At 42.1% G+C, this 57,671-nt stretch carries 55 protein-coding genes, 2 tRNA genes, 1 pseudogene and 1 CRISPR repeat array (2 of these 59 cut by a window edge); of the genes and pseudogenes, 53 read left to right on the forward strand and 5 right to left on the reverse strand.

Going from position 1 to position 57,671, the window contains the following annotated elements; all coding sequences use genetic code 11:
• The 8 genes from cas9 to O3644_RS03755 form a co-directional block, all read left to right on the forward strand.
• Positions 1-917, forward strand: partial view of a type II CRISPR RNA-guided endonuclease Cas9 gene (gene cas9 / locus O3644_RS03720; protein WP_048764610.1) — the 3' end only. 2,452 nt of this gene lie to the left of the window's left edge; only the last 917 of its 3,369 coding nucleotides appear in the window; its start codon lies off the left edge, out of view; the stop codon is at positions 915-917.
• 172 nt (positions 918-1,089) lie between these two features.
• Positions 1,090-2,001 carry a type II CRISPR-associated endonuclease Cas1 gene (gene cas1 / locus O3644_RS03725; protein ID WP_048764612.1) on the forward strand — a complete coding sequence of 304 codons (912 nt, stop codon included), beginning with the start codon at positions 1,090-1,092 and terminating at the stop codon, positions 1,999-2,001.
• 1 nt (position 2,002) lies between these two features.
• Positions 2,003-2,326, forward strand: a complete 324-nt coding sequence (gene cas2, locus O3644_RS03730; protein WP_037618041.1) for a CRISPR-associated endonuclease Cas2 — start codon at positions 2,003-2,005, stop codon at positions 2,324-2,326.
• Positions 2,323-3,366 (forward strand): CRISPR-associated protein Csn2-St, encoded by a 1,044-nt coding sequence (gene csn2-St / locus O3644_RS03735; protein ID WP_371595092.1) that lies wholly within the window; start codon positions 2,323-2,325, stop codon positions 3,364-3,366. Before cas2 (O3644_RS03730) ends, csn2-St begins: the two co-directional genes overlap by 4 nt.
• Before the next feature lie 70 nt (positions 3,367-3,436).
• Positions 3,437-5,184: direct repeats of the CRISPR family, unit length 36 nt; unit sequence GTTTTTGTACTCTCAAGATTTAAGTAACTGTACAAC.
• Between the two features lie 135 nt (positions 5,185-5,319).
• Positions 5,320-5,736, forward strand: coding sequence for a YbgA family protein (locus tag O3644_RS03740; RefSeq protein ID WP_048764620.1), 417 nt, complete (start codon positions 5,320-5,322; stop codon positions 5,734-5,736).
• 161 nt (positions 5,737-5,897) lie between these two features.
• Positions 5,898-6,329, forward strand: coding sequence for an SP_0198 family lipoprotein (locus O3644_RS03745; RefSeq protein WP_048764622.1), 432 nt, complete (start codon positions 5,898-5,900; stop codon positions 6,327-6,329).
• Positions 6,330-6,583: 254 nt separating this feature from the next.
• Positions 6,584-7,645, forward strand: coding sequence for an ABC transporter permease (locus O3644_RS03750; RefSeq protein ID WP_048764625.1), 1,062 nt, complete (start codon positions 6,584-6,586; stop codon positions 7,643-7,645).
• Positions 7,646-8,311 (forward strand): ABC transporter ATP-binding protein, encoded by a 666-nt coding sequence (locus O3644_RS03755; protein WP_048764626.1) that lies wholly within the window; start codon positions 7,646-7,648, stop codon positions 8,309-8,311.
• A 294-nt stretch (positions 8,312-8,605) separates the two neighbouring features.
• Here the strand turns inward: O3644_RS03755 and mnmE are convergent, their stop codons facing one another.
• Both mnmE and O3644_RS03765 read right to left on the reverse strand, forming a co-directional pair.
• Positions 8,606-9,979, reverse strand: a complete 1,374-nt coding sequence (mnmE, locus tag O3644_RS03760) for a tRNA uridine-5-carboxymethylaminomethyl(34) synthesis GTPase MnmE (RefSeq protein ID WP_048764630.1) — start codon at positions 9,977-9,979, stop codon at positions 8,606-8,608.
• Positions 9,980-10,198: 219 nt separating this feature from the next.
• Positions 10,199-10,816, reverse strand: a complete 618-nt coding sequence (locus O3644_RS03765; protein WP_080978284.1) for a CD20-like domain-containing protein — start codon at positions 10,814-10,816, stop codon at positions 10,199-10,201.
• A 226-nt stretch (positions 10,817-11,042) separates the two neighbouring features.
• Between O3644_RS03765 and rpiA the strand changes: the two genes are divergently transcribed.
• The 15 genes and pseudogenes from rpiA (at position 11,043) to O3644_RS03840 (ending at position 26,977) form a co-directional block, all read left to right on the forward strand.
• Positions 11,043-11,720, forward strand: coding sequence for a ribose-5-phosphate isomerase RpiA (gene rpiA, locus O3644_RS03770; RefSeq protein WP_048764632.1), 678 nt, complete (start codon positions 11,043-11,045; stop codon positions 11,718-11,720).
• A 13-nt stretch (positions 11,721-11,733) separates the two neighbouring features.
• Positions 11,734-12,945: a phosphopentomutase gene (locus tag O3644_RS03775; RefSeq protein ID WP_371595093.1), complete on the forward strand. Its 1,212-nt coding sequence runs from the start codon at positions 11,734-11,736 to the stop codon at positions 12,943-12,945.
• A 26-nt stretch (positions 12,946-12,971) separates the two neighbouring features.
• Positions 12,972-13,784: a purine-nucleoside phosphorylase gene (locus O3644_RS03780; RefSeq protein ID WP_288930319.1), complete on the forward strand. Its 813-nt coding sequence runs from the start codon at positions 12,972-12,974 to the stop codon at positions 13,782-13,784.
• Positions 13,785-13,942: 158 nt separating this feature from the next.
• Positions 13,943-14,650 carry a purine-nucleoside phosphorylase gene (gene deoD, locus O3644_RS03785; protein ID WP_371595094.1) on the forward strand — a complete coding sequence of 236 codons (708 nt, stop codon included), beginning with the start codon at positions 13,943-13,945 and terminating at the stop codon, positions 14,648-14,650.
• A 2-nt stretch (positions 14,651-14,652) separates the two neighbouring features.
• Positions 14,653-15,429: a hypothetical protein gene (locus O3644_RS03790; RefSeq protein WP_371595095.1), complete on the forward strand. Its 777-nt coding sequence runs from the start codon at positions 14,653-14,655 to the stop codon at positions 15,427-15,429.
• The gene (locus O3644_RS03795; protein WP_371595096.1) at positions 15,422-16,153 is read left to right on the forward strand and encodes an NAD-dependent protein deacylase; all 732 of its coding nucleotides are present in this window, start codon (positions 15,422-15,424) and stop codon (positions 16,151-16,153) included. Before O3644_RS03790 ends, O3644_RS03795 begins: the two co-directional genes overlap by 8 nt.
• A gap of 56 nt (positions 16,154-16,209) precedes the next feature.
• Positions 16,210-17,229: pseudogene (cas1, locus tag O3644_RS03800) on the forward strand (CRISPR-associated endonuclease Cas1).
• The gene (gene cas2, locus O3644_RS03805) at positions 17,216-17,542 is read left to right on the forward strand and encodes a CRISPR-associated endonuclease Cas2 (protein WP_371595097.1); all 327 of its coding nucleotides are present in this window, start codon (positions 17,216-17,218) and stop codon (positions 17,540-17,542) included. The pseudogene cas1 (O3644_RS03800) and the gene cas2 (O3644_RS03805) overlap by 14 nt, the downstream one beginning before the upstream one ends.
• A gap of 1,737 nt (positions 17,543-19,279) precedes the next feature.
• Positions 19,280-20,014, forward strand: coding sequence for a CRISPR-associated endoribonuclease Cas6 (gene cas6, locus O3644_RS03810; protein ID WP_371595098.1), 735 nt, complete (start codon positions 19,280-19,282; stop codon positions 20,012-20,014).
• Positions 19,995-22,292, forward strand: a complete 2,298-nt coding sequence (cas10, locus tag O3644_RS03815; protein WP_371595099.1) for a type III-A CRISPR-associated protein Cas10/Csm1 — start codon at positions 19,995-19,997, stop codon at positions 22,290-22,292. The genes cas6 and cas10 overlap by 20 nt, the downstream gene beginning before the upstream one ends.
• Positions 22,293-22,422: 130 nt before the next feature.
• On the forward strand, positions 22,423-22,812 hold the full coding sequence (csm2, locus tag O3644_RS03820) for a type III-A CRISPR-associated protein Csm2 (protein WP_062006035.1): 390 nt from the start codon (positions 22,423-22,425) through the stop codon (positions 22,810-22,812).
• Positions 22,809-23,519 carry a type III-A CRISPR-associated RAMP protein Csm3 gene (csm3, locus tag O3644_RS03825; RefSeq protein ID WP_371595100.1) on the forward strand — a complete coding sequence of 237 codons (711 nt, stop codon included), beginning with the start codon at positions 22,809-22,811 and terminating at the stop codon, positions 23,517-23,519. The genes csm2 and csm3 overlap by 4 nt, the downstream gene beginning before the upstream one ends.
• 11 nt (positions 23,520-23,530) lie before the next feature.
• Positions 23,531-24,439: a type III-A CRISPR-associated RAMP protein Csm4 gene (csm4, locus tag O3644_RS03830; RefSeq protein ID WP_062006029.1), complete on the forward strand. Its 909-nt coding sequence runs from the start codon at positions 23,531-23,533 to the stop codon at positions 24,437-24,439.
• Positions 24,436-25,551, forward strand: coding sequence for a type III-A CRISPR-associated RAMP protein Csm5 (csm5, locus tag O3644_RS03835; RefSeq protein WP_371595101.1), 1,116 nt, complete (start codon positions 24,436-24,438; stop codon positions 25,549-25,551). The genes csm4 and csm5 overlap by 4 nt, the downstream gene beginning before the upstream one ends.
• Positions 25,552-25,555: 4 nt before the next feature.
• The gene (locus tag O3644_RS03840) at positions 25,556-26,977 is read left to right on the forward strand and encodes a hypothetical protein (RefSeq protein ID WP_371595102.1); all 1,422 of its coding nucleotides are present in this window, start codon (positions 25,556-25,558) and stop codon (positions 26,975-26,977) included.
• On the opposite strand, the gene O3644_RS03845 is transcribed toward O3644_RS03840, so the two are convergent.
• Positions 26,970-27,107 carry a hypothetical protein gene (locus O3644_RS03845; RefSeq protein ID WP_371595103.1) on the reverse strand — a complete coding sequence of 46 codons (138 nt, stop codon included), beginning with the start codon at positions 27,105-27,107 and terminating at the stop codon, positions 26,970-26,972. The genes O3644_RS03840 and O3644_RS03845 overlap by 8 nt on opposite strands.
• Positions 27,097-28,005 carry a LysR family transcriptional regulator gene (locus tag O3644_RS03850; protein ID WP_005589634.1) on the reverse strand — a complete coding sequence of 303 codons (909 nt, stop codon included), beginning with the start codon at positions 28,003-28,005 and terminating at the stop codon, positions 27,097-27,099. Before O3644_RS03850 ends, O3644_RS03845 begins: the two co-directional genes overlap by 11 nt.
• Positions 28,006-28,116: 111 nt before the next feature.
• Between O3644_RS03850 and O3644_RS03855 the strand changes: the two genes are divergently transcribed.
• The 12 genes from O3644_RS03855 (at position 28,117) to nt5e (ending at position 40,979) form a co-directional block, all read left to right on the forward strand.
• On the forward strand, positions 28,117-28,932 hold the full coding sequence (locus O3644_RS03855) for a hypothetical protein (protein WP_371595104.1): 816 nt from the start codon (positions 28,117-28,119) through the stop codon (positions 28,930-28,932).
• A 162-nt stretch (positions 28,933-29,094) separates the two neighbouring features.
• Entirely contained in the window at positions 29,095-29,940 is an 846-nt protein-coding gene (locus tag O3644_RS03860) for a hypothetical protein (protein WP_371595105.1), read from the forward strand.
• Positions 29,941-29,967: 27 nt separating this feature from the next.
• Positions 29,968-30,933: a hypothetical protein gene (locus O3644_RS03865; RefSeq protein ID WP_371595106.1), complete on the forward strand. Its 966-nt coding sequence runs from the start codon at positions 29,968-29,970 to the stop codon at positions 30,931-30,933.
• A gap of 209 nt (positions 30,934-31,142) precedes the next feature.
• A complete protein-coding gene (locus tag O3644_RS03870; RefSeq protein WP_223367854.1) occupies positions 31,143-31,949 on the forward strand; it encodes a dihydroorotate dehydrogenase electron transfer subunit in 807 nt (268 codons plus the stop codon).
• Positions 31,950-31,961: 12 nt separating this feature from the next.
• Entirely contained in the window at positions 31,962-32,900 is a 939-nt protein-coding gene (locus tag O3644_RS03875) for a dihydroorotate dehydrogenase (protein ID WP_125388085.1), read from the forward strand.
• A 203-nt stretch (positions 32,901-33,103) separates the two neighbouring features.
• Positions 33,104-33,796 carry an orotidine-5'-phosphate decarboxylase gene (gene pyrF / locus O3644_RS03880; RefSeq protein WP_062006014.1) on the forward strand — a complete coding sequence of 231 codons (693 nt, stop codon included), beginning with the start codon at positions 33,104-33,106 and terminating at the stop codon, positions 33,794-33,796.
• Positions 33,797-33,843: 47 nt separating this feature from the next.
• Entirely contained in the window at positions 33,844-34,473 is a 630-nt protein-coding gene (gene pyrE / locus O3644_RS03885) for an orotate phosphoribosyltransferase (protein ID WP_005589648.1), read from the forward strand.
• 112 nt (positions 34,474-34,585) lie between these two features.
• Entirely contained in the window at positions 34,586-36,100 is a 1,515-nt protein-coding gene (locus tag O3644_RS03890; RefSeq protein WP_371595107.1) for a glycosyltransferase family 39 protein, read from the forward strand.
• 71 nt (positions 36,101-36,171) lie between these two features.
• The gene (locus O3644_RS03895) at positions 36,172-36,825 is read left to right on the forward strand and encodes a uracil-DNA glycosylase (RefSeq protein ID WP_148888026.1); all 654 of its coding nucleotides are present in this window, start codon (positions 36,172-36,174) and stop codon (positions 36,823-36,825) included.
• Between the two features lie 8 nt (positions 36,826-36,833).
• Positions 36,834-37,298: an 8-oxo-dGTP diphosphatase gene (locus O3644_RS03900; RefSeq protein WP_048774629.1), complete on the forward strand. Its 465-nt coding sequence runs from the start codon at positions 36,834-36,836 to the stop codon at positions 37,296-37,298.
• Positions 37,299-37,310: 12 nt separating this feature from the next.
• Positions 37,311-38,579: a dihydroorotase gene (locus O3644_RS03905; RefSeq protein WP_148888027.1), complete on the forward strand. Its 1,269-nt coding sequence runs from the start codon at positions 37,311-37,313 to the stop codon at positions 38,577-38,579.
• A 141-nt stretch (positions 38,580-38,720) separates the two neighbouring features.
• A complete protein-coding gene (nt5e, locus tag O3644_RS03910) occupies positions 38,721-40,979 on the forward strand; it encodes a cell surface ecto-5'-nucleotidase Nt5e (protein ID WP_371595108.1) in 2,259 nt (752 codons plus the stop codon).
• A gap of 181 nt (positions 40,980-41,160) precedes the next feature.
• On the opposite strand, the gene plsY is transcribed toward nt5e, so the two are convergent.
• Positions 41,161-41,805 carry a glycerol-3-phosphate 1-O-acyltransferase PlsY gene (gene plsY, locus O3644_RS03915; RefSeq protein ID WP_371595109.1) on the reverse strand — a complete coding sequence of 215 codons (645 nt, stop codon included), beginning with the start codon at positions 41,803-41,805 and terminating at the stop codon, positions 41,161-41,163.
• A gap of 190 nt (positions 41,806-41,995) precedes the next feature.
• On the opposite strand from plsY, the gene parE reads away from it, so the two are divergent.
• From parE to O3644_RS04005, 18 genes are all read left to right on the forward strand, one after another.
• Positions 41,996-43,939, forward strand: coding sequence for a DNA topoisomerase IV subunit B (gene parE / locus O3644_RS03920; protein ID WP_371595110.1), 1,944 nt, complete (start codon positions 41,996-41,998; stop codon positions 43,937-43,939).
• Positions 43,939-45,075, forward strand: a complete 1,137-nt coding sequence (locus O3644_RS03925) for a GNAT family N-acetyltransferase (RefSeq protein ID WP_371595111.1) — start codon at positions 43,939-43,941, stop codon at positions 45,073-45,075. Before parE ends, O3644_RS03925 begins: the two co-directional genes overlap by 1 nt.
• A gap of 391 nt (positions 45,076-45,466) precedes the next feature.
• Positions 45,467-46,207, forward strand: coding sequence for a DUF6261 family protein (locus O3644_RS03930; protein ID WP_371595112.1), 741 nt, complete (start codon positions 45,467-45,469; stop codon positions 46,205-46,207).
• Positions 46,208-46,270: 63 nt separating this feature from the next.
• The gene (locus O3644_RS03935; RefSeq protein ID WP_371595113.1) at positions 46,271-46,645 is read left to right on the forward strand and encodes a GNAT family N-acetyltransferase; all 375 of its coding nucleotides are present in this window, start codon (positions 46,271-46,273) and stop codon (positions 46,643-46,645) included.
• A 13-nt stretch (positions 46,646-46,658) separates the two neighbouring features.
• Positions 46,659-47,264, forward strand: a complete 606-nt coding sequence (gene fic / locus O3644_RS03940) for a protein adenylyltransferase Fic (protein WP_371595114.1) — start codon at positions 46,659-46,661, stop codon at positions 47,262-47,264.
• A gap of 71 nt (positions 47,265-47,335) precedes the next feature.
• The gene (locus O3644_RS03945) at positions 47,336-48,169 is read left to right on the forward strand and encodes an aminoglycoside 6-adenylyltransferase (protein ID WP_371595115.1); all 834 of its coding nucleotides are present in this window, start codon (positions 47,336-47,338) and stop codon (positions 48,167-48,169) included.
• Complete coding sequence (locus O3644_RS03950; RefSeq protein WP_371595116.1) at positions 48,150-48,884, forward strand: lysostaphin resistance A-like protein; 735 nt, start codon at positions 48,150-48,152, stop codon at positions 48,882-48,884. The genes O3644_RS03945 and O3644_RS03950 overlap by 20 nt, the downstream gene beginning before the upstream one ends.
• A 52-nt stretch (positions 48,885-48,936) precedes the next feature.
• Positions 48,937-51,387, forward strand: a complete 2,451-nt coding sequence (parC, locus tag O3644_RS03955) for a DNA topoisomerase IV subunit A (RefSeq protein WP_371595117.1) — start codon at positions 48,937-48,939, stop codon at positions 51,385-51,387.
• 61 nt (positions 51,388-51,448) lie between these two features.
• Entirely contained in the window at positions 51,449-52,552 is a 1,104-nt protein-coding gene (locus tag O3644_RS03960) for a branched-chain amino acid aminotransferase (protein WP_371595118.1), read from the forward strand.
• Between the two features lie 93 nt (positions 52,553-52,645).
• Complete coding sequence (locus tag O3644_RS03965) at positions 52,646-52,876, forward strand: DUF2969 domain-containing protein (RefSeq protein ID WP_015604623.1); 231 nt, start codon at positions 52,646-52,648, stop codon at positions 52,874-52,876.
• Between the two features lie 50 nt (positions 52,877-52,926).
• A tRNA-Tyr gene (locus O3644_RS03970) sits at positions 52,927-53,007 on the forward strand.
• 9 nt (positions 53,008-53,016) lie between these two features.
• A tRNA-Gln gene (locus tag O3644_RS03975) sits at positions 53,017-53,088 on the forward strand.
• 162 nt (positions 53,089-53,250) lie between these two features.
• Positions 53,251-54,453, forward strand: a complete 1,203-nt coding sequence (rpsA, locus tag O3644_RS03980) for a 30S ribosomal protein S1 (RefSeq protein ID WP_015604624.1) — start codon at positions 53,251-53,253, stop codon at positions 54,451-54,453.
• A gap of 151 nt (positions 54,454-54,604) precedes the next feature.
• Complete coding sequence (locus tag O3644_RS03985) at positions 54,605-55,342, forward strand: matrixin family metalloprotease (protein WP_371595119.1); 738 nt, start codon at positions 54,605-54,607, stop codon at positions 55,340-55,342.
• A gap of 4 nt (positions 55,343-55,346) precedes the next feature.
• Positions 55,347-55,712, forward strand: coding sequence for a hypothetical protein (locus tag O3644_RS03990; protein WP_371595120.1), 366 nt, complete (start codon positions 55,347-55,349; stop codon positions 55,710-55,712).
• Positions 55,713-56,137: 425 nt separating this feature from the next.
• Positions 56,138-56,971 carry a PRD domain-containing protein gene (locus tag O3644_RS03995; RefSeq protein WP_371595121.1) on the forward strand — a complete coding sequence of 278 codons (834 nt, stop codon included), beginning with the start codon at positions 56,138-56,140 and terminating at the stop codon, positions 56,969-56,971.
• A gap of 24 nt (positions 56,972-56,995) precedes the next feature.
• Positions 56,996-57,313, forward strand: a complete 318-nt coding sequence (gene lacF / locus O3644_RS04000) for a PTS lactose transporter subunit IIA (RefSeq protein ID WP_062006079.1) — start codon at positions 56,996-56,998, stop codon at positions 57,311-57,313.
• Positions 57,313-57,671: the start of a lactose-specific PTS transporter subunit EIIC gene (locus O3644_RS04005; protein WP_371595122.1), read on the forward strand. The gene runs 1,348 nt beyond the window's last position; only the first 359 of its 1,707 coding nucleotides appear in the window; the start codon lies at positions 57,313-57,315; its stop codon lies beyond the right edge, outside the window. Before lacF ends, O3644_RS04005 begins: the two co-directional genes overlap by 1 nt.

Genomic DNA, 57,671 nt, shown 5'->3' on the forward strand with positions numbered 1-57,671 from the left:
CAAAATATAATCGTAAGATTTCTGATGCAACAATTTATGCCACAAGAAAAGCAAAGTTAGGTAAAGATAAGTCGGAGGAAACCTATGTATTGGGTAAGATTAAGGATATATATACTCAAATAGGTTATGATGCTTTCATAAAGCTCTATAAAAAGGATAAAAGTAAATTCCTGATGTACCATAAGGATCCAATAACCTTTGAAAAAGTCATTGAGGAGATTTTAAAAACTTATCCTGATAAGGAGATAAATGAAAAAGGAAAAGAAGTTGCTTGCAATCCCTTTGAGAAATATAGACAGGAAAATGGTCCTATTCGAAAATATAGTAAAAAAGGAAAAGGTCCAGAAATTAAGAGTCTGAAATACTATGATAAAAATATTCCAGAATCATTTGTTAATATAACTCCTCATAATAGCAAAAATAAAGTTATTCTTCGTCAATTAAATCCATGGCGTACAGATGTTTATTTTAATCCAGATACTAAAAAATATGAATTATTAGGATTGAAATATGCTGATTTGCAGTTTGAAAAGGGAACTGGGAACTACTCTATAACTCCAGAAAAATATTACGAAATCAAAGAAAAAGAAGGAGTAAGCGAACAATCAGAATTCAAATTTACCTTATATAAAAATGATTTGCTTTTAATTAAGGATACAAAGAGTCATGAACAACAAATTTTTAGATTTTTATCTAGAACTATGCCAAACCAAAAACACTATGTTGAATTGAAACCTTATGATAAAGGAAATTTTGAAGGTAAGGAAAAGATTAAAGTATTTATTACAACATCTAATGGTCGTTGTTTAAAAGGGGTAGGAAAAGAAAACCTCTCCATCTACAAAGTTCAAACAGATGTTTTAGGGAATAAACGTTTCATCAAAAAAGAGGGTGATGCTCCAAAACTCGAATTTTAAAATAATCTTTAAAAAGAGTTGAAAATAGCTCTGCAATATATTATAATAGCAATTGTAAGGGACGCCTTACACAGTTACTTAAATCTTGCAGAAGCTACAAAGATAAGGCTTCATGCCGAAATCAACACCCTGTCTCTTGGCGGGGTGTTTTCGTGTTGTAAAGGGGAAATTGATGACTTGGAGAATTGTACATGTATGTAAAAGTGAAAAAATGAGGTTAAAACTAGATAATCTCTTAATCAAGAAAATGGGAGAAGAATATACCATTCCTTTGAGTGATATTTCTATCATAGTGGCGGAAGGAGGAGATACAGTTGTAACGCTTCGTTTACTAAGTGCTCTAAGTAAATACAATATTGCTTTAGTCGTTTGTGACAATGAGCATCTGCCAACCGGTATCTATCATTCTCAAAATGGGCATTTCCGAGCTTATAAGAGGCTACAAGAACAATTGCTTTGGACGCAGGATCAAAAGGACAAGCTGTGGCAAATTGTTACTTATTTCAAAATTAATAACCAGCAAGATGTGTTAGCTATGTTTGAGAAGGATTTAGATTGTATTCAATTATTAGCTGACTATAAAGAACATATTGAGTTAGGCGATAAAACAAATCGAGAAGGTCATGCGGCTAAAGTTTATTTCAATGAATTATTTGGTAAAAAATTTGTGCGCGTAACCCAACAGGAAGCAGATGTTATCAATGCAGGTTTAAATTATGGTTATGCGATTATGAGAGCTCAAATGGCAAGGATTGTGGCTGGTTATGGATTAAATCCCTTGATTGGAATCTTTCATAAAAATGAATACAATCAATTTAACTTAGTAGATGATCTGATGGAACCTTTCAGACAGATTATTGATGTATGGGTTTATCATCATCTAAGAGAAGAAGAATATTTGAAATATGAATTCCGATTAGCTTTAACAGATTTATTAAATGCAAAGATTCGTTATGGCAAGGAAAATTGCACTGTGACTGGAGCGATGGATAAATATGTGAAGGGATTTATCAAATGTATTGCGGACAAAGATACAACAAAATTTTACTGTCCAATCGTCTCAAGTTTGGAATGGAGTAAATAAGATGAGGTATGAAGCAATGAGATTGATTTGTTTTTTTGATCTTCCTATGGAAACTAATCAGGAAAAGCGAACCTACCGTAATTTTCGTAAAGAATTGATTGCAAATGGTTTTGAAATGCTCCAGTTTTCTGTATATTATCGAACTTGCCCTAATCGTAGTTTTGCTAGCAAATTCTACAAGAAATTAAAACAAAGTAATTTACCTAGTGGAAATGTTCGATTGCTGGCTGTGACGGAAAAACAGTTTTCTGAAATGGTTCTGATTATTGGTGGGAAGACGAAGCAAGAAGAAGTAGTCAGTGATAATAAGTTGGTAGTCATATGAAACTATATTTTAAGCATCCTTATAAGGAAAATCTAGCCATTAATTTTGGAAAATTTACGCAGGTTGTTGGTGAAGACCAACAGTTGAAGTATTATATTTGGCAATTATTAGTCTGGTATTTTGGTGGTAAAAAATACAACACAGAGGACTTAACACTCTTTGAACAGAGCGAGCCAGAAATTTGTACAGAAGAGATGATCATAAAAAGAAGTGAGTATAAGATTGTTTCGATTTCAAATATTCAGGATTTGATTGAGCAGATGGATTACAAAAAGGGAACAGTTGCATTTGATTTTTTAAAGTCTAAACTGGATAACCTAGAAGTGATAGAACAAATTGATTTTATCAATGATAAACTAGATCAAATATCGGCTATAGTAAATAAGCAACTCAATTTTCAAATTGGCGATATTGATTATCATACTGAAAGCGTCTATCTGAATGTAGAACAACTGATTTTAAAAAATTTTCTACCATATTTTGGAATGGGAGATAAAAATATTTCCTTTGAATTTGTCGAAAATGAAACCAAGTTTTTAATATTCTTGACCATGCTGCAAGAGACACTTTTAAAAACTAATCAGAAAATAATTTTGCTTTTGAGAAGTATGGATGATTATCTGACTTACCAATCTTTTGTAAAGTGTTGCAAACGCCTCCAAATGATGACAGAAAAATTTCCTAATATTTATGTGATATCTTTTCCTTCAAATGAAGGCTATCTTCATATCAACAGAGAAAATATGGAATTTGTTAATATTATTTCTGGTTTTATAGAGCATTACTATGAATTTCGGTTTATGTATGAAAGTTTTGTACAGCGTTATCCATCCAACGAGATTCCCAATGAAGAAGAATTTTTAATTTCCTTGCAAAAAATTTCTCCTTATTTATTTAGCTCTGATGTGGAGCATATGAGTCTTTCGATTTATGATATGGTCACTTTAAAAATTATGAATAGCTTATACCAATATGATAAAATTATTGATTTTAAAGTACAGATGGCTAATCCATTATTAACAAATTTTTTAAAATATTAGACTTGACAAGCTTTTGGGGAGAATCTATAATCAGTATGAGAGTACAAAAAGCAAAAATTTTTAATTTGAGGTTTTTGTACTCTCAAGATTTAAGTAACTGTACAACTGATGTCTTCTCTGATATCTTCTGGGGCTTGTTTTTGTACTCTCAAGATTTAAGTAACTGTACAACTTTCACGCACTTTATAAAAATCTAAAGTTTGTTTTTGTACTCTCAAGATTTAAGTAACTGTACAACTGATAATTACAACACATTCGGAGGTATTGAGTTTTTGTACTCTCAAGATTTAAGTAACTGTACAACTGAATATTTTCAAACATTGACAAAGATGTCGTTTTTGTACTCTCAAGATTTAAGTAACTGTACAACCTTTGCAATATTTTAAAGATGGCGGTTATCGTTTTTGTACTCTCAAGATTTAAGTAACTGTACAACTGACTGGTAGAAATATCACTATTATCAATGGTTTTTGTACTCTCAAGATTTAAGTAACTGTACAACTGGACGCCTTCTTGCGAAACACTTATCAATGTTTTTGTACTCTCAAGATTTAAGTAACTGTACAACCGAGTATTCAAAATACCCATCTCCAATATGTTTTTGTACTCTCAAGATTTAAGTAACTGTACAACTACACGATACTGACTTTAATATTGATCCAGGTTTTTGTACTCTCAAGATTTAAGTAACTGTACAACACATTTCCTCAAATAAATGAAATGGTATATGTTTTTGTACTCTCAAGATTTAAGTAACTGTACAACAGCAATCTTTTTGGCAGCGGTTCGAGCGATGTTTTTGTACTCTCAAGATTTAAGTAACTGTACAACAGCAATCTTTTTGGCAGCGGTTCGAGCGATGTTTTTGTACTCTCAAGATTTAAGTAACTGTACAACGTGAGCCGTATGCAGGATATTCAATCCCTTGTTTTTGTACTCTCAAGATTTAAGTAACTGTACAACTCTAGCTCTGTGTATCGTCCCACGTCCGCAGTTTTTGTACTCTCAAGATTTAAGTAACTGTACAACCGACTACTATATAAATAAATATATAAGAGGTTTTTGTACTCTCAAGATTTAAGTAACTGTACAACAAAACAACCTTTATTACATAAGGCATATTTGTTTTTGTACTCTCAAGATTTAAGTAACTGTACAACTAGCATCCGTCGGAACTCCTCCTGAAATAAGTTTTTGTACTCTCAAGATTTAAGTAACTGTACAACTCTTATCAAGTAAACCCAATGTGGGCGAGTGTTTTTGTACTCTCAAGATTTAAGTAACTGTACAACCTAAAATGATGTCACTTGAAGAAAAAGTAGTTTTTGTACTCTCAAGATTTAAGTAACTGTACAACTATGAGGAAGGATCAACTCTTCACGTCTCAGTTTTTGTACTCTCAAGATTTAAGTAACTGTACAACTTTGATTAGTTCTTTTCTAAAAGAAACGTTGTTTTTGTACTCTCAAGATTTAAGTAACTGTACAACTGGCCGACATTCAATCTGAACCTGCTTTAAGTTTTTGTACTCTCAAGATTTAAGTAACTGTACAACACGGTAGGAGCTCTACGACCAAGCCGCTTGTTTTTGTACTCTCAAGATTTAAGTAACTGTACAACACGCAGCTAGCAAAAGAAAACGGCTGGGTAGTTTTTGTACTCTCAAGATTTAAGTAACTGTACAACCCGGACCTTCATACTCATCCGTCGGAATCGGTTTTTGTACTCTCAAGATTTAAGTAACTGTACAACTAAACGGGTTGTGATGGTCATGATGTGTGCGTTTTTGTACTCTCAAGATTTAAGTAACTGTACAACAGAAGAAAGCTAAGCGGGCTTGGTACTGGTCTCATAAAATTGATTTTTATCTTGACAAACTTATTACTGGGAACAAGCAATGTTGTAGATGGTTCTGGAAGAATTCGAAAGTGAAGATTAGAAGGAAAAGTAATCATGGAAAATTCAAACCAAATATCCCAATGTCAGACTCTTTGGGCTAGAAATAAATATCTGGTGCTCAGTCATTCCAGTAAGATCTATCTGGAAATTCGCCAGTATTTGAAAAGTGACTCGGTAGAAGCAGCACATGTTCAAGACTTGATTGACCAAGCGATAGCCCTGCCAGAAAACCGAGGTCAGGTCTGTAATGCTTTTCAGCATGTTTGGGGCTATTTTAAGAAAAAAGCCAGCCCAGCTGAAAAAGAAAACTTTATGCTACTTTTAGGGCGATACCAAGTAGGTCAGGTGGAGCAGAAGGTTTTGGTAGAAGCTGTAAAAGATTTGCTTCGAAAGTACCCCAATCCCTATCTGCAACAGTCGACCTTGATATTTGGGGATGAGGCAGAAGGCTCGTCCATCAAGGATGACTAGCTTTGATCCTCTAGAAGAAGCAATAGATTTTACATCTCCAGTCAAGTAAGGCTGGGGAATTTTTTATTTTTAGATAAAAAAAAAGCTATATGATTGACAAACAAAACAGACAATTGTAGAATATAATTATAAACTACAAATGTAGAAAAGGAGGAAGCAATATGACTGTTTCAAAAAAGGCCTTTATCGGTATTCTATCTCTGACAGCAGCAGTTTCACTGGCTGCTTGCTCAAGCAATGCCAATCAGGGAGGAAATGCTAACTCACCACAAAATACCCAAAGCCAAACATCACAGCCTGCGCAAGAACAGACTTCTTCATCCAATGCAGGTCAGACCAGCAATCTAAACGGACGCTACCAAGAAACCGACCATGATGGTGACCAGCATGTCCTCGAAATCAATGGTAGGACTGGTACTTGGACTGAAACCGAGATCGACGGCAGTAAGGAAATCAAGCAGGTACAAGTAGATGCTGCTAACCAAAGACTAATTGTCGGTGACAATGTCAAAAGTTACCGTCAAAATGGCAATCAGCTGCTTGTGGATGAATTGGATGATGATCCAGACACTCTGACCTTTACCAAGCAGTAAGGCGCTTCTCAATCTGCTCAGAAAAAGAGTGTGCGAAGCGTAAAGAAAAAGAAACAAGAACGGTTTCGGTAGATGAACTGAAGCCCTTGTTTTTTTTTATTTTATGAATTTCTTTCAAGGCATGTTTCTTACTTAGGGAATCGCTATACGACTTAGTGATTTTCGTGTGAATCTAGTTACCATTAGTCTCATATGTTTTTCTAGCTTGCTTCTTTATGATATAATGATCTTTAATATCTCAAAGGAGGACAGCTTTGTTTTTAGCTTTTAAAGAGATTGTCTATAGTCGCGGACGCTATCGTTTAGTGGTTGCTGTGGTCTTTCTCATTACCTATATGGTTTTCTTTTTATCTAGTCTTTCCGTCGGTTTGGCTAGGCTCAATCGCTTGGCTCTGGACCAATGGCAGGCTGAGTCAATCGTCTTGTCAGAGTATGCCAATAAGAATCTGGTTGCGTCGACTCTCAAGGAAGAGGAGTATAATAGCCTGCTTCAAGGGGACTCAATTGCGGCTTTGGGACAGACGGCAGCAGTGGCCAATTATGAAGATGGGACTGATAAACTCAATGCTCAGGTTTTTGGTCTCTCTTGGGATAGTTTTCTAGCGCCTGACATTATTGAGGGACGTCCTGCTGAGAATGCTTATGAAGTTATTGCGGATAAGCGCCTCCAGCAAAAAGGTGTGAAACTAGGCGACCAACTCCAGCTCAATGGCAGTGAGCGCCTCTATCAGGTTGTTGGCTTCACAGAGGATAATAGCTTCTTTACGCAACCTGTAATTTTTATGGCTCTAGATGATTTCAGGGAATTAAAGTACGGCTCTAGTCAGGTTAAGAATATCAGCGCACTTGTGGTCAAGGATGGTCAGAAGATTGAAGAAACTGGGCTTAGTCAGCTTTCTATGAGTGATTTTATAGAAAATATCCCTGGTTATCAGCCTCAGGTACTGACTTTTTCCTTTATGATTGGGGCCATGGTTCTGATTACCTTTTTAGTATTGGGGATTTTCATGTACATTATCACCATTCAGAAGACCCAACTTTACGGTATTATGCGTGCCCAAGGGATTGCCAGTGGGAAGATTATTGCTTCTATTTTCTGGCAGATTTTCATCCTATCCACTCTGGGAATCAGCTTAGCTGTCTTGGCTCTTTTGGGAACCCAGCTAGTCTTGCCGGCCTCTATGCCTTTTTACAGTGATTGGCGAGCTTATGCTGGCTTGATTGTCCTGATTGTTTTCATGTCGCTGGCCGGTGGACTCTTGTCTATTCATCGGGTTCTGAAAATTGACCCTATCACAGCGATTGGAGGTGAGTAAATGTCAATTATAGAACTAAAAGGGGTTACAAAAGAATATGGTCAGGGACATACGCTTGTTCAAGCCCTGAAACCAACTGATTTCCAACTGGAAGCGGGGCAGTTTGTAGCTATTATTGGGCCGTCAGGATCAGGGAAAACAACTTTTCTGACCTTGCTGGGGCATTTGCAAACTCCCTCAAAAGGACAGATTCTGCTGCATGGGAAAGATACCTCCCAGCTTAAGGAAAAGGAACGGGCTGCTCTGCGCTTCAATGATTTTGGCTTTATTTTGCAGGCTTCCAATCTCATTCCTTTTTTGAAAATCGAAGACCAGTTCCAGCTGATTGACCGCTTATCTAAAAAGGAAAGGACGGATCTAGACAGTCTGATTGAGCTGCTAGATCTTAAAGGAACTCTCAAGCAGTATCCCAAAGAATTGTCCGGCGGAGAACGGCAGCGAGCTGCTATCGCCCGAGCACTTTACAATAGCCCTGATATCATCTTGGCTGATGAGCCGACAGCTAGTCTGGATACGGAGCGGGCCAAGCGCGTGGTCCATTTGCTCAAAGAAGTGACCCAAAAATTCCATAAGAGTGTAGTCATGATTACCCATGATACCCGCCTGCTGGATGAGGTTGATAAGATTTATGAGATGCAAGACGGGGTACTGACTCAAGTTCGATGAAGATGTATCTAAACAGAAAAATAGTTTGGGACAAGGAGAGTGCCTCGCTTCATGATTAGGCAAATATTCAGTTAGATTGAATAGACAAACAAACACGGTTCTGTTTTTCAAGAACCGTGTTTCGTTTTCTTCGCTTTTTGGTGATTTTCAGGATTTATTTTGGTAGTACGGGCTTTGTGAAGGAGAACCTCCAACCAGCTGCGTTTTTGGATGCGCTCTCTGACGTGCCCATTCTTTCGACTTTCTAGGTATTCGCCTAGATTTTTTGCTTTAATAAATTCTGTGACTCCCATATTATTTTCCTAGGCAGAATTGGCTGAAGAGCTGGGTGATAAGCTCGTCTGGTGCAGCATCTCCAGTGATTTCACCAAGGATTTCCCAAGTGCGGGTCAGATCGACTTGGAGGAGATCTACAGGCATGCCTAGTTCCAGTCCCTGATTGACGGCTTGCAGGCTTTCGACGGCTTTTTCGATGAGAGAGATGTGACGGGCATTGGACAGATAGGTGGCGTCTTGCTCGACAATTCCAGCATTCTCAAAGAAGAGCTGATTGATGCGATCCTCGATTTTATCAATATTTTGGTTGTGGAGGACGGAAATCTTGATAGCATCTGCTGGCAGCTGATCCAGTTCAATCCTCTCTTCAAGGTCAGTCTTGTTAAGCAGGACGATGCGATTGCTGTCTTGGCTGATTTCAAGTAATTGTTTGTCTTGGTCAGTTAGTTGCTCGCTGGCATTGAGAACCAAGAGAACCAAGTCGGCTTCCTGTAAGGCTTTTTTAGAGCGCTCAACGCCAATCTGCTCCACAAGGTCATCCGTTTCCCGAATCCCTGCGGTATCGATGAGCTTGAGCGGTACGCCGTTAATATTGACATACTCCTCGATCACATCACGAGTTGTCCCCTCGATATCGGTCACAATAGCCTTGTCCTCGCGCAGAAGATTGTTGAGGAGGCTGGATTTGCCAACATTAGGTCGACCGATGATGGCAGTGGAAATCCCTTCACGCAGAATCTTGCCGCGTCGAGCAGTTTTGAGGAGATGGGTCAGAAGTTGCTCGAATTCAAGTGTTTTTTCACGAATGATTTCTGTCGTTGCTTCCTCAACATCGTCGTACTCAGGATAGTCGATATTGACCTCGACCTGAGCCAGTGTGTCGAGGATTTCCTGACGGGTGCTATTGATAAGGTCGGAAAGAGAGCCGTCCAGCTGCTTGACAGCATTGTTCATGGCTTTATCGGTCTTGGCCCGGATGATATCCATGACAGCCTCAGCCTGAGTCAAATCCACGCGCCCGTTGAGAAAGGCTCGCTTGGTAAATTCTCCAGGCTCTGCCATTCTAGCCCCTTCTCGGATAGCAAGCTGTAGGATTTCATTGGTCACCGCAATCCCACCGTGGGTGTTGATCTCGATGATATCTTCACGGGTGAAAGTCTTGGGAGAGCGCATGGCCCCGACCATGACCTCATCCAGAATCTCTTGATTTTGAGGGTCAACGATATGGCCGTAGTTGAGTGTGTGGCTGGCCACTTTGCTTAGATCCTTACCTTTAAAGATTTTTTGGGCAATAGCAAAGCTGTCAGTCCCGCTTAGTCTGACGATACCGATGGCTCCTTCCCCAAGAGGGGTCGAAATCGCAGCGATGGTATCAAATTCTCGTGTTATCATGTATATCCTTTCTGGAAGTCTGTTTTGCAAGTATCTGCCCAAAATTCACCCAAAAAGTTTCTGAGACTTTTGCAGAATTTTGTACTTTTTATGCATTAATTGATAGATTTAATCTGTAAAGTGAGAGTAAAGAGTAAGATGCGACTGACGGCTAGAGTTCTTTCCTTAATTTTATCAATATTGGCCGAAGAAACACAGCTGTCGGGTAGGAAATTTATGTTATTCTAAACCTGTTCCTATCTTGCTAGTCAGTAGGAAAGAACCGTCTTCGTTTTTTGAAAAAGTTAGGATGACAGCTTGATATTTGCTTCCTTCTGGTAAGTAGGTGATGGTTTTTATTTCAGATCCGCTGACAGTAGAAGTAGTTTCGTCAGTTGGTTTGCCGTGGTCGCGAATGACGTCGTCGTATTTTGTTCCGCCTGCACCTTTTTTCAAAATATCGCCCTCTTTGAGTGCATCAAATTCTGCTTTTGTCCATGTAGACTTTGTATTTTCTTCTTTTTCCTTTTCTTCTTCTCTTTCTGACGAATCAATATAGGAACGATAAGAGCTTGAAAGAGTATCAAACCTTTTTCCCATTTCATTAAACATACGGGAATAGAATGATAGAGTGACAAGTGCAATGATTAAGGAGAAAAAGGAAATGACAGAGCCAATTATAGCCAAAGTTTTCGGTTTCTTTTGGTTAATAATGAGGCCGATAATAGCCAAGATAAGAGCAATAGTGCCGATAAAAAAAGATAGATAATTGATGATTGGTATCCAGGAGCCAAGTAAAGCGATTGCTCCAAAGACAATGGCTAAAATACCTAAAACTTTATTTTCTTGCTGCATCATAACAACCTCCTCAGATTTTCTATAGCTTACTACTTGAAATATGTATTTCTTTCAATAATTTACCTATCTTCATTGTAGCGTAAAATAGAACTAGGAGCAAGATTTTAAGGAGATTTTCGTAAAATGAAGCACTGTTAAAATGCGATGAACCGTTTAAAGAGCTGAAAACACTTTCAAATTTCAAAGAATTGTGATATACTAAACATAGTTGATTTGAGGAGGTGCTATGGAAACTCTAAAGAAACTGGCAGGCATCAAGGCTGCTGAATTTGTCGAAGACGGGATGGTGGTCGGTCTGGGAACAGGTTCGACTGCTTACTATTTTGTCGAGGAAATTGGTCGACGTATCAAAGAGGAAGGCCTGCAGATTACTGCAGTCACGACCTCTAGCGTGACTAGCAAGCAAGCAGAAGGCTTGGGAATTCCGCTGAAATCCATTGATGAAGTGGATCAGGTCGATGTGACCGTTGATGGAGCTGATGAAGTGGATCCTCAGTTCAACGGCATCAAAGGCGGAGGCGGAGCCTTGCTCATGGAGAAAGTTGTCGCGACACCTACCAAGGACTACATCTGGGTGGTTGATGAAAGCAAATTGGTTCAAAAGCTAGGTGCTTTCAAGCTGCCAGTCGAAGTAGTGCAATATGGTGCAGAGCAAGTTTTCCGTCGATTTGTAGAGGCAGGCTACAAGCCAAGTTTCCGTGAAAAAAATGGCCAACGTTTTATCACGGATATGCAGAATTTCATTATCGATTTGGATCTAGGTGTAATCGAAAATCCAGTCGAATTTGGCCGAGAATTAGATCATATCGTGGGCGTTGTTGAGCACGGCCTTTTCACACAAATGGTCAACAAGGTGATCGTCGCTGGTCAAGGTGGCGTAAACATTTTAGAAGCAAATAACTAGAAAAGAGGTTTTCATGTCAAAATTTAATCGTATTCACTTAGTCGTTATGGACTCAGTCGGAATTGGGGCAGCACCAGATGCTAACAATTTTGTTAATGCAGGGGTGCCAGATGGTGCTTCCGATACGCTGGGACATATTTCCAAAGCAGTCGGTCTAGACGTGCCAAATATGGCTAAGCTAGGTCTGGGCAATATCGAGCGTGAGCAAGCGCTAAAAACTGTACCAGCTGAGGAAAATCCAAGTGGTTACTATACTAAATTAGAAGAAGTTTCTTTAGGTAAAGACACGATGACTGGCCACTGGGAAATCATGGGTCTGAACATTACTGAGCCTTTTGATACTTTCTGGAACGGCTTCCCAGAGGAAATCTTGACTAAAATTGAAGAATTTTCTGGCCGTAAAGTTATTCGTGAGGCAAACAAACCTTATTCTGGAACGGCTGTTATTGATGACTTTGGTCCTCGTCAGATGGAAACTGGCGAATTGATCATCTATACTTCTGCTGACCCAGTGCTTCAAATTGCGGCCCACGAAGAAGTAATTCCTTTGGACGAGCTCTATCGTATCTGTGAATACGCTCGCTCAATTACCTTGGAACGCCCTGCACTTCTGGGACGGATCATCGCTCGCCCTTATGTGGGTGAGCCAGGCAACTTCACTCGTACAGCCAATCGCCATGACTATGCAGTCTCTCCATTTGAGCCAACTGTTTTGGACAAGCTCAATGAAGCTGGTATTGATACTTATTCAGTTGGTAAGATTAACGATATCTTCAACGGCGCTGGAATTAACCATGACATGGGACACAATAAGTCTAACAATCATGGTGTAGATACTTTGGTCAAAGCCCTGAAAGACGAAAACTTCAAGCAAGGTTTCTCATTCACTAACCTAGTAGACTTTGATGCTCTTTATGGTCACCGCCGTGATCCACATGGCTATCGCGACTGCCTGGAAGAGTTTGATGCTCGCATCCCAGAAATTATTGAAAACATGCGTGAAGATGACTTGCTCATGATTACTGCTGACCATGGTAATGATCCGACCTATGCCGGAACGGACCACACTCGTGAGTACATTCCGCTCTTGGTTTTTGGTAAAACCCTCAAGGGGAATGGTCACTTGCCTGTCGGACACTTTGCGGACATTTCAGCAACCATCGCTGACAACTTCGGTGTCGACAAGGCCATGATTGGTGAAAGCTTCTTGGACAAATTGGTATAAGCATAAGAGAGTGAGGAAAATATTTTATGACAACATTATCTGAGAAAATCAAAGCAACGGCCGCCTTTCTGAAAGAAAAAGGCATGACAGAACCTGAGTTTGGCTTGATTTTGGGATCTGGTTTGGGAGAATTGGCTTCTGAAATTGAAAATGCTGTCAGTCTTGACTATGCGGATATTCCAAACTGGGGTCGCTCAACTGTTGTTGGTCACGCTGGTAAATTAGTCTATGGAGACTTGGCAGGCCGCAAAGTCTTGGCTCTGCAAGGCCGTTTCCATTTCTACGAGGGAAATCCTCTCGAAGTCGTTACTTTCCCAGTGCGTGTGATGAAGGCTCTCGGTGCGACAGGTGTTATTGTGACCAATGCTGCCGGTGGTATCGGCTATGGTCCTGGTACGCTTATGGCCATCACTGACCACATCAATATGACTGGCCAAAATCCTTTGATCGGTGAAAACTTGGATGAATTTGGTCCACGTTTCCCTGATATGTCTAAATCTTATACACCAGAATACCGTGCAACTGCTCATCAAGTCGCTGATAAGCTTGGCATTAAGCTGGATGACGGTGTCTATATCGGTGTGACTGGTCCAACTTACGAAACGCCAGCAGAAATCCGTGCTTATAAGACGCTCGGAGCGGATGCAGTCGGCATGTCTACTGTTCCCGAAGTCATCGTGGCTGCCCACTCAGGATTGAAAGTTCTCGGAATTTCATGCATTACCAATCATGCTGCCGGCTTCCAAGAAGAACTCAACCATGAGGAAGTGGTTGAAGTAACAGAGCGTGTCAAAGGTGATTTCAAACGACTACTTAAAGCCATTCTTGCTGAATTGTAAGAAAATAAAATATTAAACGAAGGAAAGGTAGAGTGAAGTGTTCAGATTTGAACACGAGCGGAAAACTTGGAAAATAGATAATCTGACCGAGAAATCAGGATTTCTCGTCAGATTCCTAATTTTCAGTCGTTTTCTTGTCGCTCTTTGTATCATAAATTATGTCTATCCATATTGCTGCTAAACAAGGTGAGATTGCTGATAAAATTCTCTTGCCGGGTGATCCGCTTCGTGCCAAGTTTATTGCGGAGAATTTCCTAGAAGATGCCGTTTGCTTTAACGAAGTGCGGAACATGTTTGGCTACACTGGTACTTACAATGGTCAGCGGGTTTCTGTCATGGGAACTGGGATGGGGATGCCATCCATTTCGATTTATGCGCGCGAGTTGATTGTGGACTACGGTGTGAAGAAATTGATCCGCGTGGGAACGGCTGGTTCGCTCAATGCAGATGTTCACGTTCGTGAATTGGTTCTGGCGCAAGCGGCTGCGACCAACTCAAACATTATCCGCAATGACTGGCCTCAGTATGATTTTCCTCAGATTGCCAGCTTTGATTTGCTGGACAAGGCTTATCATATCGCCAAAGACTTGGGTATGACAACCCATGTTGGGAATGTCTTGTCGTCAGATGTTTTCTATTCGAACTATTTTGAAAAAAATATCGAGCTGGGTAAATGGGGCGTGAAAGCTGTTGAGATGGAAGCTGCGGCACTTTACTATCTGGCTGCCCAGCACCAAGTAGATGCCCTAGCTATCATGACCGTTTCTGATAGTTTGGTCAACCCTGACGAGGATACGACGGCAGAGGAACGGCAAAATACCTTCACCGATATGATGAAGGTTGGTCTGGAAACCTTGATCGATTAAGCATGAATCTAGATTTAAAAGAGGAAATTCTCTTTGCGATTTCCCGTTATGACTATGCTTATGCCTATAAACTGGCACAGAAGTTGATGGGAAGTTCCTCGATTGTAACCAGCCTATTGGCTATTCTGGCAGAGCGCAGAGAGCTCAATATTCTGCCAGCCATGGATGAAGAGTTGAAGACTGCCTTGCAGACGCAAAGTGGTTTTCAGCTTTTTTGTCATACCGATTTGGCTGACGAGCAGCTAGCCAATTATCTCTACGATTTGGAAGCCAAGCTGCGCAACGAGCAGATTATCGACTTTGTTCGAGCGGTCAGTCCAGCGATTTATCGGATTTTCATGCGCTTGATCAAGCTGGAAATCCCTGATATTGACCACTTTATCCATAATTCTCGTGAGGCCAGCTATGACCGTTGGAAGTTTGAGAGGATGCGGGAGTCATACTATACCGTCTTGCAGCTTTTTCATGCAGAAAGCACGGTCAATTCATCCAGTCTGACAGAGTTGATTCTGCATTTGGATTTACCGGAGTCTGTCAAGAAAGAGGTCAGACAGCTACGGGAATTGGAGAAGTCAGTCCGAAATCCGCTGGCTCATCTGATTAAGCCCTTTGATGAGGCAGAATTATATCGGACAACGGGCTTTTCGTCCCAGCATTTTATGGATATTTTGGTGGATTTGGCGCGCTTCACAGGGATTGTCTACGATCGGGAACATTTTTATTTTGATGAGGCAAATCGCTTGGTTAGAGCTTTATTGACAGGAGAGGAAAATGGATAAAATACAGCAGTTGCAAGACATGATTGACCAAAGTCGGCATATCGTCTTTTTCGGTGGGGCGGGTGTCTCGACCGAGTCTAATATCCCTGACTTTCGTAGTTCGGATGGGATTTACAGTGTCAAGTTGAGTCGGCATTTTACGGCAGAGCAGCTAGTTTCCCATACCATGTTTGAGCGCTACCCGCAGGAGTTTTTCGACTTTTACAAGAAATACCTGCTCTATCCAGATGCCAAGCCCAATACGGCTCACGCCTATCTGGCTCATTTGGAGAAGACCGGCAAGCTCAAGGCTGTGGTGACGCAAAATATTGATAGTCTGCACGAAATGGCTGGCACAAAAAATGTCCTCAAGTTGCACGGCAGTGCGGATAGAAATTTCTGTCTAAAATGTCAGCGATTTTACGATTTGGAGGCATTTCTAGCTCTGTCTGGGACGGTGCCTTACTGTCCTGACTGCGGCGGTGTGATCAAGCCTGATGTGACCCTCTATGAAGAGCCCTTGGATATGGAGACTTTCCAGCAAGCTGCGCAGGCCATTCATCAAGCCGACCTGCTAATCATCGGGGGCACTTCCTTGGTTGTCTATCCCGCAGTCAGTCTCATCCAGTACTTCGCTGGCAAGCATCTGGTCGTCATCAACAAGACCAGCATTCCACAGGACAAGCAAGCTGACCTCGTCATCGAAGGCAAGATTGGGGAAGTTTTTGCGCATTTGAGGCAGTAAAACTAAAAATGTTTTTTGCTAGAAATGTTTGGTTAGAAAATTAAAATAGGATTTTTATGGCTGATTTATATATTCAAAATTCGTCTTGTAGCTTGTCGGTGAGGGAGCAGCGTGTGCTTGTGAGAAACGAGGAGCAGATCCTTTTGAAAGAAATTTCTTTTAATCTGATTGATAATATCTTGGTCTTTGGTAATGCTCAGCTGTCTACTCAGCTACTGAAAGTCTTGGCTAATAGGGACATTTTTGTGTTCTATTTCTCGAGCAAGGGCGAGTTTCTATTTTCCCTTGATTCCTTTAGGAAGGAAGATTTTGAAAAGCAGCGCAGTCAGGCTCGGGCTTCTTTTGACTCGGACTTTTGCTTGGGCATTGCTCGGAAAATCGCTGCGGCCAAGATCGGAAATCAGCTCAATCTGCTCCAGGCTTTTGACGAAAATGACTTGCTGGATGAGGAGGATTTCAAACGCTTTGGAGATGCGCTGGTGAATCTCGAGCAAGCGAGAAGCGTCGCGGAAATTATGGGAATCGAAGGGCGACTAGCCAAATCCTACTTTTACCTCTTGAACTTACTGGTCATTGATGGTTTTCATTTTTCTGATCGGAGTCGCAGGCCAGCTATGGACAAGTTTAATACCCTGCTAAACTTTGGTTACTCTATTCTTTATTCTTGCTTTATGGGCTTAATTCGCAAGAATGGTCTGAGCTTGGGCTTTGGTGTGATGCATCAGCCACATGACCATCATGCTGTCTTGGCGAGTGACTTGATGGAGGAATAGCGACCGGTGATCGTGGATGATACGGTGCTGGGACTGGTCAACCGTCAGGAAATTCTTGAAGAGCATTTCGTTGAGAAGGAAGAAGGTATCTTTTTGACACCTGAAGGAATCGAGATCTTTTCTCGGGCTATGAGGGAGAGGATCTTGGAGATTCATCACTATGTCGAGCTGGATAAGAATCGCTACACTTTTCTATATGCGGCGGATCAGCAAATCAAATCCTTGATCCGAAGCTTTGAAGCCTTGGATCCAGCAGAGTATGTGTCTAGCTATACAGGAGGAGGGAAAGATGGTCTTCTTTAATCTTGATGATGATGAAAAAGAGTTTGCCAGAAAGAAAACAAAATTTTGTCTGGTTATTTACGATATCGTCAGCAATAAGCGGCGCTTGAAGCTATCAAAGCTTTTAGAATGCTATGGCGTGAGGGTTCAGCGCTCCTGCTTTGAGATGACTCTTGAGAAGCTGGACTTTGACTGCCTGGTGAGAGAACTGAGAGCCTTTTATCAGGCAGAAGAAGGGGACAATATCATTATCTATCTGGGGCATAAGGAAGAGAGGATTGTTTTTAATCCTTATGCTAGCGCGGAGTTGCTAGAGGATATTTTGTTCTTTTAAGCTGTTATTTCTGGGCTAGACATGGTATAATGGACTTAGGTTTTAGCTAGTTTCTAAGGGGTACAAGATGTGGTGGGGCTCTTTTGAGGCTTTATACAAGATATGCTGTTAGCCCCCCCCCTAATCCTCGCGAGGGGACGGAAACCTAATGCCAGATGCTCGCACCTCAAACTCAGCTGGTTAGAGCCTCCCTAATCCTCGAAAGGGTACGGAAACGGCTTTTCCGCTGGCTTTTCCGCTGGTTTTTCTGGTTAGACCCCCCTAATCCTCGCGAGGGTACGGAAACGTATCGGCCTGCACTCGGATGCTGTTGCGATTATCGTTAGAGCCTCTCTAATCCTCGAGAGGGTACGGAAACTTTTTATTCCTCCTCGGCAAAAAATCTATACAATACGTTAGAACCCCCAAAATCCTCGAGAGGGGACGGAAACTCTACGTCATCACGGTCGAATGGAGATTCATCATCTGTTAGTTCCCCCCTAATCCTCGATAGGGTACGGAAACTGAACGTAGGCTTTGTAAAACTCTTCTGGTTTTTCCGTTAGAACCCTCCATATCCTCGATAGGGTACGGAAACTGATGGTTGTTAGCCTTAGATTTGGCAATACGTTCGTTAGAACTCCCCTAATCCTCGAGAGGGAACGGAAACCCATTTCCGAGTCTCCAGTTGTCGCGCTCCCAGTCCGTTAGAACCCTCCATATCCTCGCGAGGGGACGGAAAACCACCAATCTTTTTAAATTTATCTTGAAATTTATTTCGTTAGACCCCCCTAATCCTCGAGAGGGGACGGAAACAGACTGTTTCTTTACCAGAAGGAGAAACTAATTTGGGTTAGACCCCCTAATCCTCGCGAGGGTACGGAAACGCGATAAAGTACAAAGAGACAAATAACGGCTCTTTTGTTAGGACCCTCCATATCCTCGAGAGGGAACGGAAATTTATGTTTGTTAATCATCACGTCCTGCCGCTTGTGTTAGACCCACTTAATCTTCGCAAGGGGACGGAAACTATCGTTTACCTCCTACAGTCAAATAAGCATTATGTTAGAATCCCCCAAATTCTCGCGAGGGAACGGAAACAAATAAAGATCCATACCTGTTTGCACGTAAGCCTTGTAGGTTAGACCCCCCAATCCTCGCGAGGGTACGGAAACCTACCGATCAAAATAACGCGATTATACATAATATGTTAGAACCCCCCAAATCCTCGCGAGGGGACGGAAACTTATCTTTAAAGTACCAATAACAGACTCCTTTCCTGTTAGAGCCCCCTAATCCTCGAGAGGGTACGGAAACTGATGATCATAGTGCGTGCCGATAAATTGCCATTTGTTAGACCCCCCATAATCCTCGCGAGGGGACGGAAACTATGGTTGACGGTTGCTTGTACTTCTGTCATGATACGGTTAGACCCCCCCTAATCCTCGCGAGGGGACGGAAACGTTCTAAATTTTGCATTTGATCACTCCTTTTGCGTTAGATCCTCCCCTAATCCTCGAGAGGGGACAGAGTGGATAGGGGCTTTTTTAGTTTCCCTCAGATTCTTGGTTTGCCAAGAAAGAAGGATCTTGACTGCTTAAGCTCGTTTTTTTTAATACTTCAAAAAATATTGACAACGCTTTCAAAGATTGATATAATAATCTCAGTAAATAATAATCGTTCTAAAGGGCGCCATGAAATCGGTGAAACATATTTTTGCCTTTTTCGGGCGTTTTTGCAGTATAGAGAGGAGACCGTGTGAAGAAAGTAGAGTTACATTTATCAAAGACAAGACTAAAAGACGAAGAATTGGTCAGTAAGCTTCAGGGCTTTTTGATGGCGCAGATTTCGCCAGACTTTGCGACCTTTCTCCATGAGCAGGAGACCAATCCCTACTCGATGAACCTGAGCTCCACGCGTGATGAGTCGGTATGGGTTGTCAATTTGCTTTCAGAAGAGGCGGAACAGCAAATGCTAGCTCCCTTATTAAACTTGGAAACCATCAAGCTAGAGAGCTGTGCTGAGGAAATCCTTGTCAAAAAGGTGGAAATCCACTCCTTGTCCCAGCAGACCTTGCTGGATATTTACCAAGATGATGATGCTTCCCACCTGATACGCGTGCATTTTTATACGCCAACGACCTTTAAGCGACAGGGGCAGTTTGTGCTATTTCCAGACACGCGCCTGATTTTTCAAAGTTTGATGCAGAAATACAGTCGACTGGTGGAAGGAAGAGCGGAAATCGAAGAGGAGACCCTGCAGTTTTTAGCAGACCATAGTCAAATCACCAGCTATCATCTAAAAAGTCATTATTTTCCAATTCATGGACGAAAATACCCCGCCTTTGAAGGCAGGGTGACGATACAGATAAAGGGAGCATCCACGCTCAAAGCTTATGCCCAGATGCTCCTAAGATTCGGTGAATATGCCGGAGTCGGCACAAAGTGTAGCCTAGGAATGGGAGGGATGAGAATTGAAGAAAGAAAAGGTTGATTTGATTTACTGTGCCTTGTTTCACAATCTTGGCCGTATTGTCAGTCGTTCACTTGGCCAGTCTGATGATATAGACTTAGGAAAAGCATGGTTAAAGAAACAACTTCCTCAGCTGGATTTGTATGAAGATAGCAGAGCAGGAAAGATCGTTAGCTTAGCAGATCGTATTGCAAGTGGTTTACCAGATGATAGAAAGGTTATGTCAGATAAACTTTTCTACCCTCAAGCAGATATTTTTAATGCTTTCAAAGAGGACAAGGGTTCTCGTTATCAGAAATTTGAAGTTCTGACAGATGATAGTGAACTCAATATTGCCAGCCACGAAGCAGTTGATATTAGTCAAGACTGCTATGAGGAACTACTGAATATTTTGACTGAAAAACTACAAGAACTTCCCTTAGAGGAAGAAAACTTGCCATCCTTTTTCAATCTTTGGCGGATTTTGTTTTCGAAAGTACCTCTACTTCCTGGCGACAAGGAGCTGGGAGATCTCTCTCTGGCAGAGCATAGTAGATTAACAGTTGCTTTTGCTACTGCGATTTTCGATTATCTGGAAAATCAAGGTCAAGATTCTCTGCTAGATGATTCATCGAATCTCTATACAGAATCTGCTTTCTTACTAGCTAGTTTTGATTTATCTGGCATCCAGGACTTTATTTACAATATCGCCAGCAAAGGGGCTGCTAAGCAACTCAAGGCTCGCAGTCTTTATCTGGAATTTATGAGTGAGAATATTGTGGATAGCCTCTTGGAGAAGTTGGCGCTATCACGCGCTAGTGCCCTTTATGTCGGTGGAGGCCATGCCTATTTCGTTTTACCAAATACAGAAACTACAGTGGCAGCTTTGGAGCAATTTGAAATAGAATTTAACAGTTTCCTCCTGAAGCATTTTCAGACGGGTCTCTATGTTGCTTTTGGTTGGGCACCATTTGCCGCAGAGCAGATTATGAAATATCGTTATGGCTCGGTTGCCAGCTATCTACAACACTATCGCGAGATTTACCAAGAAACTAGCCGGATGATTTCTGAAAAGAAAATCTCTCGCTACGATGCAACTACTTTGCGAGAGCTCAATAAGGGTGGTAAACAGTCTGAACGGGAGTGTGAAATTTGCCATGCAGTTGGGGAGATTGAGATGCTGCGGATAGGTGGCGAGGATGTGCAAAATCTCTGTCCTATTTGTCGTGAGCTTAGAAGTTTTGCTGCTAAAATTCATACTTTTGACGATACTGAAAATCCTGAAAGGGAAGACTATTATTATTTTCAAATTGTAGAGGGAGAAGAAGGACTGCCAATTGGCCCTGAAACTGTATTGCTGGCTGTGGATGAAGCAAATATTTCCACCTCAGGTCGCTTATATGTGAAAAATAAATTTTCTACGAACAAGGCTGGTATTCATGTCTTTATAGGAGACCGTCAGGCAGCGAATATTGAAGACTATGCAGGTCTGTCTCAAAAAGATATCGAAGGAACTGAGGGAGTAGCTAAGGGAATTAAGCGGCTGGCCGTTTTGCGTTTGGATGTAGACAATCTAGGTGCAGCTTTTATGGCTGGATTTTCTAAGCAGGAAGGTGGAAGTTATAATACTCTTGCTCGCTCTGCTGTATTTTCTCAGCAGATGAGTCTTTTCTTTAAGTTTCACATTAACCAATTTGCAAAGGATAAGAATTTGACGATTATCTATGCAGGTGGTGATGATGTATTTGCGATTGGCAGCTGGCAGGATGTTATAGATTTTGCGGTTGATATTAGGCAGAAATTTATTGCTTTTACAAATGGGAAGTTAACCTTATCTGCAGGCGTCGGGCTTTATCCAGATAAAACTCCGATTCATCTGATGGCTTTGGATGCTGGACAACTTGAAGAGGCCGCCAAAGACAATGGTAAAGATAGTATTTCTCTTTTCAATGAACGGTACACTTTCAAGTTTGATGACTTTATTAATGAGATTTACAAAGGGAAATTGAAGGATATTCGGAGATATTTCTCTGGTCAGAAGGAGCGGGGTATCAATTTTCTCTATCGCTTGGTTGAACTTTTGCAACTTAATGACAAAGAAATGTATAAGTCACACGGATCTTCTGATGATAGAAGGATGAATGTTGCCCGCTTAGCCTACCTATTGGCGCGAATGGAAGATGAAGCCAGCAAAGAGGAGAAGGAACATTTCAGAGAATTCAAAAATGCTTTTTGGAATTGGTATAAGAGTAGCAGTAAAACACAGAGAGAAGCAGAGTTAGCTCTCATCTACTATCTATATGAGATTAGAAAGGTATAAAAAGATGGCACCGTACGAAAAAAATAAAAATAACCGAAATAACGGTGGAAAGAAATTTCAAAACAATCGTAATCAAGATAGATATGGTAATCAAAGTAATGTCCAAAACTGTTTCAAGCTTGAGCCGCCTATTTTGACGGATGATTATGTTGATAAGGCGGAGAAGGTTATTCGTAAGTTGGATAATTCAGGGAAATACGAAAAAGGACCAAGTAAGGGCAAGATGAAATTCAAATTAACCAGTACACAAATTCGTAATTTAGCAGCCTTGACCAGCAATCTTTTTGACGAAAGTAAAACCAAAAATGATATTGAGGAATTAAGAGAAAAAATTTCCTATTTGAGGATTCAGTTTGTTTACCAATCTGGAAGAGAACCAGCTGTAGAAGATTTTGTTAAAAAAGCAGCTTTGTTAGAAGCGTTGAAAGAAATTCAAGATATACCGAGTTTGCAGCGCTTCTGTCGGTATATGGAAGCTTTGATTGCATATTTTAAATTCAACGGAGGAAGAGATCAATGACCTATTCAAAAGTAAAAATTTCAGGAATTATTGAGCTGAAAAGCGGACTTCATATTGGGACCAGTAATGCCTTTGCAGCTATTGGCGCTACCAATAATCCCATTATCAAAGATCCTCTTACGAATCTTCCCTATATTCCTGGCTCCACTTTAAAGGGAAAAATGCGCAGCTTGCTTTATCGAACAGTCTATAATAACAATACAAGTGATGAATTAAGCAATGATAGTGAGGAAATTAGCCGTCTCTTCGGGAATGCAAAAAAATGTAAAATTGGCCGCTTGGTTTTTCGAGATGCCTTTCTAAATAACAAAGAAGAGCTAGGTAAAAGAGTATCTACTTACACAGAAGTTAAGTTTGAAAATACTATCAATCGCATTACAGCTGAAGCAACTCCACGACAAGTTGAGCGAGCTATTCGTGAAAGTCAATTTGCTTTTGAGATTATCTATTCTATCCAGGAGAAAGAACTCACTGAGGTAGAAAAGGACATGGAAATTCTCAAAGCTGGTTTTGAATTGTTGGAATGGGATTACTTAGGCGGTTCTGGTAGTCGTGGCTATGGTAAAGTGTGTTTTAAAGACTTTGAGGTTAAGACTGTCTTTGGTGAATTTGATAAAGATAGGATTATAGAAGCTCTGAAGCCATATACTAAGGATGAGTCCGATGGTGGAGAAAGTGCAGAGAATCCAGATTCGGATATTAAGTAAGGAGGTCTGCTATGGCCTATCAACTCTATAAATTAGATTTTAAGTCTGCGCATTTTGGCGAAGGTCATTTGGATGATTCGGTCATGACTTTCACGGCAGCCCGTCTTTACTCCGCCTTAGTGCTTGAAGCTATTAAGATGGGGGTCTTAGATAAGTTTGAAGCTTTATCTCAACAGGAGGATTTTGTGCTGACTGATGCTTTCCCCTATAATGAAGTTCCCTATCTCCCCAAGCCTATCGGCTATCCATTATTAGATAAAGTCAACCGAAGTGAAGATATTATCAAACAGCGGGAAGAAGCTAAAAAAGTAAAGAAGTTAGCTTTTATTAAGCTGGGGGATTTTGACTGCTTTCTATCTGGAAATAGTATCATCGGTGAATATCTGGCTACAAAATCAGTTAACACAAAAAACCAGCCCTTCCAAGATGGAAATCTTTATCAAGTTGCTTCAGTTCACTTTGACAAAAGCAGTCTGTATTTCATCGCCAATCAATCTGATTTGTTGGATCGTTTGTTGGAAAGTCTTCAGTTCAGTGGAATCGGAGGGAAGCGCAGCAGTGGTTACGGTGGTTTTACTCTGGATAAAACTGTTGCCCAGCCACTGGATTTTTTGGAAAAGTTAACTGTTAACCATACAGGCAAAGTCATGACTTTGACAACTTCTTTGCCAGTGGATAGTGATTTGGAAATAGCAATGAATGAGGGGCGTTACTTACTGAAAAAGGGAAGTGGATTTGCATTTAGTGAGAAAATAGAGTCTAATTATCGTAAGCAGAATCTTTACACTTTTAAGGCAGGTTCAACCTTTTCCAAAACGTATAATGGTCAAATCTGTGATGTCAGGCCAAGTAATGAGTTTCCTCATCCAGTCTGGCATTATGCTAAACCTTTATTTTATATATTGGAGGAATCCAAATGAAGACAGAATATAGGAAATTTAAGTTGACCCTGTGTACATTGGGACCAGTGCATATTGGGAGTGGTCAGCTTCGTACCGCTCGTGAGTATATTCTTGAAGGGGACGAATATTATTTTCCAGATATGACTCTGCTTTATGACGAACTTATCAAACAAGGAATTGATGAAAAATTTGAAAAATTCTTAATTGACTCGGATAATAAAACTAATCGAATAAGTGATTTTCTAGCTGAGCATGACATAACAAAACGTGATTTTGGGGGTTATAGACTTAAAGCAACAGGACTTGAAAAGCCTAAAGGAGGCTATACAGCCCGAAATCAGGAAACGACAGATCCAGGAGAAATCAATGGTGTTCATCAATTTATGAGAGATTGTTACGGTAACCCTTATATCCCGGGTAGCTCTCTTAAAGGTGCTATTCGCACTATTTTGATGAATACGCATTGGCACTCAACGAATTTTAAGCAGGAAAAAAAAGGCAAAATCGTTGAAAATAAGAAAGCGATTTCTTGGGGACCAACTAGACGACAGAGACATGAAAAAATAAAACCTTTTGATGATATTTTTAATGAAATTCGTGTCTCAGACAGTCAGCCTCTGACAAATGATGATTTAATTCTTGTTCAAAAGTGGGATTTTACTCCAGATGATACAAAGCCGCATTCACTGAGTATCTATCGTGAGGCTCTGAGACCTGGAACTAAGATGGAATTTGAAATCATTACTGCTTCAGGTTTTAAAGATGGAAGAGCCGGTGAGCTCGTTGCTTCTCTTGGAGAATATGCACAAAAATATTACTTTGGAGTGACAGAAGATGAAGCCTACGAAGGATATAAAGATTTCTTTCTAAAAAAATTTCCTAATCATTTAATTCAAAACAATTTATCCTATCCCCTCTATCTAGGTGGTGGTAGCGGTGCTTGGACCAAAACAGTATTTAGGCAAGCGGATGGCGAAGTTCAAAAACGACATAAAAAAATGTCTGGACGAGGAGCTCTAAAATTGACAAAGGCGCCTTTTTTAACCGTTGATGGTGAAATAGAATTAATTAATAATGCAGAGAATTTCTATGAAATGGGCAGAACCTGTTTTACGATTATGGAGGAGTAACAAGATGAGGACATTAATCACATTTATCAGTCAGTATGATCCGATTGGTGTAAAATTTAAACATTCGAAAAAAAAAGATGAAACAGGGCGAGAGAAAACGAACGAATTTCGAAGAGCCTTGACTATAGAGGATATTAATAACTACGAGCAAGATGGTTATCGACAGGAAATTTCGGATGGTCCTGCACTCGTAATTATTAAAGATGAAATGCCTGACAAGCTTATTGTTATATATAGTGATGAGATGAAGGTAAAGCAGAAAAACTTTGAAGCAGCTGTTCAAGCTGTTTACGATGGAAAAGAATCTCCAGTGATACAGAATGAGCATGTAAAAGAAGGGATTCACGAATTTGATACAATGTATAAATTCGTGGAAGAAATTCTTAACAGAGAAGATATGTCACATGGAGATTATATTTTAAATGTGACGAGTGGTACTCCTCAGTGTCAGGCTGCTATGTATGCTATCAATTTTATCAAGGATTATCATACAAGACTTGCTCGGGTAGATTCTCCAAATGGTAAGAAAACAAATAGGTCTAATCAGGGCGCTCCTTATTTTGAAGAAGTTGTTTTAGATGATTTATTGAAAAAGCAAGGAGCAAAATATAGAGATGGGCGTAAACCAGAAATTGAAACAGGTGAAAAATTAAAAAACAATTTATTACAGCGGACTTATGAAGATTTCATTTTGAAGTATGAATACAAAGCAGCGTTAGATATCTTAAAGGCAAATCCCGATATTATTTCCAATGAACAAGATCAACAAAGTTCAAAAAATGTATTAGAAAACATGATTAGTGTTTTTCAAAAACAGAGAGTTCTTGAAGAGCTTGCAGTTGATGATAATTTGAAATATGATGACACAGATGAGTTTCAAAAAGTGTTAAATTATTATCTGATGATTGATATTCTAAATCGTAGAGGTCAAGTGACTGATGTGCTAGTCAAGGCAAAATCCTTTGCGGAGTTTGTTATTGGAAACTATTTATTTAGAAAGCATGAAAGGTATGTCAAAAAAACTTCCAAGGGATTCAAGGTGAATTTAGAATCACTTAATAATAATGAAATTAGTGAAATTTGCGATTATATTACTCAGGAGATTAAAAAAGTGAACCCTAAAGGGAGTTTTGGTAGAAAAAGCGACCTAATGATTCATTCGTTTAGATATCTTGTAAGTTTTTTGGAGGGAAGAAGTGCGATAGTGACTAGTACTCAAAAAGTGACAGAATTAAATAGCAGACGAAATAAAGTTGCTCATGGTCTGGCTGAAATCTCAGTGGAGCAAGAGGAATTGGATGAATTAGTGAAAGGATTGAAAGAGTTGGTCATAGCCGCATATTCTGATATAGATGCCTCTTTATATCAGAAATATTTTAATTATTATGATATAAAGAATCGAGAGTTAATCAGCTGTATTAAATAGACTCCCAACCTTCCCTAACGCCTTCCCCAATCTGATAAACCTGATAGGGAAACCAAGTTTCAAAAATAGAAAAAACACCTAGATCCTGCAGTAAGCTGCCTGCTTCTAGGTGTTTTACTTTATTTATCAAACTGTACTTCCTCAATCAGATACTCGATAAAGCGCTCGCCCATCTTGGACAGGCTGGCTTTTTCGTGCTGGATATAGACCAGCTCGATTGGATCATCGATATCCAGAGGGATGGAGACGATATTGTCTCCGTTGAGGTTGCTGTTGAGAATACCGGTCGCAATCGTGTAGCCATCCAGACCGATCAGGAGGTTAAAGAGAGTTGCACGGTCGCTGACCACGATAGATTTTTTGTGGTGCTCCTGAGAGAGGATTTCCTCAGAAAAGTAGAAGGAGTTATGCGTACCTTGGTCATAGCTGAGATAAGGGAAATCTTCCAAGTCTGACAGTTGTACCAGCTTTTTCTTGGCCAGCGGATTGGACTTGCTGACAAAGATATGGGGCTGTGCTGTGAAGAGGTGGGTCGCAATCAGATGGCTATCATCCAGCATTTTAGAAAGAACATCGCGGTTGTAGCTATTGAGAAAGAGGACGCCAATCTCGCTGCGAAAGTTCTTCACGTCATCAATGATTTCCCAAGTCCGAGTTTCCCGCAGAAAGAGCTCGTATTTCTCCATATCGCTTTTTTTAAGCAATGAGACAAAGGCATTGACTACAAAGGCATAGTGCTGGGCAGAGACGCTAAAAAGCTCGCGGTGGGCGACAGGATTTTTGTATCGCTCTTCTAAAAGCTGAGTCTGCTCCACCACTTGGCGGGCATAGGAAAGAAACTCCATGCCGTCCTTGGTCAAGGTGATTCCTTTGGGATTGCGAATGAAAATCTCGATGCCCATTTCATTTTCCAAATCCCGCACAGCGTTGGACAAGCTAGGCTGGGTGATAAAAAGTTGCTTGGCAGCTTCGTTCATGCTACCTGTCTCGACGATTTTGATAATGTAGTGTAATTGTTGAATTCTCATAGGTCTATTTTATCACAAATTGGGGATTTTTTCTTGACAAATCAGGAAGATTAGCAAATGTTTGCTTGCCAAACTTGCCTGTGCTAAAATGAAAGAAATAAGGAGGGAGATATGGCCAAAGATGCTGACTATAAGAAGCGTTCAGTAGTTGGACCAATTACTATTTTTATAGTCTTTATGACAGTTTGTATCATGCTTGCACTTGGGAAACTAATGCTTACGTGGGGAGCTCATGCTGTTTATAAGGATTTGGAGCGAAAGAGTATGTCCTCGTCTGTTTATCAAAAGTCATCAGAGGAGCTTAAGCTAGAAGAGAACGTTTTAGAGAGAGGGAACCATCGTTTTACATGGACAACTGAGGAAATCATCAATCTGCAAATAAAGGATCCCGCTGCTGGTCAAAACGGATCTTCTCTGGACCAAGTCCTTGAAAAGCATGGTAAGGCCTCAAGCTTTCTTTATACTGAGAGCAATGGGAATATTGAATTAAGCTATGTCAGTGAGGGGATTCAAGGTCATCATAGCAGTCTAAGGTTGACATTTGAAAAAGATGGAGCAGGCTATCATCTCATTGGTAAGAGAGCGAATATTCTTGATGAGGCCTATCCAACTTTGCCACAGGGAGATAGTCCCTATCTCTGGACCAAGGCTGATATTGCTGCTTTACAAGTTCGTGACGAGAACACAGGCCATACTGGTATGTCCTACGAAGAGATCGTTCAATTATTTAGTCTGCCTCGAGAATCAGAAGTATTTATTTCGCGCTTGGACGCAGCAGATAGCCAGCATATTGGCTTGGAACTCAAATACTTAACTTCAGATGAAAGATATAATAATGAATGGGTTCATTTAATCTTTCATCGTCAAGAAGATGGCGCCTTTCGGTTGACGAAAGTTTCTAGTCATATTGATAGAAGAGAAAGATAGGCGGCCTTATGGCCTCCTTAGGTAGCCAAAGCAGGCAGACAGGATATTGTGGATGGCAGAGAGTCTGGCACTTTCTCAAATATATACAAACAGATTCAAGTCCATTTTGCAATTTCAATCTATTCGTGATATGATGAGTTTTTAGACTGACAAGGAGTCGTTATGAAGAGACAAGAAGATTCGTTTGAAGATATTGCTTTTGAGCTAGAAAAGGAAACCCATAAGTCTAAGTTTTTGCCGTTCATGGTAGTAGCTATTGTTGTATTTTCTATCATTGGAACAGTTTTTTTGACACTTTCTCTTTCAGGAAAAAGCAAAGCCAAGCAGATGCCAACTCCGTCTAGCCAGATTAGTTCGTCATCAAATAGTTTGGAAGATGAGAAAGCTGAAGCAGAACAATTCGCTAAAAGTCTTATCGTTTCTCCAGAAAAAAGCGGTCCCTTTCTTTGGACAGTTGAAAAGGCAGTCGCGCTTCCCATGAACAAATACAAGGGCGGAGCCGTCTTGGAAGATGTGTTAAAAGAATTTGGGAAACCGGTTCAAGGTGGGGCCTGGATTGATTTTTTGCCAAATCATAAAGTTCAAAAACATATTCGCCTTATCTGGAAATCGAAAAATGGTAGTATGGGCTATGTATCTTTAACCTTTGCTGAATTTGATGGTGTCTATAAGCTCATTTCAAAATACCATTTTAGCCTTTCAAGTGATAAAATTCAGGTGGATAACAATCCTAAAAGATCCTTTTTATGGACGCAGGCATACATCGATAGTCTTGTTATTGGTGCTAGAGAAGGAACAGCTAAAGGTACACCATATGATGAGATTGTTTTAAAAGTCGGCTTACCTCTATATCAGACGATTTCTGGAGACGACAATCAACTGAAGATGCGGGTTGATTATGTTAATCCAGATTCTTGGCAAAATCCAGAACAATTGAAAAGAGTTCATTTAGAATTCTACAAGCAAGGAGATGATAGATGGCGTTTGGTGTCTAAAGAAAGTGAGTAAACTAAATCGATAAGAAAGAGGAGGAAAATGAGGAGGAGTAGCAAGAAAAAACGTGATCTTCATTCGTTTAGAGAGATCAAAAGAGACCTTTATCGTCAACAAAAGCTAAAACGAGAAGAGCTCAGAATGATGACGATGAAGGAGGAGAAAAGAAGAATTAGCTTGGCTTTTACCCTTCTTTGTTTGGCAATCTCTTTTGCTTTGTTCTTTGGCTTCTATTATTTATCGCAACAGGTTCCTAATAAAGCTGAATTGAAGTACAAATATGACGATAAATCCTCATCAGTTAGTGGAGACAGCTCGGCTAGTCTGCAAGATGATGATGAATCAAAATTGACCCAAGAACAAAAGGAACTGAAACAGAAAATTGTTGAGGAAGATGAAGATAAGTTTGCTTTTAATTGGACATTGGATAATTTTGTAGAGCTCAAGGTGGAAAATGGGGGGACTAATAGTCCAACTTTAGAAGAGGTCATTGCGAAATACGGTAAGGGTTCAGCTGTGAGTTTTGCTACAAAAGGATTGACACTAACTTATAAGACAAGAATTATAGATGTTCCGAGATACGGCTCATCTGGACATCCTCAGGAAATCAGTTTGGTTTTTTATGACCCAGATTCGAATGGCAAGAACTATTATTTGATAAGTAAAAGTGCAGTATATTTAGATGACAGTAACTATCCTTCAGCGACGAAAGACGAATTTGTCTTTAAGTGGAAGCCAGAAGATATGGATACATTAAAAATAGGTGATAGCCAGTATGGCAAAGGTGGGATGACTTATCAAGAGGTTGTTGAGCGTTTTGGACTTCCTTCAGAACTTAATATTTATGGAAGTGGCATGAGCGATAGCCCCTTATCACTACGGGCCAATTATAGAAACTTTCGAAATATAGAACGAAAATATGATTCAGTAACTTTGATTTTCAAGCGGCAGGAAGATGGTAGTTTTTATCTGGCAAGTGCAAATAGTGAATTTGACAAGGACTGGTAAGGCTGTGATAAGTCGGAGACATGAAAAGTCTAATATTTTTATGTCTTGACAATCCTTATCGCTAACGATATAATGTTTACAATTTAACCTTTAATCAAGTCCAGTGAGGCTGCAAGGTAGGAAAAACGGTATAAGGGGCAATTTGACTGCCTCGTTTTTTGCAAAACCTTGCTGCGGCGAGGTTTTTTCTTGTAGAAAGTGAGGTTGTCATGGTTAGTGATAGTTGTAAAAAGAGATTTGGCAAGATTATGCTGGAGCAGATGGAGCTGCTGGAGCAAGTAGAAATTGCGCCTCAGATTTTTTCGATGCGCCTGAAAGGCCAGATGGTGAGCCAGATGCAGGTCGGGCAATTCCTGCATATCCGAGTGCCAGATGATAGCAAGCTGCTGCGGCGTCCGATTTCTATATCGGAGATTGACCGAGAGCAAGGTATCTGCCGGATTATTTATCGGGTCGAAGGTGGCGGGACGGCCATTTTCTCTCAGCTTTCTGTTGGTAGCTATCTTGATGTCATGGGGCCTCAGGGGAATGGCTTTGATTTGTCTCCGGTAGAAAAGGGCGATAAGATCTTGATCATTGGTGGTGGTATCGGTGTGCCTCCTCTCTTACAAACGGCTAAAGAACTGCATGCTAAGGGGGCCCAGGTTACAGCAGTGTTAGGCTTTGCTAATCAATCTGCGGTTATTTTGGAAGAAGAATTTCGTGAGTGCAGTCAGTTGTTTATCACTACAGATGATGGCAGTTATGGTCAAAAAGGCTATGTATCAACCATTGTCGACGAGTTGACAGAAGAGTTTGATGCAGTCTATTCTTGTGGGGCGCCCGGTATGCTCCAGTATGTGGATCGGACATTTCATGATCATCCCCATGCCTATCTATCGATGGAGTCTCGGATGGCTTGTGGTATGGGTGCCTGCTATGCCTGCGTCGTTCATGTAGCAGGTCAGGATGAAGCGGTCAATAAGCGGGTTTGCGAAGACGGTCCAGTTTTTGAAACTGGGACCATCGTGCTTTAGGAGGATAAGGAAATGACTGAAAATCGTTTGAAAATTTCTCTGCCAGGATTAGAGCTGAAAAATCCAATCATTCCAGCTTCAGGCTGTTTTGGTTTTGGTCAGGAATATGCCAAATACTATGATTTGGATCTACTGGGCTCTATCATGATCAAGGCGACGACGCAACATCCCCGCTTTGGCAATCCAACACCCCGTGTGGCTGAAACGCCAGCTGGCATGCTCAATGCTATCGGTCTTCAAAATCCAGGGGTTGATGCCGTTTTGGCTGAAAAACTTCCTTGGCTGGCTCAGCACTATCCAGACTTGCCGATTATTGCCAATGTGGCTGGTTTCTCCAATGAAGAATATGCTTATGTATCTGGAAAAATCTCCCAAGCTCCCAATGTCAAAGCGATTGAGCTCAATATTTCCTGCCCCAATGTGGACCATGGCAATGCGGGGCTTTTAATCGGGCAAGTCCCTGAGCTAGCCTATGAAGCGGTAAAAGCAGCAGTTGCTGCCTCTCAAGTCCCAGTCTATGTCAAATTAACCCCCAGCGTAGCAGACATTACCCAAGTGGCCAAGGCGGCAGAAGATGCGGGCGCGAGCGGTCTGACCATGATCAATACCTTAGTGGGAATGCGTTTCGACTTGAAAACGAAGCGGCCAATCATTGCCAATGGAACTGGTGGCATGTCTGGTCCAGCTGTCTTTCCTGTGGCGCTCAAGCTGATTCGTCAGGTCGCGCAGTTCACCAAACTGCCAATCATCGGCATGGGGGGAGTTGACTCGGCAGAGGCAGCGCTGGAGATGTTTATCGCTGGTGCATCGGCCATCGGCGTCGGAACGGCGAATTTTACTGACCCGTATGCCTGTCCCAACATTATAGAGAACTTGCCGCAAGTCATGGATAAATACGGCATTGAAAGCCTAGAAAGCTTGAGAAAAGAAGTCAGAGAAAATTTGCTTTAAGCTCTATTTTCTCTTGACAAACTTCCCAGTAAATTATAGAATGTTTAAGATAAAACCTTTAAAGAAGTCCAGAGAGGCTCTAAGGCGCATACGTTTAAAATGGTAGATTCTGCCACATTTTCGTGTAACCTTGCTCTCGGGCAAGGTTTTTTCTATGATTGTAATCATCTTTATAGTAAGTAACAAGCAAGGAGAAGAACTGCATGCGTGAAGAACGTCCTATTATCGCCCTAGACTTTCCATCTTTTGATGATGTCAAAAACTTTCTGGAGCATTTTCCTGAAGATGAAAAACTGTACGTCAAAATTGGCATGGAATTCTTTTATGCTATTGGTCCAGAAATTGTGCATTATCTGAAAGGCTTGGGACATAGTATTTTCCTCGATTTGAAATTGCACGACATCCCTAATACCGTGCGTTCAGCTATGTCTGTTTTGGGAACATTTGGGGTTGACATGGTGACGGTTCATGCGGCTGGCGGCGTTGAGATGATGAGAGAGGCTAAAAAGGTCCTCGGTGACAATGCGAAGCTAGTAGCGGTGACCCAGTTGACTTCGACCAGTGAAGAAGATATGCGCGACTGCCAAAATATCCAAACAACTGTGCAGGAGTCGGTTGTTAATTATGCCCGCAAGGCCAAGGAAGCTGGGCTGGATGGGGTTGTTTGCTCAGCTTTGGAAGTTGAACTCATCAAGGCAGCTACGGCGGACGATTTTCTTTGCGTGACACCGGGTATCCGGCCGGCCGGTGCTGAAATCGGTGACCAAAAGCGGGTCATGACACCGCAGGAAGCCCACCAAATTGGTAGTAATTATATTGTAGTTGGTCGCCCGATTATTCAGGCTGAGAATCCTTGGGATGCCTATCACGAGATTAAGAAACAGTGGAATAGCTAAGTAAGAATTTTAAATGAAACGAATAACAGATGTATAAGGAGTAAAAAATGACTTTAGCCAACGATATTGCACGTGACTTGTTGAAAATCAAAGCGGTTTACTTGAAACCAGAGGAGCCTTTTACTTGGGCTTCTGGGATTAAATCACCGATTTATACCGATAATCGAGTGACTTTGGCTTATCCAGAGACTAGAACTTTGATTGAAAATGGCTTTGTCGAAAAGATTCGTGCAGAATTTCCTGATGTGGAAGTGATTGCGGGGACAGCAACGGCGGGTATTCCTCACGGTGCTATCATTGCCGACAAGATGAATCTGCCTTTTGCTTATATCCGCAGTAAACCCAAAGATCACGGGGCGGGCAATCAGATTGAAGGTCGAGTGGCTCCTGGTCAAAAGATGGTTGTGATTGAAGATTTGATTTCCACTGGCGGCTCTGTTTTGGATGCTATTGCGGCAGCCAAGCGTGAAGGAGCAGATGTAATCGGTGCCGCAGCCATTTTCACCTACGAATTACCAAAAGCAGATAAGAACTTTGCGGATGCAGGCGTGAAGTTGGTGACTTTATCAAACTACACAGAACTTATCCACTTGGCTGAGCAAGAAGGCTATATCAATGCAGAAGGATTGACTTTGCTGAAGAAGTTCAAAGACGATCAAGAAAACTGGCAAAATTAAGAAGGTACGAGGAGGCGGGACTAGCATGTTCCTGTCTCCTTTTTAGGATTTACTTGGTCTCTGCTCACTTTTTAAAATAGCAAAAAGTGCCTGATTTTGTTATAATAAAGCCATGTCTAAGATTTATCATATCACTTTTTTGATTCTACAAAAAATCATGCTGGTATTGAGTCTTCATTGGCTGTTTACAGCTATTTTTCATGTGTCGCAGTTGAGTAGCTTGGCTCTGATTTTGTTTGGAGTCTTGGCGATCTTAGCGAATCGCTATCGGTTTCAGCTTAAAAAGTCTTATCATTTTCTCATGAGGCACAAGCTGGCAATTGTCTTTGTAGCTCTCCTTTTTCAGCTCATCATGCTCTTATCGGCTGAGCTTTTGATTCGACGGGACGCAGCGGTTGTTTTCACAGGGGCTTTCAAGTACCTGAAGGAGTCCTCTATTTCCAGCTACCTGACGCGCAATCCCAATAATCTGCCCCTCTTTCTCTATGAGCGTTTCTTCTTTAATCTCTTTGGCGAAGCAGCTCTTTGGATTATGCAGGGACTCAATCTTTTTTACGTCAATATTGCGTCTTGGATCCTCTACAAAGGCTGTCAACAGTATTTTTCGCAGGCTACAGCCGATGCGGTTTTTAGTCTTTATGTGACCTTGGTCGGATTTTCGCCTTACTACATGTCTATGTACACGGACATTCCTCCCTTGCCTTTGATTAGTCTACAGATTTTTCTGGCTCTGAGTTTGTTGGAAAATAAGGGGAATAGTCGCCAAATCATTTCTAGGAGCTTTTTATTAGGGATTTTGACCAGTCTTGCCTTTTTGATTCGTCCGACAGTGATGATTCTGTTGATTGCTGTTTTTGGAGTTTTGTTTTTGAGACAGAACTGGAAAAAGTTTTTCTTGACTGCTGCGGTCTTTGGCCTAAGTTTTTCAGCAGGCTATCTTCCGCTTCATTATAGTCTGGCTCACCAGACTGAAGTGCCGATTATCCAAGGCCAAGGACTGGCCAAAGGGCCACTGCTTTTCATCAATCTGGGCCTAACCAATATCGGTCACGATCAGGAAGACATGAAGGAAGGGCTTTTGCAATATGTGGAACCCGACAAGCGGGCTGACTACAATAATGGCATGTTTGCCAGAGAAAATGTTATCAAAGAAATCAAGCGTCGTCTGAAAGAATACACTCCGCTGACCTTTCTACAGCACTTATATTATAAACACTCTTTGACGGTTGCTGAAGGAAACTTGGGTTGGCTCTATCGCAGTGTTGAAAATGAAAAGACACCTTATATTTCACCGCTTTATGAGTTCACAAAAGACAATGCATTCGCCCAGTTTATCCGTGACTTTTTCCTCAATTCTGATAAGGATAGTTTTCGATTTTATTCGCTGCTCAAGCAGGCAGTTTGGATTGTCATGGCTTTGGGGCTGGTCTTTGCCCTTTGGAAATACCGACCAAATGATTCCTTGAATTTCTTGATCTTGGCAGTTTTCGGTGGTCTCCTCTTTCTGCAAATTTTCGAAGGAGGCAAGACGCGTTATCTGATTCAGTTTTTGCCACAGATTTTGATTTTATCTGCTGTAGGCTTGACTCAATATCCGCTAGACTTGACTCGCATGAAATTTTGGTAAAAGAAGGTCTAACTAGACTTGTCAGCTTAGTTGCCCGTAAGTATGGAAAGTAAAATAAAAAGGAGACATGTATGCAGCATTCAGCTTGGCACGCTTTGATTAAGGAGCAGCTGCCAGAAGGTTATTTTGCAAAAATCAATCATTTTTTAGACGAAGTGTATGCTTCGGGAACCATTTACCCACCACGGGAAAAGGTGTTTAATGCGATTCAGACGACAGATTTAGCGGATGTTAAGGTGGTTATTTTGGGGCAGGATCCCTACCACGGACCGAGACAGGCACAAGGCTTAAGTTTTTCGGTGCCTGATGACATTCCAGCTCCGCCTTCTTTGCAGAATATTCTCAAAGAACTGGCGGATGATATCGGAGTGAAAGAATCACATGATTTGACTTCCTGGGCTCAGCAAGGTGTTCTCTTGCTCAATGCCGGTCTGACAGTGCCTGCTGGTCAGGCTAATGCCCATGCCGGCTTAATCTGGGAGCCTTTTACAGATGCGATTATCAAGGTCGTCAATGCAAAGTCGGATCCAGTTGTCTTTATCCTCTGGGGATCTTACGCCCGCAAGAAAAAAGCCTTGATAAGCAATTCGCAACATTTGATTATCGAGTCGGCTCACCCAAGTCCGCTGTCTGCCTACCGTGGCTTCTTTGGCAGCAAACCCTTTTCACGGACCAATGATTTCTTGGTGACTAAGGGCTTGGAACCAATCGATTGGTTAGCATAGGAGGTAGTATGGTTCAGTTAGCAACGATTTGTTATATTGATAATGGGCGTGAATTTCTCATGCTGCACCGCAACAAAAAGCCAAATGATGTTCATGCTGGGAAATGGATTGGAGTCGGTGGTAAGTTAGAGCGAGGAGAAACCCCGCAGGAATGCGCTGCGCGCGAGATTCTAGAGGAGACGGGCCTAAAGGCCAAGCCTGTCCTCAAGGGCATCATCACTTTTCCGGAGTTTACTCCCAATTTGGACTGGTACACCTATGTTTTCAAGGTGACGGAGTTTGAGGGGGAACTGATTGACTGCAATGAAGGGACGCTGGAATGGGTGCCTTACGATCAGGTTCTTTCAAAGCCGACTTGGGAAGGTGATCATACCTTTGTTGAATGGCTGCTGGAGGATAAGCCCTTCTTTTCAGCCAAATTTGTTTATGATGGTGATAAACTGCTCGACACGCAGGTCGATTTTTACGAATAAAGGAGATAGAAAATGCTACTAATCAAGAATGGCCGTGTAATGGATCCTAAGTCTGGTCTGGATCAAGTGTGCGATGTGCTGGTGGAGGGCAAGAAAATTGTCAAAATCGGCCAAAATCTGGAAGCGGCCGATGCCCAAGTCCTAGATGCTAGTGGTTTGGTCGTTGCCCCCGGTCTGGTCGACATTCACGTTCACTTCCGGGAGCCGGGCCAGACTCATAAAGAAGACATTCACACAGGAGCCTTGGCAGCGGCAGCGGGCGGTTTTACAACGGTTGTTATGATGGCCAATACCAATCCGACCATCTCTACAGTTGAAACGCTGAAGGAAGTGTTGGAGTCGGCCAGTCGTGAAAATATCCATATCAAGTCGGTCGCAACGATCACAGAGAATTTTGATGGGCAGCATCTGACAGATTTTCAAGGTCTTTTGGCAGCTGGTGCAGTAGGTTTTTCTGATGACGGTATTCCGCTGATCAACGCTGGCATTGTCCGTCAAGCGCTCGTAGAAGCGCGTAAAAATAACACCTTTATCAGCTTGCACGAGGAAGACCCAAATCTCAACGGCATCCTCGGTTTCAATGAGCATATCGCCAAAGAGCATTTTCATATCTGCGGCGCGACAGGTGTGGCAGAATACAGTATGATTGCCCGCGATGTCATGATTGCTTATGATGCCAAGGCTCATGTGCATATCCAGCATTTGTCCAAGGCTGAGAGTGTAAAGGTAGTGGAATTCGCTCAGAAGCTAGGTGCTCAAGTCACCGCTGAAGCAGCACCTCAGCACTTCTCTAAGACAGAAGCTCTGCTATTGACCAAGGGCAGCAATGCTAAGATGAATCCGCCTCTGCGCTTAGAATCGGACCGTCTGGCCGTTATCGAAGGGCTCAAGTCTGGTGTCATTTCTGTCATTGCGACTGACCATGCTCCACATCATGCTGACGAGAAAAATGTTGAAGACATCACTAAAGCGCCTTCTGGCATGACTGGTCTTGAAACTTCGCTTTCTCTGGGACTGACCTACCTAGTTGAGGCTGGTCATCTGAGCTTGATGGAACTTTTGGAAAAAATGACAATCAATCCGGCTCAGTTGTATGGTTTTGATGCTGGTTTTCTAGCCGAAGAAGGCCCAGCTGACATTACTATTTTTGATCCTAAAGCTGACCGTCTGGTTTCCGACCATTTTGCCTCCAAGGCAGCCAATTCACCTTTTGTTGGCGAAGAGCTGAAAGGCCAAGTCAAATATACCATCTGCGATGGGGAAATCGTCTTCCAAGCCTAGCAGACATTCATATAAACTCAACGTTCCATGTTATTTTGGAACGTTTTTCGTATTAAGAAGAAAGATTCTTTGAAAGGGCATTCCCTTTTTACAATAAAAACAGTATAATAGTAGAAAAAACATAGACTGGAGCTTTTATTTATGAAAAAGAAGCATCTTATTTTACCTGTTTTGTCTACGGTTCTGTTGGCACCTGCCTTTTTGGACCATCAAGTTGCTGCGGATGAGGTTCAGCCAGCAACTGCTGTGGCAAATGTGAACGAACCAGCTCAAAAACCGGCTGAAACGGATTTGGCACAAGCAGGTGGAGTTTCTGCCGATGAAGCTAGCGTCAATGCGGCCATCGCAGCTAATGCTCAAGATGTATCAGGAGCGTCTGACGCAAGCTTGCCTGAAGCTACCATTCTTCATACAAACGATGTGCACGGTCGTATCGTCGAAGAAAAAGGTGTTATCGGAGATGCCAAACTTGCAACGGTTATCAAGGAAGAACGTGCGAAAAATCCTCAAACGCTAGTCGTAGATGCAGGAGATGCTTTCCAAGGCCTACCAATTTCTAATAGCTCCAAAGGGGAAGAACGCGCGAAGATCCTCAATGAAATCGGCTATGATGCTATGGCGGTCGGAAACCATGAATTTGACTTTGGTTTGGATGAGGCTAAAAAATATAAAGAAATCCTTAATTTCCCACTTCTCAGTGCTAATACTTATGCCAACAATGCCCGTGTGTTCCAAGCATCAACTATTGTGGACAAGGATAAAAATGTAGAAGGTGATGAATTTGTCGTGATCGGGGTCACCACTCCTGAGACAGCCACAAAAACTCACCCCAAAAATATTCAAGGTGTGACTTTCGCGGATCCAATCACAGAGGTTAATCGGGTGATTGACGAAGTTGAAGCGCGTGCAGCAGCTGAAGGCAAGACTTATAAAAACTATGTCGTTCTGGCTCACTTGGGTGTGGATACTACGACACCGGTTGAATGGCGCGGTTCTACCTTGGCTGAAGCTCTTTCTAAAAATGCTAAGCTGAAGGGCAAGCGCGTTACAGTGATTGATGGCCATTCTCACACAGTAGAGTCCACTACTTACGGTGAAAATGTGACCTACAATCAGACTGGTAGCTATTTGCACAATATCGGTAAAGTTACTTTCAAGGCCAACCAACTTCTGGGTGATCCTCAGCAAATCCCAGCTGCAACAGCTAAAAAAGCTAGTCCAGATCCAGTTGTAGCAGAGATGGTCAAGAAGATCAAGGAAAAATACGATGCAGAAAATGCCAAGGTAATTGTTGCCAAGAGTCCTGTGGAGCTTAACGGGGACCGTGAAAATGTCCGCGTTCGAGAAACCAATCTGGGAAATGTGGTAGCAGATGCCCTTTACAAATACGGCCAAACAGGCTTTGCCAACAAAACAGACTTGGCTGTGACCAACGGTGGCGGCCTACGGGAAACCATTGCCAAAGACAAGCCCATCACAAAGGGAAGTGTCATCGCTGTATTGCCTTTTGGAAATACCATTTCTCAAATCAAGGTAACAGGTCAGAATATCGCAGACATGTTTGCCAAATCTTTGGGCTCAATCCTGCAAGAAAAAGATGGAAAACCTGTCTTGGATGAAAACGGCCAACCATTGCTAGAGCCAAGCGGCGGTTTCTTGCAAGTTTCTGGTGCTAAAGTTTACTATGACACAACTCTGCCAGCAGAGAAACGGATCCTTCGCATTGAAATCAAAAATAAAGAAACAGGTGCTTATGAAGCCCTTGACTTGGCTAAAACCTATTACCTGACAACCAATGATTTCCTAGCAGCTGGTGGTGATGGTTATACCATGCTAGGTGGTGCGCGTGAGGAAGGGCCATCTATGGACGTGGCCTTTGCAGAATATCTGGAAAGTGCAGATTTGACAGCTTATGCAGCAATCAATCCAAATTCTCGCACGATTTCTATGTCTGCTAGCAAGGATACAGATGGAGATGGTTACACAGATATCGAGGAAATTCAGCAGGGCACTGATCCAAAAGATGCCGCTTCTAAGCCTGGACAAAGCAATCCAGCAAACCCAACCAATCCGACTAACCCAGCAAATCCTACCAACCCAACTAATCCAACAGTTCCAACAAGACCAAGCAATCCAGTGGTTCCGAGCCAGCCTAATCATCCGGTTGTGCCTGAGACAAAACCACAAGAACAACCTTCTGTTGAGAAGCCAAATACAGCTCAGCCAGCAGCAAATAAGGCGACTTATCAAGCTCCAGCACAGGTTCGTCCGACAGAAGTAGCAAGCAAACAAGGCACTCTCCCGAAAACAGGAAGCAAGAATCCTTTCCTTCTTTCTATGTTTGGCTTGGTATTCGGAATGCTGGGTGCAGCAGGTCTGAAAAAAACTCAAAAAGATTAAAAAAATGAGGCTGGGACAAAAGTCCTAGCCTCTCAATTGTTTTTTTGGATTGTCGAGCAAGACGCAGTGGTTGAGTGGGCTATACTACGCTGATTTCATCAGCATTTACAGTCCTACTCAACTGTGCGGAGGTGGGACGACGAAATCGAATTCTAACGAATTACCGATTTCTGTCCCACTCTCATTTTTTTGGATTTTGCTTGGTCAGGTTGATGCCCCAAGGGATTAGGTTTTCAGTTTTATTTCGGATCCGCTGGATATTGTCGCGATGACGAAGGATGATAATAGCTGCTAAGAGAATGATAATCAGGGTAAAGAGGAAATCATAGCTAGGTAGGATAAAGCCTAAAGCAGGAAAAATCAAGACAGACAGGATAGCCACGCTTGCAGAAATCACACTAGCGAGGGAAATCATACTTCCCAGATAGAGGGTTGTCACAAAGACCAATATCAGATAGACAAAGAAAGCGGGTGAGAAGCCCAGAACAACTCCTGCACTAGTCGCCACGGCTTTGCCGCCCTTGAAGCCAGCAAAGATTGGAAAGGTATGGCCAATCACGGCCAAGAGGCCAAAAATCAGTGGTGAAATCCCTTCAATATGCAGGAAAAGCGGCAGCAGGGTCGCTGCAGTTCCTTTGAGAAAGTCAATAGCAAAAGTAGCCGTCCCAGCCGTCTTTCCCAAAATACGGAAAGTATTGGTCGTTCCGGTATTGCCGCTGCCGTATTCTCTCAGGTTCTTTTTAAAGAAAATTTGCCCAATCCAAAGTCCAGTCGGAATAGAGCCAAGTAAGTATGCTAGTATTAATCCAATTATCGTGTTCATCATGATTTTATTATACCATTATTTCGCTTTCTTACAATAGAAAAGGATAGAATTTATAGCAGGAAATGTCTACTCGGATATTGGATTGTTCTTCGTGTGAAATCAGTCCTCATCAGCAGTTTTTTCAAAAAAATCTTTGCAATATTTGCCAAAAACTTGTAAGATAGAAAAGATGAATCATTAGGAGGTTCTTGTGGCAAAAAAGGAAATCAATATTAACAATTATAACGACGATGCCATTCAGGTATTAGAAGGGTTGGATGCAGTCCGCAAACGTCCTGGGATGTATATCGGTTCAACCGACGGAGCAGGACTCCACCATCTGGTCTGGGAGATTGTGGACAATGCTGTCGATGAAGCCCTATCAGGCTTCGGTGACCGGATCGATGTGACGATCAACAAGGACGGCAGTTTGACCGTCGCAGACCACGGACGCGGGATGCCTGTCGGCAAGCACGCTATGGGTATTCCTACGGTTGAAGTCATCTTCACCGTTCTCCACGCCGGCGGTAAGTTCGGCCAAGGTGGTTATAAGACCTCGGGTGGACTCCACGGAGTAGGCTCCTCTGTTGTCAATGCCCTATCCAGCTGGCTGGAAGTGGAAATCACGCGGGATGGGACTGTTTATAAGCAGCGCTTTGAAAATGGCGGAAAACCAGTCACTACGCTCAAGAAAATCGGCACTGCACCTAAGTCCAAATCTGGGACCAAAGTGACCTTCATGCCGGACGATACGATTTTTTCAACGACGGACTTCAAGTACAATACTATTGCGGAGCGGCTCAAGGAATCAGCTTTCTTGCTCAAGAATGTCCGCCTGTCGCTGACTGATGCGCGGACTGGCGAAGAAGTAGAGTTCCACTATGAGAATGGGGTTGAAGACTTTGTCAGCTATCTCAATGAAGACAAGGAAACCCTGACTCCCGTCCTCTATTTCGAGGGCGAGGAGAGCGGCTTCCAAGTTCAGGTGGCCCTCCAGTACAACGACGGCTACGCCGATAATATCCTGTCCTTTGTCAATAACGTCCGCACCAAGGACGGCGGTACGCACGAGACGGGACTCAAGACGGCTATCACCAAGGCTATGAACGACTATGCCAGAAAGACCGGTCTGCTCAAGGAAAAGGACAAGAATCTGGAAGGCTCGGACTACCGCGAAGGGCTGGCTGCTGTTTTGTCCATCCTGGTCCCTGAGGAACATTTACAGTTTGAAGGCCAGACCAAGGACAAGCTGGGCAGCCCTTTGGCTCGTCCGGCCGTGGACTCTATCGTCTCTGACAAGCTGACTTTCTTCCTCTTGGAAAATGGCGAGTTAGCTTCTAATCTTATCCGCAAGGCTATCAAGGCCAGAGATGCTAGGGAAGCAGCCCGTAAGGCGCGTGACGAAAGCCGGAACGGCAAGAAGAATAAAAAAGACAAGGGCTTGCTCTCTGGGAAGCTGACCCCGGCCCAGTCTAAGAACCCAGCCAAGAACGAACTCTATCTGGTCGAGGGAGACTCTGCCGGTGGCTCTGCCAAGCAAGGCCGCGACCGTAAGTTCCAAGCCATCCTGCCCCTGCGCGGTAAGGTTATCAATACCGCCAAGGCTAAGATGGCTGACATTCTCAAAAACGAAGAAATCAACACCATGATTTACACGATTGGAGCGGGTGTTGGGACAGACTTCACCCTTGAGGATGCCAACTATGACAAGATCATCATCATGACTGATGCGGACACTGACGGTGCCCATATACAGACCTTGCTGCTGACCTTTTTCTATCGCTATATGCGACCGCTGGTCGAGGCTGGCCGTGTCTATATTGCCCTGCCGCCTCTCTACAAGATGTCCAAGGGCAAGGGCAAGAGCGAAGTCGTCGAGTATGCCTGGACCGATGGCGAGCTGGACGACCTGCGCCGTAAGTTTGGCAAGGGAGCCATGCTTCAGCGTTACAAGGGTCTCGGTGAAATGAACGCTGATCAGCTCTGGGAGACGACCATGAATCCCGATACCCGTACCCTCATTCGTGTCACCATCGAAGACCTGGCCCGTGCCGAACGCCGTGTCAATGTCCTCATGGGCGACAAGGTCGAACCACGCCGCAAGTGGATTGAGGATAACGTCAAGTTTACGCTTGAGGAGAGTGGGGTGTTTTAATGGGAAAGAAGATAGAAAGAATTACTGAAGATAAATACAAACAAAATAAAAGGGATATAGAGAATTTAACTAAATTAAAAATAACTGATTACTCGGAAGATTGGAAAATAAGATTAGAAAATATAAATCATAAAAAAATTTGGGTTTGTTTATTACTACTATTTAGTCTTTCTGCATTTATTATAACTGCTATTTGTTTTGAACCACCAATAAAGTTACTGGTTTTAAGTGATTATATTTTCTTTTTTTGGGCATTGTTTTTAATGTTATGTTTCATCAATTCTATAATTACATTGGGAGTTGTATCAATATCATTTTCTAGACTTTCAATAAAAAGATTAAAATATTTTACAGTTACATCTTCTCTAATTCCTTCTGTTATATATGGGTTGCTGTGGCTGTTAGATTCCAAATACCAAAACCGTGTTAATCTTATTGTTGGTATAGGAATTCTTCTATCTTCAATAATAATTTGGATTTATATTGTTTTTATCTTGAAAATACCAAAATATTTATATAAGGAAATTGATGATGGACTCTCTAAGATATTGGGTATAATATCTGCTGTGACATTTATTTTTGGTTGGAATACAAGCAATAAATTTCTTGCTTTTCTCTCAACTTTATTCTTTGCAGGAATAGTGGTAAGTACAATAACTCAACTATATATTCAAAAAGATGAAGTGAAAACTAGGTCTTTATTTTACGAAGAACTGTTAAAGAAGAAACCAGATTATGAACAGTTAAAACGGATCTACTTTTCAGGTGGTGAAGAATTTAAAGATAAGGTACTAAGTAATGAAAAAATGCTAAGAGTAGTGATAGAAAATGAAATAGAACTCCGCCCTGCTACTTCTTCTGATTCTGACATCAACAAACTATTCGCTTTTTATCAGGCAGAACAGCAGACGGATTTTACTAGAGGAAAAATAGAAAATATACTTGTAAATCCAAATTCGATTTGTCTATTGATGGAATACGAAGATAAGGTTATCGGCTTTGCTTATCAAATTACAGATGATGAGGGGGTGACTTCCAATCCCGAAATCATTGTTGCCGAAAGTTATCGCAACCAAGGTCTGGAACGTAGGTTGGAAGAAGAACTTCAGTCGCGTTACTCGGGGGGTACAGACTGAGTAGGTGGCGTAAGAAGATTTTTAAACCCCACCCCCTCATCGGAAAACCCGACAATCTATTTTAAGTGGCAGGGAGCTTGTCGGAATTTCCGACGACCTCCCTATCATTTGAGAAGTCTCTTCAGAAATTCCGATGAGCTGCCTAGCTGACAGGGAGAAGATCGGGAAATCCGACATAAACACTGCCAAGATGCTGGGACAAAAATCTTGAACATTGAAACCATGTTCGTAATAAGTGCGAGACACGGTAGCCTGTTAGGATTCTGCGTTCGCCTTTTCAGGCTCCGCACAACCCTAACAGGCATCGCGGGGGGTGGGACAACGAACTATTCCTTTAAAGGAATGAGTTCTGTCCCACTCCCACAATTTAATAAAATTTTAGGAGAAAAAAATGAAATACAAGATTACAAGTTTAGATATGACCAGATTGGAAGGACAAAGTTTCTTTCAACTGCTTAGCGATAGCCTTGAGGCTGTTAATGCTTTTACGAAAGCGAATAAGACCGAGTTAGTCTATATCAGCAAGGCTTCCGTCATGGAGCCTTTGTTGGAACAATTCCAAGCAAGTCTTCATAACGTTCGTGCAGGAAAATTCACAGAAAACTTAGAGAAAGCAGACCGTGAGCGTGACGATGCTTTAGTGACTTTGCTCTCATTTGTCAAAGCCTTTTCCCGTGTGAAAGTTCCAGCTATCCAGACTGCTTATGAAGAATTAAACCCGCTTTTCAAACAATGCAAAGGCATTACCACAACCAGCTATGAAAAAGAAACGGAAAGCATTAACCACCTCTTGAAACAGTTGGCACAAAGCAACTATCAACCCTCCATACAAGCGCTGAATTTGACGGAATATATCGAAAGCCTAAAAGCTGCCCAAGCAAAATTTGAGAAGGTCTACAAGGAGCGCTTGGCTGAGCAAGCTGAGAAATCACCTAGCCAAGCAAAGGCTTTGCGTCTTGAATTGACAGAAATGTACGAGTTTCTGGTTGATTTCACGGCAATCAATGCCTATGCCTACCCAGACAAAGCCTACTTTGCTAGCCTGCGCGACCACCTCAACATCATCCGCAGCCGCTATAAAAAACGCAAACCAACTAAGAAGGTAAAAGAAGAAGTGGCGGAGAGCAACTAGAATATAACTAAATTTGAGTTGAAAAATTGTTAGTGGTCGCATCGGATTTGAAAGGATTAGAAAATGATAATCAGACCTGCAAGCACAAAAGATTTTCAAGCTATTTATTCCCTTTATCAAAATGAAAAATGGATGTCTTTTACAGAGGAAAAAGTGACATCACTATTTTCAACAAATCTGTCCCATTACGTGGTAGTTGAAGAGAACCAGAAAATCCTTGGTTTTGCCCGCTACTTGACAGATGAAGTCATGACGACCTTTTTAGCTGAGATTATCATTGATAAATCCTATCGCGGAAAAGGATTGGGACGGGGATTGATCGCTGAAATTCATCAAAAACATCCTTTGACACGGATTGAACTCATATCTGAAGTAGATGGATTTTATCAGACAGTAGGTTTTAAACCTGTTGGTACAGGATTTAGAAAATCTGAATGAGAGGAGCAAGCCAATGACGCTTGACAATAAACTGGGGCTGACAGATTCGCTTGAACTAGCCAAGATGGAAGAAAAAATCAGTAAGACCCGAGCGAAAGAGCTTTTTGAAGAGCAGCTTCTGGACGATAAAGCAGCTGGCTCCTATGCCACTCTGGCCTTTATTCATGGCTTCTTGTTTGAAGAACTATATGACTTCGCTGGCCAGATTCGGACAGTCAATCTCGCCAAAGGGAATTTTCGCTTTGCTCCTGTCATGTATTTGGCAGCTTCCTTGGAAAATATCGACCGCATGCCTCAGCAGACCTTTGATCAGATTGTTGAAAAGTATGTGGAGCTAAATATCGCCCACCCTTTCCGTGAGGGGAATGGCAGAAGCATGCGGCTTTGGCTGGACCACCTACTCAAGGCTGAACTGGGGCAAGTCGTGGACTGGTCTCAAGTGGACAAGGAAGATTACCTCCTAGCTATGGAGCGCAGCCCCATTCGAGATACAGAAATCAACCACGTCCTCAAGCAAGCCCTCACAAAGGACATTCATAACCGCAACCTCTACATGAAGGGCGTAGACCATAGTTACTACTATGAAGGCTATAGTCTATATAAGGCTGAGGAGTTGTGAGATAAGCCAGTCCCCTTTATAGACATGTCTTCTACAGAATCAAGAGTTCAACTAAAAAGGCAGGTATTCCCATGAGAACTGAAACCGAGATGTTTGATGTGATTTTGCAAACCGCAAAAGTGCTGCAAGTCAACGCTGTCACCATGTCCGGCTCGCGGACAAATCAAAAGGCCCCCAAGGACGAGTTCCAAGACTATGATGTGGTCTACATCGTGGAAGATTTGGATGGTCTGACAGCTGACCTTGCTTGGTTGGACCAGTTTGGCAAGCGCATGATTGAGCAGCATAACGTACTTGACCATCGCCGCCTCTTTCTCATGCTCTTTGAAGATGGCAATCGGATAGATTTGACCCTTTGTTCCAAGGAGTACATCAAAGAATGGGTGGATAGCGAAGCAGATTTCACGGTGCTGGATGACCCGCAGGGGCTGTTTGCTCCTTATGCACCGACACCCAAGCGCTATTGGACCGCACCGGCCAGTGCGACTGACTTTGACAAATCCTGCAATGAATTTTGGTGGGTCTCAGCTTATGTAGTCAAGGGCATTCGTCGAAATCACCTTGTCTATGCGACGGATCATCTCTACGGAATTTGTCAACAAGAACTCTTGAAGGTCTTGGCTTGGCGAGTTGCAGCAGATAAGGGGACGATTGATATTGGCAAGAACTATAAATATCTCTTTAACTATTTACCTGCTGAGAAAGAGAAAGAATTCTCAAATCTGCTTGATTTCTCAAGTTTAGATAAAATCACTCAGTCTTTATATGCTATCATGGAACTTTTCCACCAAGAGGCTCAAATCCTTGCCCAAAAGATGGGATTTGACTACGATAAAGAAGTAGCTGAGAAGATGATTAAGTATGCTAAGGAAAGACTAGAAACAAATGAAATATTTACAAAATAATAAGATAGCTAAATTTTTACTGATTAGTTTTCTCATTTCTTGGGGGCTTGGTTGGGGATTGCTCGCTTTTCTGACGCAAATGAGCCTCTTAAGTCTAACAAGTCCACTAGGAGTTTTTCTCCATTTACTAGGAGGTTTCGGTCCAACCATTGCAGCTATTTCTTGTTTGCCTCAAAAATCCATTAAAAGCATAGTCTCTTTTATCTTAGGGGACTCAAAGAAATATATTTTGTTATTTCTTTTACTAATTTTCGTGCAGACAGGTGTCATTGCTTTCTCATCTAAGGAGCTTAATCCGGCTTTTCCACTAGGAAATTTGTTTGTTGTTTTTTTGAGTGCAGTCTGTGTTTATGGTGGCGAAGAAGAATTGGGATGGCGAGGCATCTTGCAACCAACTTTGGAAACTAGATTCTCCTTTTGGATTTCCGGTTTGATAACAGGTTGTATTTGGGCAATATGGCATGTACCTTTATGGTTTGTGATTGGAAGTTCCCAAAGTAGGATGCCTTTCATATTATTCAGTCTATTTGCAATTTATCTCAGTATTCTTCTAGCAGCTGTTTTCAAAAAGACTAAGTCGATCCTTTATTGCGCCATTTTTCACGGCCTAATTAATACCCTACTTAGCTTATTTGTTATTAAAATTAATCTTTTATTCATTCTAGGATTAGTAGGATTGCTCTTCTTTTCTCACTACCTACAAAGAAACAGTTAAATTTATAAAATATAGATTTACTTTACAATAAAACACTAAAAAGAGAATTATTATGTCTAACATTCAAAACATGTCCCTTGAGGACATCATGGGAGAGCGCTTTGGTCGCTACTCCAAATACATCATTCAGGAGCGGGCCTTGCCGGACATTCGCGATGGCTTGAAGCCTGTTCAGCGCCGTATTCTTTATTCCATGAACAAGGACGGCAACACCTTTGACAAGGGCTACCGCAAGTCAGCCAAGTCAGTCGGGAACATCATGGGGAATTTCCACCCCCACGGTGACAGCTCCATCTACGATGCCATGGTCCGCATGTCTCAGGACTGGAAAAACCGCGAGATTCTTGTTGAGATGCACGGGAACAATGGTTCCATGGACGGTGATCCACCGGCGGCTATGCGTTATACTGAGGCGCGGCTGTCTGAGATGGCTGGCTATCTTTTGCAGGATATCGAGAAAGATACTGTTCCTTTTGCTTGGAACTTTGACGATACTGAGAAGGAGCCGACTGTTCTGCCGGCAGCCTTTCCTAACCTCTTGGTCAATGGAGCAACTGGGATTTCTGCTGGTTATGCGACGGATATTCCACCTCATAATCTAGCCGAAGTCATTGACGCGGTTATCTATATGATTGACCATCCGTCTGCCAAGGTGGACAAACTCATGGAGTTTCTGCCTGGTCCTGACTTCCCGACAGGAGCTATTGTCCAAGGCCGTGATGAGATTAAGAAAGCCTATGAGACTGGTAAAGGTCGCGTCGTGGTACGCTCTAGAACTGAGATTGAAAAGCTGAAGGGTGGTAAAGAGCAAATCGTCATCACCGAGATTCCTTACGAGATTAATAAAGCGGTCTTGGTCAAGAAGATCGACGATGTGCGGGTCAATAATAAGGTGGCTGGCATTGCGGAGGTGCGGGACGAATCGGATCGTGACGGTCTTCGTATTGCCATTGAGCTTAAGAAAGATGCCAATACCGAGCTGATTCTCAACTATCTCTTCAAGTACACTGATTTGCAAGTTAATTACAACTTCAACATGGTGGCGATTGACAATTTCACGCCTCGTTTGGTGGGAATTGTACCCATCTTGACCAGTTATATTGCCCACCGCAAGGAGATTATTCTAGCTCGCAGCCGCTTTGACAAGGCTAAGGCTGAAAAACGACTTCATATCGTGGAAGGACTGATTCGGGTTATTTCCATCTTGGACGAGGTGATTGCCCTGATTCGTGCTTCAGAAAACAAAGCAGACGCCAAGGAAAATCTTAAAGTCAGCTATGATTTCACTGAGGAGCAGGCTGAGGCTATCGTCACTCTCCAACTCTACCGTTTGACCAATACAGACGTAGTGGTTCTGGAAGAGGAAGAAGCAGAGCTGCGCGAGAAGATTGCCACGCTAGCAGCTATTATCGGCGATGAGCGTACCATGTATAACCTCATGAAACGGGAACTTCGCGATGTCAAGAAGAAGTTTGGCAATCCGCGTCTCAGTGAGTTGCAGGATACGGCAAACGCCATTGAGATTGATACAGCTAGTCTGATTGTGGAGGAAGAGACCTATGTCAGCGTGACTCGTTCTGGATACATCAAGCGGACTAGTCCGCGTTCTTTCTCCGCTTCGACCATAGAGGAGATAGGCAAGCGTGATGATGACCGACTGATTTTCGTAAGTCCAGCCAAGACGACTCAGCACTTGCTGATCTTTACGAGTCTTGGAAATGTTATTTACCGGCCTGTTCATGAGCTATCAGATATCCGCTGGAAAGAAATCGGAGAACACCTCAGCCAGACTATCAGTAACTTCGATACCAAGGAAGAGGTTATCTATACAGAATTGCTGGACAGCTTTGAGGAAGGCACTTACTTTGCAGCGACCAAGCTGGGCCAAATCAAGCGTGTAGAGCGCAAGGAGTTCAGTCCTTGGCGGACCTACAAGTCTAAGTCGCTCAAGTTTGCCAAGCTGAAAAATGAAGAAGATCAGGTCATTGCTCTGGCGCCTATTAAGTTGGATGATGTAATGCTCGTGACCAAGAATGGCTATGCCCTTCGCTTCAATATTGAGGAAGTTCCTGTCATCGGAGCTAAGGCGGCAGGGGTTAAAGCTATTAACCTCAAGAAGGACGATGTCTTAGTAGCGGCCTTTATCGCCAACACAGACTCACTTTACATCCTGACTCAGCGTGGTTCGCTCAAGCGTATGGCAGTCGCAGACATTCCTGTTACTAGTCGGGCAAATCGCGGTCTTCAAGTTCTGAGAGATCTTAAGACCAAGCCACATCGTGTCTTTGCAGCTGGACCAGTCTTTGGCGAAGCAGTGGACTTTGATCTCTTCACAACAGAAGCAGAAGCCAGTGAGGAGCAGATTTTGCAGGTACTTTCTAATAAAGGAACGGCCTATGAAATCAATCTAGCTGATCTTAGCCTGTCTGAGCGCACCAGCAACGGCAGCTTCATTTCTGATACCATTTCAGACGAAGAAGTCTTCTCAGCTTATATCAAGTAATCACCAAGCCAGTTCACATGAACTGGTTTTTAAAAAATAAATTTTCAGAAAATTGAAAATAATGATTGAATTTTTCAGAAAAAGGTGTACAATAGGGAGTATATATAAATTGAAAGATAAGGAAAAGAGGAAAAAGACTATGACAGTAAATCTTGATTGGGAAAATCTTGGCTTTTCATATATGAAATTACCCTATCGCTATATCGCTTATTATCGGAATGGTCAGTGGGAGGAAGGACAGCTGACAGAAGATGCGACCCTGCATATTTCTGAGTCTTCACCAAGTCTTCACTATGGTCAGCAGGCTTTTGAAGGTCTAAAGGCCTATCGGACTAAGGACGGCAGTGTCCAGCTTTTCCGTCCAGATGAGAATGCTAAACGCCTGCAACGCACATGCGATCGTCTCTTGATGCCACAAGTTTCAACTGAAATGTTTGTGGAAGCGTGTAAGGCTGTTGTCCGCGCAAATGAAGAATATGTACCGCCATATGGAACAGGGGGAACTCTCTACCTTCGTCCCCTATTGATTGGTGTTGGGGATATAATCGGAGTAAAGCCAGCAGAGGAGTATATTTTTACGATTTTTGCTATGCCAGTTGGAAACTACTTCAAGGGTGGTTTGGTTCCAACCAACTTCTTGATCCAAGATGAATATGACCGTGCAGCTCCACATGGTACGGGTGCGGCCAAGGTAGGTGGTAACTACGCAGCTAGTCTTCTACCAGGTAAGATGGCTAAGTCTCGCAACTTTTCTGACGTTATCTACCTAGATCCGTCAACTCATACCAAAATTGAAGAAGTCGGATCAGCCAATTTCTTTGGAATCACCAAGGACAATGAATTTGTGACTCCGCTGAGCCCGTCCATTCTGCCGTCCATTACCAAATATTCCCTGCTTTACTTGGCAGAACACCGCTTAGGGTTGACGCCAATTGAAGGCGACGTTCCAATTGACAACTTAGATCGCTTTGTCGAAGCAGGAGCTTGTGGTACGGCAGCAGTTATCTCACCAATTGGAGGTATCCAGCATGGCGATGATTTCCATGTGTTCTATAGCGAGACAGAAGTCGGCCCAGTGACCCGCAGACTCTACGATGAGCTGACTGGTATCCAATTTGGTGATGTGGAAGCCCCAGAAGGTTGGATTGTAAAAGTAGATGAATAACTTAAAGAGCCTTTTGAGGCTCTTTTTATTGAGGAAATCACTTGCCAGCTTTGCTATTTTTGTGTAAAATAGAAACTTGAAAGAGGTAGAAGAATGAGTAAAAAAGATAAAAAAATTGAGATTCAGATTGCGGATAGTAAGGTGAAGCTTGGCGCTGATCAATTTGATGGCTACACCCTTTCTATTGGGAAAAAGGTTATTGGGGAGATTGCCGAGTTTGACGGCCAATTTGCTATTGTCAAGAATGGAAATGTTGAAAGTTTATATAAAAAGCTTGAAAAAGCGGTGGAAACTTTGATTGAAACCTACAATTTAGGAAAATAAGGGCTTGCGCTTTTATTAGATTAATGATATAATTGATATCGTTGATTGTCGGAGAGATAGCGAAGAGGCTAAACGCGGCGGACTGTAAATCCGCTCCTTCGGGTTCGGGGGTTCGAATCCCTCTCTCTCCATTTCATCATTGGGGTATAGCCAAGCGGTAAGGCAAGGGACTTTGACTCCCTCATGCGTTGGTTCGAATCCAGCTACCCCAGTTCTTAGGTAATATATCAGATAAAGGATAAAATATCATCGGATATTTTATTTCTTTATAAGATGGAAAACGGTAAAGATAAATCAATGTCGTTTGCGGGTGCTTAGGAAAATAATTATAAGTATGTCAAGTAGTATACTTGATTGTTGGAGGATTTTTTTAGATGAATGAATTTGAAGATTTGCTAAACAGTGTTAGCCAAGTCGAGCCAGGTGATGTCGTTACTGCTGAAGTATTGACAGTGGATGCTAACCAAGCTAATGTTGCCATTGCTGGTACTGGTGTTGAAGGGGTTTTGACTCTGCGTGAATTGACAAATGATCGTGATGCTGATATCAATGACTTTGTAAAACCAGGTGACACACTTGAATTGCTTGTTCTTCGTCAAGTAGTAGGTAAAGATACAGATACAGTTACTTACCTAGTATCTAAAAAACGTTTAGAAGCTCGCAAAGCATGGGACAAATTGGTTGGTCGTGAAGAAGAAGTTGTTACTGTTAAGGGCACTCGTGCTGTTAAAGGTGGACTTTCTGTTGAATTTGAAGGACTTCGTGGATTTATTCCAGCTTCAATGCTCGATACTCGTTTCGTTCGCAACACTGAACGTTTTGTAGGTCAAGAATTTGATGCTAAGATCAAAGAAGTAGATCCAAAAGAAAACCGCTTCATCCTTTCACGTCGTGAAGTTGTAGAAGCAGAAGCTGCAGCAGCGCGTGCAGAAGTATTTGGTAAATTGAATGTTGGTGATGTTGTGACTGGTAAAGTTGCTCGCATCACAAGCTTCGGTGCTTTCATTGACCTTGGTGGTGTTGATGGTTTGGTTCACTTAACTGAACTTTCTCATGAGCGCAACGTTTCACCAAAATCTGTTGTTTCAGTTGGTGACGAAATCGAAGTGAAAGTTCTTGATTTGAACGAAGAAGAAGGCCGCGTGTCACTTTCACTTAAAGCTACAACTCCTGGACCATGGGATGGTGTTGAACAAAAACTTGCTGCTGGCGATGTAGTTGAAGGTACAGTAAAACGTTTGACTGACTTCGGTGCTTTCGTTGAAGTATTGCCAGGTATCGACGGACTTGTTCACATCTCACAAATTTCACACAAACGTGTTGAAAATCCAAAAGATGCTCTTAAAGTTGGTCAAGAAGTAACTGTTAAAGTTCTTGAAGTGAATGCTGCTGCTGAGCGTGTATCACTTTCTATCAAGGCTCTTGAAGAGCGTCCAGCTCAAGAAGAAGGCCAAAAAGAAGAAAAACGTCAATCTCGTCCGCGTCGTCCACGTCGTCAAGAAAAACGTGACTTCGAGCTTCCAGAAACTCAAACTGGATTCTCAATGGCTGATCTTTTCGGTGATATTGAATTGTAATTTATTTAAAAAGAGGCTGAGTTTCTCAGCTTCTTTTTTGGTATTTTCAAGTGGGAGTTTGCATCCGAGTCATTTATTGCGATACTTGCTCTTTATGCATATTCAGTTTTATTTAAGCGAAAGATGCTAGACTAAATCTCTCGTGCATTCTATGAGAAAGGAGCCTACCGTGAAGTTTATTTTCAATTCTATTAGATTTATAGTTCGCTTTTTTTGGCGGCTCATCTGGGGGCTTATTTGGTCTGTGGCACTCAGTTTCCTTGTTCTTGTAGGTGTATTTTATTTTACTACTTCGACAGAGACGGGGGCAGAGGGATTATCGCAGGCTCTTCGAACTACTGTTACTCAAGTGGATCAATTCTTAACGCATCAAGGACTTTCCACTGGTCTTCAGACTAGTGAGGAAATTCAGTCCCATCAGCTGACAGATGAGCATGCAACAACAGGGGCTCGTTGGGATCAGCCAAGCGCCACAATTTATATCGATACAAATAATGAAACCTTCCGTTCAGCCTATCAGGAGGCCATTGATTCTTGGAATCAGACAGGTGCCTTCACCTTTCAAATCATCAATGACAAAGACAAGGCGGATATTGTTGCGACGGAGATGAATGACGGCAATGTCAGTGCAGCTGGTGAGGCTGAGTCGCAGACCAATCTCCTCACCAAACGATTTACTCATGTGACTGTTCGTCTTAATAGTTACTACTTGCTGGACAGACGCTATGGTTACTCTCATGAGCGGATTGTCAATACAGCAGCTCACGAATTGGGCCATGCTATCGGATTAGACCATAATGAGGAGGAATCAGTGATGCAGTCGGCAGGCTCATTTTATAGCATTCAGCCGATAGATATCCAGGCTGTAAAAGACTTGTATCAATCATAAAGGTATGCTAAAATCGATTTTTAATATTATTAGACGCTTCCCAGAGCAAGTTTTTCTCTTTCTTTTTAACTCAGGCATTTTTGCTTGGCTGTGGAAAAGCGGCAGCGATATTGCTAACCAGCTAGGCATGACTGCAGCTTGGGAAACTCATGTTCCCGCTCCGATTCAGGCCTTCTTTGGCGAGAATGTGGAGACAGTTCAAGGATTTTTCCAGCATTCAGCCATTATGTGGTTGATTGGTTCCATGATTATTCTATGGATTGTTCGTTTTGTCAAGGGGATGATAAAGCTGAGTCTCTTTGTTTTGATTATTCTGCTGGGTATTTACTTGGTTATGCAAAATCAAGAAGTTTTAGCTAGTTTTCTGTAAACTACAAGCAATTTATAGAAGAAAAAACTTTTGACATGAAGAGACTTACTCGAGAGGGAGTAAGTCTTTCATAGCGAGTTCAGCGCATGCTTTCCAAGAAGTTTGTAGAAGGTCTTGTACTCTCTGACATTTATTGCACATATATATTAAGGTGATGAGTTTTCGTGTGGACAAGCTTGCAACAGTGCTAAATCTTTAGTAAAAAAGTGGAATTCTAAAAAATAATAAAAAAAAACAAAAGAAAGGGTTTACATTCACGTTTTGATGTGCTATAATAAAACCATAGATTGAATAGGGTGAGCGTTACTAAGTTGGATTAGGCGTGACCGCAAATGAATTGGAAGAAGCAAGTGCTCTTGTATTTTCCGTTTATTTGCGGTCATTTTTATTTCACGAAGGCTCAAGAAAATGATGAGGAGGGAACTATGTATCGAATTATACTGCCTATGAACAACAATGTTGCTCTAGCCAAACATGAAAATGGTGAAGAGGTTGTTCTGATTGGTAGTGGGATAGCATTCAATAAGAAAAAGGGTGATCCTGTTCTGGAAAGTAAGATTGAGAAAGTCTTTCGTATGAGAACGGAAGAGTCCAAGGAAAACTTTGTGACCTTGCTCAAAGATGTGCCACTGGACTTTATCACAGTGACCTATGATGTGATTGACACGCTTTCCAAGAAATACCATTACCCAGTCCAGGAGTATATCTATGTCACACTGACGGACCATATCTACTGTTCTTATCAAGCACTTCATCAGGGGCGGTACAAGGAGAGTGACCTGCCAGATGCTTCAGGTAAATATCCCACTCCTTATCAAATCGCGCAAGAAGCAGTGGCTATTTATCGGGAACGACTCTTAGAAGCTTTTCCAGAGGATGAAATAAATAGAATTGCTTATCACTTTATCAATGCAGAAGGGGTCTCCAATCCAGCAGGTCAGGGTTATTTGGATCAGCGGAAGGAAATTCTAGCTGCTGTAGAAGAAGAGCTAAGAAAACAGGGAATAAAAAGAACATCGGATAATAGCAACTTCTATGATCGGTTTATGATTCATCTTAATTACTTCTTAGATTACTTAGACAGAAGCCGAGATGATAATGTTTCACTGTTAGAAATGGAAAGTCAGATTAAACTGACCTATCCCAAAGCTTATCAAATCGGAAGTAGGCTATATGAGATTATTGCCCAGAAAACTGGAATAGACTTGTATCATAGTGAGCGAGTTTATCTGGTCTTACATATTCAACGATTATTATAAGGAACATTAAAAGGAGGATCTATCATGAATAGAGAAGAAGTAACATTACTTGGTTTTGAAATCGTAGCCTACGCTGGTGACGCCCGCTCCAAGTTGCTGGAAGCATTAAATGCAGCGCAGGCTGGAGAATTTGCCCGCGCTGAAAGTTTGGTGGAAGAAGCAAATGCTTGTATTGTCGAAGCGCACCATGCTCAGACCAGCCTTTTGACCAAAGAAGCTGCTGGTGAGGACTTGGCTTATAGCGTGACGATGATGCACGGCCAAGACCACCTGATGACAACCTTGTTGCTCAAGGATTTGATGAAACACATGATTGAACTATACAAAAGAGGAGTGAAATAATGAACAAACTCATCGGACTTATTGAGAAAGGGAAGCCTTTCTTTGAGAAGATTTCTCGGAACATCTACCTCCGTGCTATTCGGGATGGCTTTATCGCTGGTATGCCAGTCATCCTCTTCTCATCTATCTTTATCTTGATTGCCTATGTGCCAAATGCTTGGGGCTTCCACTGGTCTAAGGAAATGGAAACTTTCTTAATGACCCCTTATAGCTATTCGATGGGGATTCTGGCTTTCTTTGTGGGTGGGACCACTGCAAAGGCTTTGACAGACTCTGTCAATCGCAGCCTGCCTGCGACAAACCAGATTAACTTCTTGTCTACTATGCTGGCTTCTATGGTCGGCTTCCTCCTCATGGC

Origin of the sequence: Streptococcus sp. 27098_8_113 (genome assembly GCF_041432545.1) — a bacterium.
Taxonomy (GTDB): Bacteria; Bacillota; Bacilli; order Lactobacillales; family Streptococcaceae; genus Streptococcus.

Coding starts and splice junctions, on each gene's coding strand:
- cas1 (WP_048764612.1), top strand. CDS start 1,090: ATGACTTGGAGAATTGTACATGTATGTAAAAGTGAAAAAATGAGGTTA.
- cas2 (WP_037618041.1), top strand. CDS start 2,003: ATGAGGTATGAAGCAATGAGATTGATTTGTTTTTTTGATCTTCCTATG.
- csn2-St (WP_371595092.1), top strand. CDS start 2,323: ATGAAACTATATTTTAAGCATCCTTATAAGGAAAATCTAGCCATTAAT.
- O3644_RS03740 (WP_048764620.1), top strand. CDS start 5,320: ATGGAAAATTCAAACCAAATATCCCAATGTCAGACTCTTTGGGCTAGA.
- O3644_RS03745 (WP_048764622.1), top strand. CDS start 5,898: ATGACTGTTTCAAAAAAGGCCTTTATCGGTATTCTATCTCTGACAGCA.
- O3644_RS03755 (WP_048764626.1), top strand. CDS start 7,646: ATGTCAATTATAGAACTAAAAGGGGTTACAAAAGAATATGGTCAGGGA.
- mnmE (WP_048764630.1), bottom strand. CDS start 9,979: ATGATAACACGAGAATTTGATACCATCGCTGCGATTTCGACCCCTCTT.
- O3644_RS03765 (WP_080978284.1), bottom strand. CDS start 10,816: ATGATGCAGCAAGAAAATAAAGTTTTAGGTATTTTAGCCATTGTCTTT.
- rpiA (WP_048764632.1), top strand. CDS start 11,043: ATGGAAACTCTAAAGAAACTGGCAGGCATCAAGGCTGCTGAATTTGTC.
- O3644_RS03775 (WP_371595093.1), top strand. CDS start 11,734: ATGTCAAAATTTAATCGTATTCACTTAGTCGTTATGGACTCAGTCGGA.
- O3644_RS03780 (WP_288930319.1), top strand. CDS start 12,972: ATGACAACATTATCTGAGAAAATCAAAGCAACGGCCGCCTTTCTGAAA.
- deoD (WP_371595094.1), top strand. CDS start 13,943: ATGTCTATCCATATTGCTGCTAAACAAGGTGAGATTGCTGATAAAATT.
- O3644_RS03790 (WP_371595095.1), top strand. CDS start 14,653: ATGAATCTAGATTTAAAAGAGGAAATTCTCTTTGCGATTTCCCGTTAT.
- O3644_RS03795 (WP_371595096.1), top strand. CDS start 15,422: ATGGATAAAATACAGCAGTTGCAAGACATGATTGACCAAAGTCGGCAT.
- cas2 (WP_371595097.1), top strand. CDS start 17,216: ATGGTCTTCTTTAATCTTGATGATGATGAAAAAGAGTTTGCCAGAAAG.
- csm3 (WP_371595100.1), top strand. CDS start 22,809: ATGACCTATTCAAAAGTAAAAATTTCAGGAATTATTGAGCTGAAAAGC.
- csm4 (WP_062006029.1), top strand. CDS start 23,531: ATGGCCTATCAACTCTATAAATTAGATTTTAAGTCTGCGCATTTTGGC.
- csm5 (WP_371595101.1), top strand. CDS start 24,436: ATGAAGACAGAATATAGGAAATTTAAGTTGACCCTGTGTACATTGGGA.
- O3644_RS03840 (WP_371595102.1), top strand. CDS start 25,556: ATGAGGACATTAATCACATTTATCAGTCAGTATGATCCGATTGGTGTA.
- O3644_RS03850 (WP_005589634.1), bottom strand. CDS start 28,005: ATGAGAATTCAACAATTACACTACATTATCAAAATCGTCGAGACAGGT.
- O3644_RS03855 (WP_371595104.1), top strand. CDS start 28,117: ATGGCCAAAGATGCTGACTATAAGAAGCGTTCAGTAGTTGGACCAATT.
- O3644_RS03860 (WP_371595105.1), top strand. CDS start 29,095: ATGAAGAGACAAGAAGATTCGTTTGAAGATATTGCTTTTGAGCTAGAA.
- O3644_RS03865 (WP_371595106.1), top strand. CDS start 29,968: ATGAGGAGGAGTAGCAAGAAAAAACGTGATCTTCATTCGTTTAGAGAG.
- O3644_RS03870 (WP_223367854.1), top strand. CDS start 31,143: ATGGTTAGTGATAGTTGTAAAAAGAGATTTGGCAAGATTATGCTGGAG.
- O3644_RS03875 (WP_125388085.1), top strand. CDS start 31,962: ATGACTGAAAATCGTTTGAAAATTTCTCTGCCAGGATTAGAGCTGAAA.
- pyrF (WP_062006014.1), top strand. CDS start 33,104: ATGCGTGAAGAACGTCCTATTATCGCCCTAGACTTTCCATCTTTTGAT.
- pyrE (WP_005589648.1), top strand. CDS start 33,844: ATGACTTTAGCCAACGATATTGCACGTGACTTGTTGAAAATCAAAGCG.
- O3644_RS03890 (WP_371595107.1), top strand. CDS start 34,586: ATGTCTAAGATTTATCATATCACTTTTTTGATTCTACAAAAAATCATG.
- O3644_RS03895 (WP_148888026.1), top strand. CDS start 36,172: ATGCAGCATTCAGCTTGGCACGCTTTGATTAAGGAGCAGCTGCCAGAA.
- O3644_RS03900 (WP_048774629.1), top strand. CDS start 36,834: ATGGTTCAGTTAGCAACGATTTGTTATATTGATAATGGGCGTGAATTT.
- O3644_RS03905 (WP_148888027.1), top strand. CDS start 37,311: ATGCTACTAATCAAGAATGGCCGTGTAATGGATCCTAAGTCTGGTCTG.
- nt5e (WP_371595108.1), top strand. CDS start 38,721: ATGAAAAAGAAGCATCTTATTTTACCTGTTTTGTCTACGGTTCTGTTG.
- plsY (WP_371595109.1), bottom strand. CDS start 41,805: ATGATGAACACGATAATTGGATTAATACTAGCATACTTACTTGGCTCT.
- O3644_RS03925 (WP_371595111.1), top strand. CDS start 43,939: ATGGGAAAGAAGATAGAAAGAATTACTGAAGATAAATACAAACAAAAT.
- O3644_RS03930 (WP_371595112.1), top strand. CDS start 45,467: ATGAAATACAAGATTACAAGTTTAGATATGACCAGATTGGAAGGACAA.
- O3644_RS03935 (WP_371595113.1), top strand. CDS start 46,271: ATGATAATCAGACCTGCAAGCACAAAAGATTTTCAAGCTATTTATTCC.
- fic (WP_371595114.1), top strand. CDS start 46,659: ATGACGCTTGACAATAAACTGGGGCTGACAGATTCGCTTGAACTAGCC.
- O3644_RS03945 (WP_371595115.1), top strand. CDS start 47,336: ATGAGAACTGAAACCGAGATGTTTGATGTGATTTTGCAAACCGCAAAA.
- O3644_RS03950 (WP_371595116.1), top strand. CDS start 48,150: ATGAAATATTTACAAAATAATAAGATAGCTAAATTTTTACTGATTAGT.
- parC (WP_371595117.1), top strand. CDS start 48,937: ATGTCTAACATTCAAAACATGTCCCTTGAGGACATCATGGGAGAGCGC.
- O3644_RS03960 (WP_371595118.1), top strand. CDS start 51,449: ATGATTGAATTTTTCAGAAAAAGGTGTACAATAGGGAGTATATATAAA.
- O3644_RS03965 (WP_015604623.1), top strand. CDS start 52,646: ATGAGTAAAAAAGATAAAAAAATTGAGATTCAGATTGCGGATAGTAAG.
- rpsA (WP_015604624.1), top strand. CDS start 53,251: ATGAATGAATTTGAAGATTTGCTAAACAGTGTTAGCCAAGTCGAGCCA.
- O3644_RS03985 (WP_371595119.1), top strand. CDS start 54,605: ATGAGAAAGGAGCCTACCGTGAAGTTTATTTTCAATTCTATTAGATTT.
- O3644_RS03990 (WP_371595120.1), top strand. CDS start 55,347: ATGCTAAAATCGATTTTTAATATTATTAGACGCTTCCCAGAGCAAGTT.
- O3644_RS03995 (WP_371595121.1), top strand. CDS start 56,138: ATGTATCGAATTATACTGCCTATGAACAACAATGTTGCTCTAGCCAAA.
- lacF (WP_062006079.1), top strand. CDS start 56,996: ATGAATAGAGAAGAAGTAACATTACTTGGTTTTGAAATCGTAGCCTAC.